Origin of the sequence: Ulvibacter antarcticus (assembly GCF_003688405.1) — a bacterium.
GTDB lineage: Bacteria > Bacteroidota > Bacteroidia > Flavobacteriales > Flavobacteriaceae > Ulvibacter > Ulvibacter antarcticus.
The window spans coordinates 865,073-912,414 of record NZ_REFC01000012.1; the positions used below are offsets into that span (position 1 = coordinate 865,073).

At 37.1% G+C, this 47,342-nt stretch carries 39 protein-coding genes (1 of these 39 cut by a window edge); 21 read left to right on the forward strand and 18 right to left on the reverse strand.

The features are described 5' to 3' along the window. The 10 genes from porD to BXY75_RS08785 all read right to left on the reverse strand — a co-directional run. Nucleotides 1-369 carry the 5' end (the start) of a type IX secretion system protein PorD gene (gene porD / locus BXY75_RS08740; RefSeq protein WP_121907317.1) on the reverse strand. Its footprint begins 522 nt before the window's first position, so the window shows 369 of its 891 coding nt (coding positions 1-369); its start codon is at nucleotides 367-369; the stop codon falls past the left edge of the window. Beyond that, entirely contained in the window at nucleotides 362-1,573 is a 1,212-nt protein-coding gene (coaBC, locus tag BXY75_RS08745; RefSeq protein ID WP_121907318.1) for a bifunctional phosphopantothenoylcysteine decarboxylase/phosphopantothenate--cysteine ligase CoaBC, read from the reverse strand. Before coaBC ends, porD begins: the two co-directional genes overlap by 8 nt. A 3-nt stretch (nucleotides 1,574-1,576) precedes the next feature. After that, nucleotides 1,577-1,912 (reverse strand): DNA-directed RNA polymerase subunit omega, encoded by a 336-nt coding sequence (locus BXY75_RS08750; protein ID WP_121907319.1) that lies wholly within the window; start codon nucleotides 1,910-1,912, stop codon nucleotides 1,577-1,579. An 11-nt stretch (nucleotides 1,913-1,923) separates the two neighbouring features. Continuing rightward, entirely contained in the window at nucleotides 1,924-2,727 is an 804-nt protein-coding gene (locus BXY75_RS08755; protein ID WP_121907320.1) for an outer membrane protein assembly factor BamD, read from the reverse strand. 135 nt (nucleotides 2,728-2,862) lie between these two features. Continuing rightward, a complete protein-coding gene (gene dapA / locus BXY75_RS08760; RefSeq protein ID WP_121907321.1) occupies nucleotides 2,863-3,738 on the reverse strand; it encodes a 4-hydroxy-tetrahydrodipicolinate synthase in 876 nt (291 codons plus the stop codon). Further along, entirely contained in the window at nucleotides 3,735-4,253 is a 519-nt protein-coding gene (locus BXY75_RS08765; RefSeq protein WP_121907322.1) for a DUF6913 domain-containing protein, read from the reverse strand. Before BXY75_RS08765 ends, dapA begins: the two co-directional genes overlap by 4 nt. A 48-nt stretch (nucleotides 4,254-4,301) precedes the next feature. Further along, a complete protein-coding gene (gene ligA, locus BXY75_RS08770; protein WP_121907323.1) occupies nucleotides 4,302-6,302 on the reverse strand; it encodes an NAD-dependent DNA ligase LigA in 2,001 nt (666 codons plus the stop codon). A 74-nt stretch (nucleotides 6,303-6,376) separates the two neighbouring features. Continuing rightward, nucleotides 6,377-6,964, reverse strand: a complete 588-nt coding sequence (locus tag BXY75_RS08775; protein ID WP_121907324.1) for an LOG family protein — start codon at nucleotides 6,962-6,964, stop codon at nucleotides 6,377-6,379. Next, nucleotides 6,954-7,811 (reverse strand): peptide chain release factor N(5)-glutamine methyltransferase, encoded by an 858-nt coding sequence (prmC, locus tag BXY75_RS08780; RefSeq protein ID WP_121907325.1) that lies wholly within the window; start codon nucleotides 7,809-7,811, stop codon nucleotides 6,954-6,956. The genes BXY75_RS08775 and prmC overlap by 11 nt, the downstream gene beginning before the upstream one ends. A 255-nt stretch (nucleotides 7,812-8,066) precedes the next feature. Then, nucleotides 8,067-8,552 (reverse strand): GNAT family N-acetyltransferase, encoded by a 486-nt coding sequence (locus BXY75_RS08785; protein WP_121907405.1) that lies wholly within the window; start codon nucleotides 8,550-8,552, stop codon nucleotides 8,067-8,069. 47 nt (nucleotides 8,553-8,599) lie between these two features. Here BXY75_RS08785 and ribD point away from each other — a divergent pair, with 47 nt between their 5' ends. The 3 genes from ribD to BXY75_RS08800 are packed head-to-tail and all read left to right on the forward strand — an operon-like array spanning nucleotide 8,600 to nucleotide 11,111. Then, entirely contained in the window at nucleotides 8,600-9,628 is a 1,029-nt protein-coding gene (ribD, locus tag BXY75_RS08790) for a bifunctional diaminohydroxyphosphoribosylaminopyrimidine deaminase/5-amino-6-(5-phosphoribosylamino)uracil reductase RibD (RefSeq protein WP_121907326.1), read from the forward strand. After that, on the forward strand, nucleotides 9,625-10,497 hold the full coding sequence (locus tag BXY75_RS08795) for an EamA family transporter (protein ID WP_121907327.1): 873 nt from the start codon (nucleotides 9,625-9,627) through the stop codon (nucleotides 10,495-10,497). Before ribD ends, BXY75_RS08795 begins: the two co-directional genes overlap by 4 nt. Beyond that, nucleotides 10,497-11,111 (forward strand): IMPACT family protein, encoded by a 615-nt coding sequence (locus BXY75_RS08800; protein ID WP_121907328.1) that lies wholly within the window; start codon nucleotides 10,497-10,499, stop codon nucleotides 11,109-11,111. The genes BXY75_RS08795 and BXY75_RS08800 overlap by 1 nt, the downstream gene beginning before the upstream one ends. 44 nt (nucleotides 11,112-11,155) lie before the next feature. Here BXY75_RS08800 and BXY75_RS08805 read toward each other — a convergent pair whose 3' ends face one another. Beyond that, nucleotides 11,156-11,554, reverse strand: a complete 399-nt coding sequence (locus BXY75_RS08805; RefSeq protein WP_121907329.1) for an acyl-CoA thioesterase — start codon at nucleotides 11,552-11,554, stop codon at nucleotides 11,156-11,158. Nucleotides 11,555-11,760: 206 nt separating this feature from the next. Here BXY75_RS08805 and dnaA point away from each other — a divergent pair, with 206 nt between their 5' ends. The 5 genes from dnaA (at nucleotide 11,761) to BXY75_RS08830 (ending at nucleotide 17,280) form a co-directional block, all read left to right on the forward strand. Continuing rightward, nucleotides 11,761-13,191 carry a chromosomal replication initiator protein DnaA gene (dnaA, locus tag BXY75_RS08810; RefSeq protein WP_121907330.1) on the forward strand — a complete coding sequence of 477 codons (1,431 nt, stop codon included), beginning with the start codon at nucleotides 11,761-11,763 and terminating at the stop codon, nucleotides 13,189-13,191. 48 nt (nucleotides 13,192-13,239) lie between these two features. After that, complete coding sequence (locus tag BXY75_RS08815; protein ID WP_121907331.1) at nucleotides 13,240-13,698, forward strand: low molecular weight protein-tyrosine-phosphatase; 459 nt, start codon at nucleotides 13,240-13,242, stop codon at nucleotides 13,696-13,698. 19 nt (nucleotides 13,699-13,717) lie between these two features. Continuing rightward, nucleotides 13,718-15,097, forward strand: coding sequence for a PQQ-dependent sugar dehydrogenase (locus BXY75_RS08820; RefSeq protein WP_170152874.1), 1,380 nt, complete (start codon nucleotides 13,718-13,720; stop codon nucleotides 15,095-15,097). Between the two features lie 82 nt (nucleotides 15,098-15,179). Then, complete coding sequence (locus BXY75_RS08825; RefSeq protein WP_121907333.1) at nucleotides 15,180-16,559, forward strand: PQQ-dependent sugar dehydrogenase; 1,380 nt, start codon at nucleotides 15,180-15,182, stop codon at nucleotides 16,557-16,559. 7 nt (nucleotides 16,560-16,566) lie between these two features. Then, nucleotides 16,567-17,280, forward strand: coding sequence for an SAM-dependent methyltransferase (locus tag BXY75_RS08830; RefSeq protein ID WP_121907334.1), 714 nt, complete (start codon nucleotides 16,567-16,569; stop codon nucleotides 17,278-17,280). A gap of 4 nt (nucleotides 17,281-17,284) precedes the next feature. On the opposite strand, the gene BXY75_RS08835 is transcribed toward BXY75_RS08830, so the two are convergent. The 4 genes from BXY75_RS08835 to dapF form a co-directional block, all read right to left on the reverse strand. Next, nucleotides 17,285-17,926 carry a peptidoglycan-binding protein LysM gene (locus BXY75_RS08835; RefSeq protein ID WP_121907335.1) on the reverse strand — a complete coding sequence of 214 codons (642 nt, stop codon included), beginning with the start codon at nucleotides 17,924-17,926 and terminating at the stop codon, nucleotides 17,285-17,287. 361 nt (nucleotides 17,927-18,287) lie between these two features. Continuing rightward, on the reverse strand, nucleotides 18,288-19,331 hold the full coding sequence (gene mltG, locus BXY75_RS08840; protein WP_121907336.1) for an endolytic transglycosylase MltG: 1,044 nt from the start codon (nucleotides 19,329-19,331) through the stop codon (nucleotides 18,288-18,290). Between the two features lie 37 nt (nucleotides 19,332-19,368). After that, nucleotides 19,369-19,896, reverse strand: coding sequence for a GNAT family N-acetyltransferase (locus tag BXY75_RS08845; RefSeq protein WP_121907337.1), 528 nt, complete (start codon nucleotides 19,894-19,896; stop codon nucleotides 19,369-19,371). Further along, on the reverse strand, nucleotides 19,890-20,666 hold the full coding sequence (dapF, locus tag BXY75_RS08850; protein WP_121907338.1) for a diaminopimelate epimerase: 777 nt from the start codon (nucleotides 20,664-20,666) through the stop codon (nucleotides 19,890-19,892). The genes BXY75_RS08845 and dapF overlap by 7 nt, the downstream gene beginning before the upstream one ends. A 166-nt stretch (nucleotides 20,667-20,832) precedes the next feature. On the opposite strand from dapF, the gene BXY75_RS08855 reads away from it, so the two are divergent. From BXY75_RS08855 to BXY75_RS08915, 13 genes are all read left to right on the forward strand, one after another. Continuing rightward, on the forward strand, nucleotides 20,833-22,227 hold the full coding sequence (locus BXY75_RS08855) for a trypsin-like peptidase domain-containing protein (protein WP_121907339.1): 1,395 nt from the start codon (nucleotides 20,833-20,835) through the stop codon (nucleotides 22,225-22,227). Between the two features lie 289 nt (nucleotides 22,228-22,516). Next, entirely contained in the window at nucleotides 22,517-23,965 is a 1,449-nt protein-coding gene (locus BXY75_RS08860; RefSeq protein ID WP_121907340.1) for a glyceraldehyde-3-phosphate dehydrogenase, read from the forward strand. Nucleotides 23,966-24,092: 127 nt separating this feature from the next. Next, complete coding sequence (locus BXY75_RS08865; protein WP_121907341.1) at nucleotides 24,093-24,533, forward strand: GNAT family N-acetyltransferase; 441 nt, start codon at nucleotides 24,093-24,095, stop codon at nucleotides 24,531-24,533. A 41-nt stretch (nucleotides 24,534-24,574) separates the two neighbouring features. Next, nucleotides 24,575-25,069, forward strand: a complete 495-nt coding sequence (locus tag BXY75_RS08870; protein WP_121907406.1) for a tetratricopeptide repeat protein — start codon at nucleotides 24,575-24,577, stop codon at nucleotides 25,067-25,069. A gap of 3 nt (nucleotides 25,070-25,072) precedes the next feature. After that, nucleotides 25,073-25,750 (forward strand): tRNA (guanosine(37)-N1)-methyltransferase TrmD, encoded by a 678-nt coding sequence (gene trmD / locus BXY75_RS08875; protein ID WP_121907342.1) that lies wholly within the window; start codon nucleotides 25,073-25,075, stop codon nucleotides 25,748-25,750. A 32-nt stretch (nucleotides 25,751-25,782) separates the two neighbouring features. Beyond that, entirely contained in the window at nucleotides 25,783-26,106 is a 324-nt protein-coding gene (locus tag BXY75_RS08880) for a hypothetical protein (protein ID WP_121907343.1), read from the forward strand. A gap of 38 nt (nucleotides 26,107-26,144) precedes the next feature. Next, nucleotides 26,145-27,926, forward strand: coding sequence for a DUF885 domain-containing protein (locus tag BXY75_RS08885; protein WP_121907344.1), 1,782 nt, complete (start codon nucleotides 26,145-26,147; stop codon nucleotides 27,924-27,926). Between the two features lie 163 nt (nucleotides 27,927-28,089). After that, a complete protein-coding gene (gene rplS / locus BXY75_RS08890) occupies nucleotides 28,090-28,440 on the forward strand; it encodes a 50S ribosomal protein L19 (RefSeq protein WP_121907345.1) in 351 nt (116 codons plus the stop codon). Between the two features lie 699 nt (nucleotides 28,441-29,139). Continuing rightward, nucleotides 29,140-31,368 carry an NADP-dependent isocitrate dehydrogenase gene (locus BXY75_RS08895; RefSeq protein ID WP_121907346.1) on the forward strand — a complete coding sequence of 743 codons (2,229 nt, stop codon included), beginning with the start codon at nucleotides 29,140-29,142 and terminating at the stop codon, nucleotides 31,366-31,368. Nucleotides 31,369-31,430: 62 nt separating this feature from the next. Beyond that, the gene (locus BXY75_RS08900) at nucleotides 31,431-33,791 is read left to right on the forward strand and encodes a TonB-dependent receptor (protein WP_121907347.1); all 2,361 of its coding nucleotides are present in this window, start codon (nucleotides 31,431-31,433) and stop codon (nucleotides 33,789-33,791) included. Between the two features lie 3 nt (nucleotides 33,792-33,794). After that, a complete protein-coding gene (locus BXY75_RS08905) occupies nucleotides 33,795-34,589 on the forward strand; it encodes a DUF4249 domain-containing protein (protein ID WP_121907348.1) in 795 nt (264 codons plus the stop codon). Nucleotides 34,590-34,637: 48 nt separating this feature from the next. Then, nucleotides 34,638-35,453, forward strand: coding sequence for an N-acetylmuramic acid 6-phosphate etherase (gene murQ / locus BXY75_RS08910; RefSeq protein ID WP_121907349.1), 816 nt, complete (start codon nucleotides 34,638-34,640; stop codon nucleotides 35,451-35,453). Then, nucleotides 35,446-35,670 (forward strand): DUF6095 family protein, encoded by a 225-nt coding sequence (locus BXY75_RS08915; RefSeq protein WP_121907407.1) that lies wholly within the window; start codon nucleotides 35,446-35,448, stop codon nucleotides 35,668-35,670. The genes murQ and BXY75_RS08915 overlap by 8 nt, the downstream gene beginning before the upstream one ends. 7 nt (nucleotides 35,671-35,677) lie before the next feature. Here the strand turns inward: BXY75_RS08915 and BXY75_RS08920 are convergent, their stop codons facing one another. From BXY75_RS08920 to BXY75_RS08930, 3 genes are all read right to left on the reverse strand, one after another. After that, complete coding sequence (locus tag BXY75_RS08920; RefSeq protein WP_121907350.1) at nucleotides 35,678-38,983, reverse strand: VCBS repeat-containing protein; 3,306 nt, start codon at nucleotides 38,981-38,983, stop codon at nucleotides 35,678-35,680. A 263-nt stretch (nucleotides 38,984-39,246) separates the two neighbouring features. Next, on the reverse strand, nucleotides 39,247-42,558 hold the full coding sequence (locus BXY75_RS08925; RefSeq protein WP_121907351.1) for a VCBS repeat-containing protein: 3,312 nt from the start codon (nucleotides 42,556-42,558) through the stop codon (nucleotides 39,247-39,249). Between the two features lie 88 nt (nucleotides 42,559-42,646). Next, entirely contained in the window at nucleotides 42,647-45,994 is a 3,348-nt protein-coding gene (locus BXY75_RS08930; protein WP_121907352.1) for a VCBS repeat-containing protein, read from the reverse strand. Between the last annotated feature and the right edge of the window lie 1,348 nt (nucleotides 45,995-47,342).

Consider the following 47,342-nt stretch of genomic DNA (forward strand, 5'->3'; position numbering starts at 1 on the left):
GAGGGGTTCAAATTCTTTATATCTAAATGCTACTTGCTTGTCATTGTAGTTATACACCGGACTATCATAGGTAGAATCAAATACGGGTCTTGAAGAACCAATTTGCATACTCCCGGTGAATGTCGTTCCATCATATTCTGAAATAATCAAAGATATGCTGCAATCAATTCGTTCCTGATTTTTGTATTCCCTATTGGTCCAATTCGTATTATTTACGAATTCCGTAAGTTGTTGTTCAAGTGTCTTAAAAATCTGAAGATTTGTTTGCCCGGTTTGCTCTGCATCGATCACTACCGTGCAATTCAATTCCTGAGCTTGAACTGTGTATGCTCCAATTAATATCGCAACTAAAAGTATTATTCTACGCATGAATCTGTTCTATAATATGATTTAATATATCGATTGCCACTTCAGACTTAGCTTTAACCGGAAAAGGAAGCACTTTATTGTCTTTGGTAATCAAAGTCACTTTGTTTGTATCCGATTTGAATCCGGCACCTTTATCTTTTAGCGAATTTAAGACAATTAAATCTAAATTCTTTTTTTTCAGTTTTGTTTTTGCATTTTCGAGTTCATTCTCGGTCTCGAGCGCAAAGCCTACAAGGAATTGAGATTTTTTAATTGCTCCTAAAGACGCGAGTATATCTTTGGTTTTTTCTAATTCTAAAGTAAGCGAACTGTCTTTCTTTTTTATTTTTTCTGAAGCTACCACTACAGGCTTGTAATCTGCTACAGCGGCACTTAAAATAGCAATGTCACAACTTCCGAAGCCAGCGTGAGTCGCGTCGTACATTTCTTGAGCCGATTGCACTGAAATCACTTCAATGGCAGCATTATCGGTTTTCAAACTCACCGGACCTGTGATAAGTAGTACCTGAGCCCCAAGATTCGCGGCTGCTTCCGCTATAGCGAAGCCCATTTTACCACTGGAATGGTTTCCGATAAATCGTACGGGATCTATTGCTTCAAAGGTAGGACCTGCTGTGATGAGTATTTTTTTGGAACGAAGGGGAAGTGATTGTATGATATCCCTCTCTAAAAAAGCGACGATATCTTCAGGTTCTGCCATACGGCCTTGTCCGATTAAGCCACTGGCTAACTCGCCATGTCCCGCAGGAATTTGGATGTTTCCGAAGCTATCCAACTTCTTAAAAGTCTCTAAAGTACTCGGATGCTTATACATATCGAGATCCATTGCCGGCGCATAATACACTGGGCATTTTGCAGAGAGATATACGGCTAAAAGTAGATTGTCGCAGTTGCCATTTGCCATTTTAGACAAGGTATTGGCAGTTGCCGGAGCTATTAAAACCAAATTTGCCCAAAGGGCTAACTCGACATGGTTATTCCATTGGGCGTTTTCGTCTTCCTCATTGGTAAAGGAGGAAAATACTTCGTTCTTTGAGAGCGTGGATAAGGTAAGTGGCGTGACAAATTCTTTTGCTGAAGCGGTCATAACCACCTTCACATTCGCACCCCTTTTTACTAACAATCGAACTAAAAAGGCAGCTTTATAAGCGGCAATACCGGCAGTTACGCCAAGCACTATATTTTTACCGCTTAGTACCGACATTTTTTATTTTTCGATTTCTTCGTCTTGGGTATTTCTGTAGTAGATCTTATTTTCGATCCATTCCTGAACAGCTAATGCGTGTGGCTTAGGAAGTTTTTCGTAAAACTTAGATACTTCAATCTGCTCTTTATTTTCAAAGATTTCTTCTAAACTATCGTTGTAAGTAGCAAACTCATCTAACTTTTCAAGAAGTTCTTTCTTGATATCTCCATTAATCTGATTCGCTCTCTTCGAAATTATTGAAATAGCCTCGTAAATATTATTCGTTGGCGCGTCAATAATGTTTTTATCAATTGTAGTAGTATTGATAGGTGCTTCAGAATTTTTAATATCTGTCATAATCTATAGTGTTAACTTGTAGGTTCTTTTTTATTTAGACGTTTGTTAATATCATTGAGGATCTTATCTGCATCTTCCTTTAAATCAGAATCCTTATAATATTTTACAAAACCGTTATAATATCCTTTTGCTTCAATTAAACGTTCTTCAACCAGTGTAGGAACACTGTTAATCGCCAATTGGTATTGTGCATCCATTCTTCCGAAGAAAGCGTCCTTTCTAAATTCAGAACCTGGATGATCTGTAATAAAATTATCGAATGCTGCGATGGCCGGTTTGTAATCGGAAATTCTTAAATATTGCTTAGCAACTTCAATATCCTTACGCTCTAATTTACCTCTTAACTCGGCTACTAAAGCATTTGTCTCCTCTCTATAAGGGGTGTCAGGATAATTGTTGATATATGATTGTAATTTTTCTAATGCCTTTTCCGTGTCCTTTTGATCTAAAGAATACTTTGGTGAAAGCTCGTAATAACTCTTTGCCGAACGATAAGCGGCTACTTCAACGCTATCACTTTTTGGATAGGTTGTTTCAAAACGCTCGAACTGATATCCTGCTAAATAAAAATCGCCCAATTCATAAAAAGTGTTCGAGTACATAAACATAAGACGTTCTGCCTGTGGTTTACCTCTATAAGCAGGCACCACTTGTTCCATCAATTTTAAAGATTTCTTATACTTTCCTATCTTGTACAAAGAATCTGCAAAAACATATTTTGCACCGGTATCATCACCGCTATACACCTTTTGATAAGGGCTACAGGAAACAAAAATTATTGAGCAACAAAAAAGAAGTAATACGCTTATTCTCATAGTCTTAAAAAACATCGTGCAAAAGTAGTGAATTCTACCTGATTACAAAAACTTATTAGCGCACTAAATTATTGTTTAAAAACCGCCTTACAACGGCTATTTTGAAAAGTTTAACGCTTTCTTTTAGACCGGCAATTAGAATTCATCCGTAAACACTCCAATTTTCTTTCGTAATTCGGGACTTACGCTTACTAATGGTAATCGCACCGTGTCTCCACATAGCCCTAATTTACTAAAGACAGCCTTAATTCCAGCAGGATTTCCTTCAGCAAAAATATAATCAATCATAGGGGCAATTCTATGGTGAATATTGTAAGCTTCATCTACTTTCCGATCCAATCCTAATCGAACCATATTCGAAAACTCCTTTGGAAAACCTTGTCCAATCACTGAAATCACCCCCATCCCTCCTGCCATAATCATAGGCAAAGTAATCATATCATCTCCAGAAATCACCAAGAAATTTCCGGGACAGGATGCTATCAATTTCATAGCTTGTACAATGTCGCCCGCTGCTTCTTTCACAGCTACAATATTGTCAAAATCTTTCGCCAATCTCGACACCGTTTCCGGTAACATATTGGAAGCAGTTCTGCCCGGCACATTATATAAAATGATGGGTTTAGGCGAGGCTTTGGAGAGCACCGCAAAATGCTGATAAATTCCTTCTTGAGTCGGTCTGTTATAATAAGGCGATACAGACAAAATAGCAGTGAATGCTGTTAGGTCTCTGGATCGCATTTCTTCAGCTACAGTGGCTGTGTTGTTACCTCCAATACCTAAAACCAAAGGTATACGTCCATTATTTGTCTTCACAACTGTATCAATTACAAGCTGTTTCTCTTCTTTTGAAAGCGTTGCACTTTCAGCCGTGGTACCTAACACTACTAGATAATCAATACCATTTTCGATATTGAAATTCACCACCTTAGTAAGCGCTTCAACATCCACAGAAAAATCTTCCTTAAACGGCGTAATTAATGCGACTCCCGTTCCTATCAATTCTTTCATTTCAATTTGTTTAACACAGTTAAATACTTTTTTAATTCAGTTTTAAAAGCAGTAGTTTTATCAATATCTATTTCAATGATTAGATCAAAAAGTCGTTGATCTGCACCAGTTGCCCCTACCTTGAATTTTGCATGGCTTTCAGAAACCAAGAGATCCAAAAACTCATGACTCCCTTTATAATATCCAATCAATATGTCGAACTCCCTTTCTAAAAACTCCTGGGCATTCTGATTAGAAATAACACCGCCCCAAGAAACATCTTTATTATTGAGCTGATTTTGTCGTAGTGATGGAGCCTTTTTCTGAAATTCTACAAATGAAAAAACACGAACATCCTTTCTTTGTATTCCAAGAAAATCGGCAAAATCATAGAGATTCTCGAAATCCTGAAACTCCATCTCATTCACTAAAAACCCAAGCGTTTTAAGAGAAGAATTTACATTAGTCAAATCCCTCTTATGCAAATTCTTCTCAATCTGCTTCCGGATTGATTTTCGTTTTAAATTCTTAAACATTTACACTAACCTATATAGAAACAAAAGTACGATTTTAGGATATTTTATTTAGCTTTCTGAAATCATTTCTAAAAAATCATCTTCACTAATAATAGGAACATCCAATCCTTCCGCTTTAGTGCGTTTACTCGGCCCCATATTATCGCCTGCAACCACATAGCCAGTTTTGGCCGATATCGAGCTTGAAACCTTACCTCCATTATCTTCGATAAGTTTTTTAAGCTCGGTACGGGACACTTTTGTAAATACCCCTGAAACCACAAACGTGCTCCCTTTAAGCTTATCGGTCTGACTTGCGAGTTTTTCGGCTGAAATTTCAAGTTGGACACCGTATTCTTTCAATCGGTTGATTATGGCTCTATTCTCTTCGGAAGCAAAAAAAGCAACGACACTTTGGGCGATTCTATCACCAATTTCATCGACGGTGATTAAGTCTTCTTCCGAAGCAGCCGCAATGGCATCAATACTCTTATAATGCTTTGCCAGTTTCTTGGCTACCGTCTCACCTACATAACGAATTCCAAGTGCAAATAATACACGTTCGAATGGGATTTGTTTAGACGCTTCTACGCCAAGCACTAGATTTTCTGCGCTTTTTTCTGCCATTCGTTCCAACGGAATAAGTTGACCAACCGTTAAATCATAAAGATCTGCATAATTAATTATAAGTCCATTGGTCACCAAAAGTGCTACAGTTTCACCTCCTAGCCCTTCAATATCCATGGCTTTTCGGGAAATATAATGTTGTATTCTACCAATAATCTGTGGTGGGCAACCATCGACATTCGGACAATAATGTTGAGCCTCCCCTTCTTGTCGAACCAGTTCAGTATCGCATTCGGGACAGCTAGTTCTATATTGAGTTGGCTTTGAGTCTGCGGGACGTTGGGCAAGATCTACCCCCATAATTTTCGGGATAATCTCTCCTCCTTTTTCTACAAAAACGGTATCTCTCTCTCGAATATCAAGTTTCGCAATCTGATCGGCATTATGCAAAGAAGCTCTTTTAACAATGGTTCCTGCTAGTTCTACCGGCTCCAGATTTGCGACAGGTGTAATTGCTCCTGTTCGCCCTACTTGATATGTAATTTCTCTTAGAACGGTAGAAACTTGTTCGGCTTTGAATTTATATGCCATCGCCCATCGTGGCGCTTTGGCGGTGTACCCTAACTCTTCCTGTTGCTGTAGGTTATTCACTTTTACCACAACTCCATCTGTTTCATATGGCAATTCATGACGGTGGACATCCCAATAATTCACGAATTCAAGTACCTCATCAAGGCTTTTTGCAACTATCGCTGCTTCAGGAACCTTAAATCCCCATTGTCTAGCTTTTTCTAAATTTTCGAACTGGGTATTCAACGGAAGCCGATCCCCTGTTATAGAATACAGTAAACACTCTAACGGACGTTTAGCGACTTCACCGCTGTCTTGCAGTTTTAAACTACCGGATGCTGTATTTCTGGGATTGCGATATGGCTCTTCTCCAGCTTCTATTCGCTCTTCGTTCATTTTATTGAACCCTTCAAACGGTAGAACGATTTCTCCGCGAATATCGAACAATGGCGGATAATCACCTTTCAGCTGAAGTGGGACAGACTTAATTGTCCTGATATTTGCAGTGACATCATCCCCTTGAAACCCATCACCTCTAGTGACAGCTCTCAGAAGTTTTCCATTTTCATAAGTAAGACTAATTGACGCCCCATCATATTTCAACTCACAGGTGAACTCAACCGTGCCATCTACTTGTTTTTCAATTCGCTTTTCCCAGTCTTCCAAATCCTCTTTAGAATATGAATTCTCCAATGAATACATCCGATATGTATGTGCTACTGTATCAAAATTTTTAGTAATAGCGCCTCCAACTCTAATTGTGGGTGAGTTCGGATCATTATATTCAGGATGTGCCTTCTCCAGTGCCTGAAGCTCCTTAAGTTTTATATCAAAATCGTAATCCGAAATCGTTGGATTATCAAGGACATAATAATTTTGATTATGCTCCCTGAGTTCGAAGCGAAGTTGAGTGATTTTTTCTTCCGTAGTCATGAAGCAAATATAAAAAATTAAACCTCACAGCTTCGGTTAGAATGTGAGGTTTTAGATCATTATAAAACGAATTATTATGCACGCTCTTCATTAAGCCATCTAGGGATTTGAGGCGCTCTAAATTCGGCCATTTTTGCCAATAATGCGTCAATATTAGTATCCACTAACAGCAATTCATAATTCTCCATGGACAAGAATCCTTTACGCACCATATTTTCCAGTAGTTGCAATAAATCATCGTAAAAACCATTTACATTTAGCAATCCAATAGGTTTTGTATGTAATCCGAGTTGCAACCAGGTTAGGATCTCGAACAATTCTTCTAAAGTTCCTATGCCACCAGGTAATGCAATAAACCCATCGCTTATCTCCTGCATCTTCAATTTACGTTCGTGCATGTTTTCTGTTGTTATCAGCTCGGTAAGTCCGAGGTGAACAACTTCCTTTTTTTTAAGAAACTCTGGAATTACACCAATAACTTCGCCATTTGCCTCCAAAACTGCTTTGGCAACGAGGCCCATAATTCCAATTTTGGCAGCTCCGTAGACCAAACTTATATTTTGTGCGGCGAATGTATTTCCCAGTTGTTTAGCAGCTTCAATAATCGCGAGATCGTTTCCTTCACTGCTTCCACAGAAAACGCAAATTTTGTTATTTTCCATTATACGTACATTTTATCATTCGGTCCCTTCCGAAGAGATCTTTACGAACAATCACTTCTTCATATCCAAGACCTTTCAACATTTTTACTAGCTCCTTACTAAGATACTCATTAATCTCGAAGTACAGAAAGCCATTGGGTTTTAAGTGCTTGATGGCCAATTTAGAAATTGCCTCATAAAAAACCAAAGGCCTTTCATTACTCACAAACAAGGCAGTGTTAGGTTCATGTTTTAAAACGTTGGCTTGCATTTGCTCCTTTTCCAATTCACGAACGTACGGAGGGTTAGAGACTATGATGTCGTATTCACTATTTAATTCTTCGGAAGCCAAGATATCTTTAAGCTCGAAAGTGACATCAACATTATTTAGATCGGCATTTTCATTTGCGACGATCAATGCCTCTTTTGAAATATCTATAGCAGTCACACAGCTATTAGAAATATTTTTAGCCAACGATATAGCGATACACCCACTACCTGTTCCTATATCTAAAATTTTCACTCCCGGATTTATTTCTCTAAAATCTGATACAATCCATTCCACTAATTCTTCCGTTTCGGGTCTGGGAATAAGTGTATGCGGCGTTACTTTAAAAGGGAGGCCGTAAAATTCTGTTTCACCTATAATATATTGTATGGGTTCAAAATGCTTCAGACGAGCGATGCAATTTTCAAAAGTATTTATGATAGCTTCGGAAACCTTCTTGTCGGGATTGATGGCTACTTCTACGCGAGAAAGTTTCAGAAATTTTTCAGAAAGAATAGAAAAAAAAGACCCAATTTCTTCCGAAGGATATAGTTCAGAAAGAGAGTTTGTAAAGTGAGATTTTAAGGAAGAAAGTTTCAAAAATTATGATGATTTGATGATTTATAAAATGCAAATTTGAACCGTTATGCAAAATTAAAATTTATAATCGAAGGCTCAATTAATAAAATGTTTTCTAAAGCTAATTAAATATAAAACTCTCAGTCTGAGCTTGTCGAAGACACTTTTTACTCGCACTTCGACAGGTTCAGTGTGACAAAGAAATTTTAAGAAACAATTACAGTGTATGAGTTTAATCTCTCATCAATTGAACTTTGAGCATTGATAATTGAACATTCATAATTCCTTCAGCATATGCACAGGACAGGAATAATGGCCGGTATCTCCCATGGGGCCGTCGATATACGAGAAACCAGAACGTTCATATAATTTTTGAGCCGCTGTCATATAGGGCATAGTTTCCAAATAACATTTCTCGAATTTAAATTCCTTTGCTTTGTCAAGACATTTTTTAATCATTGCGCTTCCTATCCCCCGACCTCTTGTCTCAGGCAGGAAATACATTTTCTGAAGCTCACATACATTACCCTCATAATTATCTAAAGGAGCAAGACCTGCACCGCCAATAATCTTACCATCGTCTTCTACAACAAAAAATACAGTTCTCTCCTTTTGATAAGTTTCGAACATGCGATCCAAAGCGGTATCTGCATAAGCAGTTCCAACTTTAGGAACTCCCATATCCACAAGAACCGAACGGATTACAGTCGCAACATGAGGATTATCTTTTTTTTGGATAGGTCGGATAATGGGTGGGTTCATCTTAGAATTCATTGTATTTTTACGCCGTGAAGATACACGAAAAATACATGAGACGTTGTGTTCAATTGGCTAAAAATGGCCTTGGAACCAGCTATCCAAATCCCTTGGTAGGTAGTGTTATTGTGCATAATAATATGATTATTGGTGAAGGTTGGCATTATAAATCAGGGATGGCACATGCCGAGGTGAACGCAATTAAAAGTGTATCGAATCCAGAGTTATTAAAAGATTCGACCATTTATGTAAGTTTGGAACCTTGCAGTCATTTTGGAAAGACACCGCCTTGTAGTGATCTAATTATCGCCACTGGGATAAAAAAAGTTGTAATTGGAAGTATGGACCCCAATCCGAAAGTGGCGGGCCGGGGAATAAAAAAATTAACCGAAGCAGGCTGCGATGTGCAATTCGGTGTCTTAATCGAAGATAGCGACCAACTCAACAAACGATTTTTTACATATCACAAAAAAAAACGCCCCTTTATTATATTAAAATGGGCACAGACCAAGGATGGATTCATTGCTCCCGCTAGCGATCTGAGATCTAAAAAGGAACCCGTTTGGATTACTAATACGATTGCCATACAACTTTCTCATAAATTAAGAGCAGAAGAACAGGCAATTTTGGTTGGCACTCAAACTGTCATTGACGATAACCCCAGCCTTACAACAAGAGAATGGAAGGGCTCAAATCCCCTTCGTGTAGTAATCGACAGAACGCTGCGAATACCTGAGGATGCTTTCGTTTTTTCAAATGATGCCGCAACGTTTGTAGTTACTGAAAAGGAAATGACAAATCGGGAAAACATAATATATGAAACGCTAAACTTTTCAGAAAATATTCCGCAACAGCTTTGCAAAACACTATACAATCATAATATACAGTCCATCATAATTGAAGGCGGAGCTACGACGCTTCAGTCTTTTATAGACACAAATCTATGGGATGAAGCGCTGGTTTTTACCGGAAACTCTATCTTTGAAAATGGCATTAAAGCCCCGCAATTAGCTGTTAGTGCATCAACGGAAACAGTAGTACTAGATAATTACTTACACACTTTTATAAATCAAAACTCTTGATAGCATTACTCCTTAGTATTGTAGCTTCGACGCTCATTTTCGTAATTTTCAAATTATTTGGCAAGTATAAGATCAATACCCTCCATGCCATTGTTGTTAATTATTTTGTTGCCTGTACTTCGGGAATTATCGCTTATAGTGAACCTGTTACGATAGGAAATCTCCCTGAGTATCCATGGTTCATTTATACTATCGCACTAGGAGCATTGTTTATTATTGTTTTCAATTTAATGGCTCTTACAACTCAGCGAAGTGGCCTATCGGTTGTATCGGTGGCGACAAAGATGAGCGTCGTTATCCCTATTGTATTTGGGTTGCTTTATTATAAGGAGAGCCTTGGGATTTTTAAGATAATTGGAATCGTACTCGCACTTATGGCGGTATATTTGGCTTCAATTAAAAGTAAGGACGGACTTAGTATACAATCCAAAAATCTGATATTCCCGGCATTGGTATTTCTGGGAAGTGGGATTATCGACACCAGCATTAAATTCCTGGAAGATACTTTCGTCGCGAAAAATGATGTGCCTTTGTTTTCAGCTACAATTTTCGCATCGGCTGCGTCTATTGGTGTCTTACTGTTAATCGGCCAGAAAATTCGTGGAACTTTTAAATTTGAACTAAAAAATGTGATCGCCGGAATTGTTCTAGGCGTTCCTAATTATTTTTCCGTTTATTTTCTGGTGCAAGCATTAAGAGGTGATATTTTTGATAGTTCAGACGTATTTACCATCAACAATGTAGCAATAGTAACGCTTTCTACATTTATTGGGATTCTTATTTTTGGCGAAAAGCTATTGCCAAAAAATTGGCTGGGAATAGCACTCGCATTAGCAAGTATTATTTTAGTCGCCTTAGCTGCCTGGTAATGGAAATTGAAAAAGACACATATAAAACTATTACTAAACCTTCTTCTGAAGCACTTTTCAAGGATAGAGGAAGCAAATTTTATGGTTATGCTTTTCCTGTCACTTCGGAAGACGAGGTAAAAGAACATCTCGAACAATTGAAGAAAACGCATTACAATGCAAGACATTGGTGCTATGCATGGCAATTAGGAAAGAGCTACGATTCGTATAGAGCAAATGACGACGGCGAGCCAAATAATAGTGCAGGAATGCCTATTTACGGACAACTACAGTCGTTTGATGTCACCAACACACTTGTTGTAGTAGTACGATATTTTGGTGGTACAAAATTGGGTGTAGGCGGTTTAATCCAGGCGTATAAAACTGCGGCGCAGATGGCTTTGGAGCAATCCAGGATAGTAAAACGAACAATAGACATCACTCTTCAATTGAAGTTCGAGTATCCTGAAATGAATATAGTGATGCGAATTATAAAAGATGAAGAATTAAAAGTATTGAATCAGAAAATGGAAATGAATTGTGAGTTTTTAATTTCTGTTCGTAAAAAAGACGCGACTCGTATTTTTGAAATTTTTGAAAATACGCATAAAGTCACAGTGAAAAAATTAAAGTAATAGCACAAAAAATTTAAAGTAAAAACAATTGATCTTCTGTTTAACTAATCTACTAATTTTTCCAACAGATAATCGGGTGCTTTTCTCGGTTTATTCGTAGCACTATTTACAAATACCAAAGTAGTATTTGCGGTGATAAGAAGTTTACCCTCTTGATTATGAATTTCATAGTAAAATTCGATGCGCACTGTAGGAATTTTTGTAAGAGAAGTAGTGATGGTTATAACATCATCATAATAGGCCGGAGCCTTATAATCGATATTTAAATTGATTACCGGTAAATGAATGCCGTTTTCTTCCATGAATTTGTAGGAAAACCCCATATTTCTTAACCATTCGGTTCTTCCCTGTTCTAAATATTGTGCATAATTTCCATAGTAAACGATCCCCATTTGATCAGTTTCTCCATATCGCACTCTCAAATTTGTCTTTGATTTTTTCAAAATTTTATAGCTGTAAAAAGGAACTTTTTTTGTAGTTTTAGAATTAATTAAGTATGCGAAAAAAAAAGAACAAATTCAATACCCTTCATATTTTTTTTTTCATTTTTTTGTTCACATATTTGCATTGTTAATAAATGTTAAGGAAAACACTTTTTCTCGTTTAATAACCGCACCCAAAAATTAAACTAAAACCTCAAAAGAGAACTATGAGTAAAACTGCCGAATCGGTTTGGAACAATTGTTTGTCCTTTATTGAAGATAACATAACTTCTCAGGCCTACAAAACTTGGTTCGAACCAATAAAAGCGGTGAAGTTATCAGACAATGCTCTTAGTATTCAGGTACCCAGTAAATTTTTCTACGAATGGCTTGAAGAACATTACGTTAAATTATTAAAAGTCGCGCTTACCAAAGAAATTGGAACAACGGCTAAGTTGGTATATGTCATCAAGATGGAAAACACTTATGGCAACAAACAACCATTTACTGAAAGAATTCCAAGTTCAAATCGAAGCAACACTCAAGCATCTCAGGAAGTTGATGTTCCTTTAAAAAATAAAAGTCCGGAGTTAAAGAATCCTTTTGTGATCCCGGGAATTCGAAATGTAAAGATCGAATCACAATTAAATCCGAATTATAACTTTGATAATTTCCTAGAAGGTGAGTCTAATCGCTTGGCTCGTTCTGCAGGATTAGCAGTTGCTAACAAACCAGGAGGTACTTCTTTTAATCCATTGTTGATATTTGGAGGCGTCGGTTTAGGTAAGACACACCTAGGTCATGCCATTGGTGTAGAAATAAAAGACAAATACCCAGAGAAAACAGTATTATACATTTCTGCCGAAAAATTTACCCAACAATATATTGAGTCTGTTAAAAAGAATAACAGAAATGACTTTATCCATTTCTATCAAATTATCGATGTTCTTATCGTAGACGACATCCAACTACTTTCGGGTAAAGCTGGAACTCAGGATGTATTCTTCCATATTTTTAACCATTTACATCAAAATGGAAAGCAGGTTATACTTACCAGCGACAAGGCTCCTGTTGATATGATCGATATTGAGCAACGATTGCTTTCCCGTTTTAAATGGGGACTTTCCGCAGAGCTTAATCATCCGGATTACGATACGCGCGTTGCTATCATTAAGAACAAGTTGTATCGCGATGGCGTTGAAATGCCTGAAGATATTGTCGAATTTTTAGCTAACAACATTAAGACAAATATTAGAGAATTGGAAGGTGCTATCATTTCATTGATCGCCCATTCGTCCTTTAATAAACGTGAAATAACTATTGAACTTGCCAAAAAGATTGTCGACAATTATGTGAAACACACCAAGCGTGAAGTTTCTATAGATTATATACAAAAGGTGGTAAGTGATTATTTCCAAATGGATGTTGATACTTTGCAATCCAAAACACGAAAGAGGCATATTGTACAGGCGAGGCAGTTGGCGATGTTTTTCGCAAAAAAATTCACCAAAGCTTCATTGGCTTCAATTGGCTCTCAAATCGGACAACGCGATCATGCTACCGTGTTACACGCCTGCAAAACAGTCGATAATCTTTCTACTACCGATAAACAATTCAGAAAATACGTAGAAGACCTTAACAAGAAGCTGACGCTATAATTTTCTTTTCTTCGGAATTACTTCTGAAATAATTTCCTATTTTTAAATATGCAAACAAAAATACTCATGGTATGCCTTGGCAATATCTGCCGCTCTCCATTGGCTGAAGGTATACTGAAATCGAAGGTTGATTCTTCAAAAATTCAAGTGAATTCTGCAGGAACAGGACATTGGCATGTTGGCAATGCTCCTGATCCAAGAAGCATTGCAGTCGCTAAAAAAAATGGCCTTGATATTACAGACCAGCGAGGAAGACTGTTTATTGCCAGTGATTTCGACACCTACAATCATATTTACGTCATGGATAGCTCCAATATGGAAAATGTCCTTGCATTTGCAAAAACAAAAGCACATCGTCAAAAAGTTACAATGATCTTAGAAACCATTTTCCCGGGAGAGAAAGTGGATGTCCCGGATCCTTACTATGGTGGTAATATGGGTTTCGACAATGTTTTTAAAATGTTGGATGAGGCCTGTGATGTGATTGCAGCCTCTTATATAAATTAAAATGATATTTCCGAATACTATGAAAAAATTATTTACACTCTTAATTGCGCTTTTACCACTCAACATATCAACCGGGCAAAATATCGAATTTGAACTCGTTAATGACAACTTATATAAACCTCTTGCATTAACACATGCTAATGATGATCGATTATTTGTTGTTGAGCAAACGGGATTAATAAAGATTATTTATCAGGATGGCACTCTTGAGCCTATTCCTTTTTTAAACATTGCCAGTATAATTACCTCTCAAGGCGAACAAGGCTTATTAGGCCTGGCCTTTCACCCGAACTATATCACAAACGGCTATTTTTTTGTAAATTATTCCGATCTTAATGGGCACAATCAGATATCAAGGTATTCTGTAGACCCAGTTAATCCAAACCTAGCTAATCCAAATTCAGAGTTACCCCTTCTCTTAATCGAACAACCAGGAAATGCCCATAATGGTGGATCACTGGCCTTCGGCCCTGATGATTATCTCTATATCTCTTCAGGCGATGGCGGTAGTAGCTTCAATGCACAAAAACTTGATATTTTATTGGGTAAATTATTAAGAATAGATATAGACAATCCTTCTGGAGGAAAGAATTATGGGATTCCTTCCGATAATCCATTTGCAGGAAGTACCACAAGTAAAGAAGAAATTTGGGCCTATGGTTTGCGAAATCCTTGGAAATTTTCTTTTGACTTTGACGAGAATAATCTCTGGATTGGAGATGTTGGTCTGTTAGATTGGGAGGAAATAAATAAAGTTGGTATAACGGAAGCTGGGTTAAATTATGGCTGGCGTTGCTGGGAAGGCAATCATCCGGCTTATACATCTGGCTCTTGTCCTCCAATAAATGAAGTCACTTTTCCCATTGCTGAATATCCTCATGGTAATGGTGTTTGCGCTGTAACCGGAGGTTACGTTTATAGAGGATCGCAATACCCTTCTATACAAGGAGTCTATTTTTTCGCTGATTATTGCAGTGGAGTGATTGGAACTATTGACCAAAACAATACGGTTACATATTATGAGAGCTTAATTGGTTCTATTGGTAGCTTCGGAACTGATGTTAATGGAGAATTATATATTTTACAAACTAGAATAAATCCGAATGGTGCCGTTTTAAAGTTGAAAGGAGATACTTTAGGAGTATACGACAATTTTGATTCAAATTCCCTTTCTATTACCCCTAATCCCGCTTCTGAAATGGTTGCATTTCAATCTCAAAAAGAATTAATAAATTCTATCACGATCTACGATCTAAGAGGGACTGTACTAATAAACGAAGAAAACTTAAATACTTCCGAGAAAACTATAGCTATTGAAGCTCTTCAAAACGGAATGTATTTGGTGCAGACCAAAACCGAAACTGGTAAGCTCCATAATTCAAAACTAATCATCGAGTAAAGCTATCCAAAAAAGTTAAAAAAGCACTGCGCTTTATATATCTGTAGGTTTTCACTACATTAGTAAGCCTAATAAATCTACTATGAAAAATCTCCTTTTCTCGCTGTTCTTTATATTTTTTTCGTTTACTATTTCAGCACAAGATATTGACATTGAACTAATTACAAGCGGTTTCAGTAATCCGATAGACATCCAGAATGCAGGTGATGATCGATTATTCATCGCTGAACAAGGAGGACGAATAAAAATATTAAATCCCGATGGTACCGTAAACCCTACTCCATTCTTAAATATTTCAACCTTAGTTTCAGGTGGAAGTGAACAAGGCCTACTCGGACTTGCGTTTCACCCCGATTACGCTTCCAATGGTTATTTCTTTGTGAACTACACCAAAACAAATGGAGATACACGAATCGCGAGATATACAGTAGATCCTTCCGATCCGGATGTTGTTTTAGCGGGTTCTCAACTTACAATTATTGAATACGATCAGCCATTTGGTAATCATAATGGAGGGGGTATCGCATTTGGCCCCGACGGTTATTTATACATTGCAACTGGAGATGGTGGTAGCGGTGGAGATCCTGGAAATCGAGCTCAAAACACCACGCTACTTCTTGGAAAATTACTACGTTTAAATATTGACATCCCTGCCGGAGGAAATAATTACTCCATTCCCGCAGACAATCCATTCTTTGGTTCTTCTTCTCAAGCTCAGGAAATTTGGGCATATGGTCTTCGTAATCCCTGGCGATTTTCTTTCGATAGTGAAAACGGCGATCTTTGGATAGGTGATGTTGGTCAGGGGGATTGGGAAGAAATTGATAAAGCCGGACTTACCGAGGCAGGAATTAATTATGGTTGGCGATGTTATGAAGGTAATATGCCTTATAATACCACTGGATGTCCTCCTGTTGGAGATCTAACATTTCCTATAGCCGAATATTCTTCGGGACCCGGATCACCTCATTGTTCAATCACAGGAGGAATTGTGTACCGAGGAACTGCGCAACCAACTTTAATAGGTCATTATTTCTTTGGTGATGTTTGTAGCGGCATGATAGGATCGATTGCTCCAGATGGCACATTAACCGATCATGGTACTTTTGGCGGCTCATGGGTAGGTTTTGGGGTTGATATCAATCAGGAGTTATATGTGTTATCTCATGGTGGAAATTTCAATCGTGTAGTAGAAGTCGTAGTAGCAGGAGTTTCAGATTTTGATACTGCTCAAATCACAATGGTTCCTAATCCTGCTTCGGAAGTGATTGCAATTTCAATAGAAAATGACCGAATTCAATCGATACGAATTACTGATATGAAAGGAAGCACTTTGTTTTCCGAAGATAAATTAACTTCAGAAAAAGACATAAACATAGGTGGTTACGAGTCTGGACTTTATCTTGTAAATATTGTCACAGAAAACGGAAATTCTACAACAAAAAAACTACTTATAGAGTAAATAAAATATGCAGCAACCAAAAGGTAATTTATATTTAATCCCTTGTACATTAGGTGATACTCCTCCCTTAGAAGTGTTGCCTTTGTTAGTTAAAAAAGCCATTGAACACATTAATCATTATGTGGTTGAACATGAAAAAAATGCAAGAAGATTTATAAAAAATATCGATTCGAAAAAAAATCAGACGGATCTCGTGATGAGTGAAATAAACAAATTCACTAATGCCGACGATATTCCTCAGATGTTAGAACCTTGCTTACAAGGTTTTGATTTGGGTGTGATTTCAGATGCAGGTTGCCCGGGAATCGCAGATCCAGGTGCTGCTGTGGTTCAGGAAGCACATCGACAAGGCATAAAAGTAGTTCCTTTGGTAGGGCCATCCTCTATTTTACTAGCAATGATGGCAAGTGGTTTTAATGGTCAGAATTTCGCTTTTAACGGCTATTTACCCATCGATAAAGGAGAACGGAAAACAACCATAAAACGTCTTGAGAAATTATCTTCAGAATACGACCAGTCACAATCCTTTATAGAAACACCCTACCGAAACAATCAACTATTAGAAAGCCTATTGCGTACCTTAAATCCGGATACGATGTTGTGTGTTGCCTGCGATATTACGTTGCCTTCAGAATATATAAAAACGGCAAGTGCGGCAGATTGGAAAAAAATAAAGGTGGACCTTCATAAAAGACCCACCTTATTTATTATCCAAAAGTAGTTAATTACAATACCTTCGCTTTCTTATTAGGAACGATAAAAGAAGTATCGTAGCCTGAGAATTTTCTCAAATAATACTGTACGCTTACTCCATTTGCATCTTCGAAGATCTCTGCTCCTGCGCTTCTTAAAAATTTCTTGACGTTTCCTGCGCCGGCAAGATGTGCAGCTGCAAGGATTCCCGATTCGGTCACTTTTACTCCATTAACGTATCTTCCTGTGAATCTTTTGATGTCTCTTCTTAATATCCACTTATTACGCTCAGTGTTTGCTTTGAAAGCCTTTTCCTGTAATTCGGCATCTTCCATGAAAGAATCTGAATTATTGATTCCAATCATTTTCAAGGTATTTTTGGAGAACTGATATTTCCCCATATAACCATACTGATTCACAATCTCATAATCCCCTCTTGATTCTTTAAAACCCAAGGCCTCTTTAAATCCAACATAAGTCTTTCCCAGGTATAAGTTGTATTGAGGCAATACTTCTATAGGCATTAATTCCTCATCCTGATTAGGAACATGATAGAAATACGCCATACCATGCGTCTTATAGTCTGATAAGTCAACTTTTTTGAAAGAAAAACTCGATGCAACTAATACAGTTACAATGACTACTAATGATACTTGTAAAATATTTTTTTTCATTACTTTAAAAATTCAAGTGAGAAAATTCACACTTCATTTTCAGCGCGCAAAAATACAACTTTTATTTTAAATCTGATAATCAGACTGTTAATAAATGTTAAAATGGGGAATACACTAAACCTTGAATGCATTTTCCTACAAATTATTTGGCTAATGTAAGAATGAAAAGTGATTGATTTTGAAGTCATTAACAAAATTTAACCACAGAGTTATGAACAATTTAACGATTGCAACATACTGTATTTCAGTTTAATAGGCTGTAAACTGCAGTATTACTCGAAAAATTCATTTTGGGAGAATTGTGTAAGAATTGACTACATACAAGTTTAACCATCGAAATAAGTTAGAAATATCATGATTTCTATCTATTCACTCCATTGGCATTTACCCAACGTACATACTCCTGTTTATTGCGGTTGTGCTGCGCCAAAGTCTTGGCGAATTTATGATAGCCAAAATTAGTCACATCGGCTACAAAGAAGATATAGTCGTGATTTTCATGGTTTAACACACCGTCAATAGAAGATATATCCGGCATACTGATGGGTCCGGGAGGCACCCCTGTATATTTATAAGTATTATATGGCGAATCAATTTCAAGATCAACATATAGCACTCTTTTTATAATCTGATCAAAATTGTTTTCACTTAATTTCTTGGCGTAGATAACGGTAGGATCTGCTTGCAATAACATCCCTTTTTTAAGTCGATTAGTATACACTCCTGCAACTCTGGGGCGCTCATCAGCTTTTGCAGTTTCCTTCTGAACAATAGCCGCCAGTGATATAACTTCTGTATGCGTAAGCCCTAATTCCTTTGCTTTCTGATCACGCTCAGCAGTCCAAAATGCCTTGTATTCTTTTAGCATACGATCTCTAAAACCTTCAGTGGTTGTGTTCCAGTATAATTCATATGTATTTGGAATGTACACCGACATTGCAGTAGCATTATTAAGTCCTGCTTCTTTCAGAAATGCGGGGTCACGCATCGCTTCGAGCAACGACAGACTATCTGGCTCTATTTGTCCGGCTAATTGTCCTGCAAGGTTTTCAAGTCGTTCCTGATTATTAAATTTTACGAAAATTGGAATATTCTTACTTCTTATGGTGTTGATAATATCATTATTATTCATCCCCTTCTCTATAATGTAATGCCCGGATTTGATATTAGACGCATAGCCCTTTTTATTCGCCACTTTTTCAAATGAACTCATATTATCTAACAGAGGTTCCAATTCTTCGCGAACATCACTAAAACTGGCTCCCGTAGGAATATAAACATGTGCTTCTTCATTATTAAAAGCCGTATTCGGACTAAAAATATTAGTGTAAATATAAAAGGCGAAACCTCCCATAATCACTAATCCGATAAGAGCAACAGCCCACAAAATTTTCTTTATATACATCTTTACTTTTTATGCTTTCTATTTGATAATTGTAAAATTAAGATTGAATTCGCTGAAACAGCAGTTCGTTTTTAAATTTCCCTTCGGAAAAAATCCAGTCTTTTTTGCTTCCGGAGAGTTCAAAACCTGCCTTCTTAAAAAGCTCAATACTTGCAATGTTTTCTTCCGAAATATTTGCATAGATCTGATGCACATCTAAATGTTTGAAAGCATAATTACTAATTAATTCCAATGTTTCCGAAGCATATCCATTACCTCTATCCGCTTCAGATAAAATAATGATTCCAAGTCCGACCCTTTTGTGCTTAGGTTCAAAATCGAACAAATCTATAAACCCTAAAGCTCTTTCTTCCGAAGCTAAACAAATTACTAATCGCAATTGTCGTACTTCATATATATCACGCAATGAATTTTCAAGATATTGCTTTAAAACAAATTTCGAATAGGGTGTTGTGGTATTACTTATTTCCCAAATGTTTTCATCATTCTCTAAATTGTAAAGAAATTCGAGATCGCTCTCTTCCAATGCTCGAAGTATAATGTTATCGCCCGTTAATGTTAACATGTCCAGATTCCTTTAAATACAAATGAAGCAGGACCTTCAAGATAAATATCTGTAAATCCTGTTGCCTGCTTTTTAAAACGCACTGTTAAAACGCCACCAGGAGTTTGCAGCGTCACCTTATTAGAAGTTGTTTTTCCGGTTTCGAACATAGCCAGAGCTACAGCCGTAACTCCAGTGCCGCATGACAAGGTTTCGGCTTCAACACCACGTTCATAGGTACGTACTGAAAAAATATCATTTCCCAAAGCTTGTACAAAGTTCACGTTCGCTCCTTCCTTTCCATAAATAGAATTCCTAATATTAGCTCCTTCATAATCCACATCGAATGTGTCGAGTTGAGACACGATCTGCACGTGATGAGGGGATCCTGTATCTAAAAACGTACAGTTTTCAGAAAGAGAGATTCTAGATACGTCGGCCATTTTTAGAGAAACATTCATCCCTTGAATTGACGCCTCATGTAGTCCGTCTACAGCTTCAAATTTCGCAGTTATATCCACAATGCCAAGTTGTTTTGCAAATTGAGAGATACATCGTCCTCCGTTACCGCACATGGAACTTAAATTCCCGTCGGAATTATAATACACCATATTAAAGTCCAGGTCCGGGTGATTTTCAAGTAGAATAAGACCGTCGGCACCTATGCCAAACCTTCGGTCGCATATTTTAGCCACCAGTTCGGTATTGTTTTTGATAAAAATACCTTGACGATTATCGATCATTACGAAATCATTTCCCGTTCCCTGATATTTAAAAAATGGTATTTCCATGAGCACAAAGGTATAAAAAGCCGACTCGAGTTAAAATGTTTTTTTTAACTAAACAGTGACGATCTATCTCGTTAATGCTTAGTGTTAAATGAGCGTTAAAGTTGAAATTTCAAGGAAATAATTTCGTCTTATAATTGTTACAATATATGAATCTAAATATTTACTTATGAAACAGACAATGCGTTTATTCGTCGTTGCGCTAGTTGCCGGCGCAGTTACACTTGGAGGATACAAATATTTTATCGAAGGTGAGAACACTTCTGCACTACCTCAACAAGAAAGGCAAACAAATTTTATTCCTACCAGTTTTTCTTCGGAAGTAAACGGAACTTCGCTCGACTTAACTGAAGCTGCAGAAAAAACAGTCCATGCGGTAGTACACGTAAAAAATACTACTCTTAGCAGGGAGCCATCAAATATAATGGAATACTTTAACGGTGGTGGTCAACCGCGGGAAATGGTAGGTTCAGGTAGTGGGGTAATAATTACTCCCGATGGCTATATTATTACAAATAATCATGTAATCGCCAATGCTTCTCAATTGACAGTTACCTTAAACAATAATAAAACATACCAAGCCGAACTTATTGGAACGGATCCCAAAACCGATATTGCATTGATAAAAATTGATAGCAAAGATGAATTTCATTACATCCCTTTTGGTGATTCGAACAACTTAAAAATTGGGGAATGGGTTTTAGCAGTTGGTAACCCTTTTAATTTAACTTCTACAGTCACTGCAGGAATTATTAGCGCCAAAGGTCGGGACCTTAATGAATTCGATGGCAATCCACAGTCGTTTATTCAGACAGATGCCGCTGTGAATCGTGGAAATAGTGGAGGCGCACTAGTTAACACTAATGGAGAACTTATTGGAATTAATACGGCTATCACTTCTGAAACTGGTTCTTATGTTGGTTACTCCTTCGCAGTTCCATCCAACAATGCGCGAAAAGTGATTGAGGATATTATGGAATACGGAAACGTACAACAAGGAATTCTTGGAATTAGAGGTACTAATCTCAACTCTAAATCTGCAGAACAATTTGGTGTAAAGCAGACTCAAGGTGTATATGTCGCCGGAATTGAACGAGGAAGTGGAGCAGATAAAGGAGGTATAAAAGAAGGGGATATAATTAATAGTGTAGATGGAATTCAGATTTCGAAATTCTCGGATCTAACAGGTTATCTTGGCTCCAAAAGGCCAAATGACATTGTAAATGTTAGCATTTTAAGAAATGGCGAGGAAAGAGTAGTTCCGGTAACTCTAGTTAAACTAGAAACCTACGAGATAGATTATCTTGGTCTGGAAGTTAAAAACGCAAGTAAAACAGACCTTGCAGACAGAGGAATTCCAAATGGTGTAATTGTAACGAAAGCACTTACAAGAGATATTTCACAATATAATCTGGCTGGTGTTCTTATCACTAATATAAATGATGAAAAAGTGTCATCTATCGATGATGTAAAACAAATTATGGCTGCACGCAATTTTAATGCTCCTATAAAAATGACCTTTGTAAATCAAAAAGGAGAAACTAACACCTTTATATTTAGGTAGCTAAATACATATAAAATTGAAATTGAGGTCATCTAAAATTCATTAGACGGCCTCAATTCATTTATAATCGCTTTTATTGATACAATTACGATCTAAATAACGCAAATTTTTCAGAGAAAATAATAGAAAGTTCAATTGGCTACCTTCAAGAACTTTAGACCTGTATTTATTTTTAAAATTAGCGTTCACAAACGAATAGAAATACCTATTTTTGCACAAAATTTTTAAACCCTTTCTTTACTCATCTGCAAGCTTGTAGTGAGCGTAAGAAACTAAAAACTATACAACTATGAGTTTTGATGACGTTTATGAAAAAGAACTGTCTTTTCAAACCGATCGCCGCAAGGCTAGCGTAGAGTTCATTAATATTATTAGTGATCTTTGGTACGACAAATCAATTGAATTAGTACTGTTTAGAAATCAGTTAATAGATCGAAATGTAAGTGAAATCCTAAATTTACACGAATACGCCGGAGAATTTGTTCAAAAACCGATCTCAATCTTCGATTCTGTTGAAATTGCCCAAGCAATAAAAACTTTGGATTTGCCACCTGCTAAGCTGGATATAGGTAAACTAACCTATGAGTTCCATTTAGAAGACAATAAGTATTCTAACGCGCTTGCTTTTGTTTCAGAAAAATTGAAAGAGGCCAAAGAAACTAAAGAAATTTCTCCTAAGGATGTTGTTTTATATGGCTTCGGAAGAATTGGTCGTTTGTTAGCTCGTGAGTTAATGACCAGAACCGGAAAAGGGAATCAAATGCGATTGCGTGCGATTGTTACTAGAGGAAAAATCGATAAAATTGTATTGGAAAAAAGAGCTTCTTTACTTCAATACGATTCTATCCACGGAGATTTCCCTGGAACCGTTCGCATAGACCTTGAAAATAAAGCCCTTATCATTAACGGAACCACTGTTCATATGATTTCTGCCAATGGTCCTGAAGAAATCGATTATACTGCTTACGGTATCGATGATGCCTTAGTGATCGATAATACTGGTGCCTTTAGAGATAAAGAAGCACTAAGTCGACATTTAACTTCAAATGGTGCTTCAAAAGTATTATTGACCGCACCTGGGAAAGGAGTTCCAAATATTGTACACGGTGTTAATCATACAGAATACAATCCGAACGAAGTAGATATTTTCTCTGCTGCTTCTTGTACAACCAATGCAATCACTCCGGTTCTTAAGGCAATTGAAGATTCATTTGGTGTTGTTCAGGGACATCTTGAAACTATCCACGCATATACAAATGACCAAAATTTGGTTGATAATATGCACAGTAAATACCGTCGTGGACGTGCAGCAGCACTAAATATGGTAATTACTGAGACTGGTGCAGGAAGTGCAGTAACTAAAGCACTCCCTTCTTTTGAAGGAAAATTAACTTCAAATGCGATTAGAGTTCCCGTTCCAAACGGTTCATTAGCAATTTTGAAACTAGAACTTCAAGCTTCAACATCGATAGATGGTATTAACGCAGTAATGAAGAAATACGCCCTTGAAGGTGATCTAGTAGAGCAGATTAAATATTCGCTTAACAACGAATTGGTTTCCAGTGATATCGTTGGCTCTTCGGCCCCTTCTATTTATGATAGCAACGCAACTATTGTAGCCAAAGACGGAAAAAACGTTGTGCTATATATCTGGTATGATAATGAGTACGGATATAGTCATCAAGTAATTAGACTAGCGAAGTATATTTCGAAAGTAAGAAGATTTACTTACTATTAGTAGTAACTTATTATAATTTCTGAAAAGCCTGTTTTAATTAACGGGCTTTTTTTTATTCGGAAATATATACGTTTCCAATCTATAACATCAGGTTGTGTTGATACAGTATAACACTTATCTTTATAGAATGAAAGTCGTAAAAGCCTCTGAAGCACATCTGGAATTATTAGTCCCTCTATTTAATGGGTATAGAATGTTCTACAAACGAGCTTCAAATCCTGAAGCAGCCCGGAAATTTTTAAGTGAACGTTTTAAAAAGAACGATTCGATGATCTTTTTAGCGATTGCTTCAAATGGAAACGGTCTGGGTTTTACACAACTCTACCCGAGTTTTTCTTCCGTAGCCATGCAACGAACCTACATCTTGAATGATCTTTATGTCGCTTCCGAAGCTAGAAAAAAAGGAGTTGGAGAAGCACTTATGGAAGCCGCCAAGGAGTTTGCAATCGCACAAGGAAGCAGAGGCCTCACTTTAGAAACAGATGCCGACAACCCGGCTCAAAAATTATATCAACGCCTGGGCTGGAAGAAAGATACTACAGTGAATCATTATACTTGGGAGGCATAATTTAGCCTAATTACCTATTTTTACAGTTAAAATTATTTGTTATGGATCATTTAACGAAGTTGGAAGAAATGCTCGACCGTGCCAATACGGAAATTAAAAACGGGAACTACGAATCTGCTTCTAACATACTTGAAAAAATTATTGACATCGATTCTAACTTCGGAAAGGCATATAATCACCTGGCATATTTATATGAAGTAAAATTCAAGGAATACGAAAAAGGCGAAACACTTTACAAACTGTGTTTAGAAAAAAGCCCAATGTATCCGGCGGTATATTATAATTATTCTATCCTTCTTTCTACTCTCGGAAAACATACCGAATTAAAAGAACTCCTGGATACAGCATTAACCATTCCGGGCGTCGTAAAGGCTACTGTCTTTAACGAATATGCCATAATGTATGAGCAACAAGGAAAGTTGGATGAAGCCATCGAATATTTCAAAAAATGTGCTTTAGACACCTTAGACAAAAACGTTTTGAATCGGGCTAAGGAATCTATTGATCGATGTAAATTAAAAAAAGAATTACTATAAAGAATGCGAATAGATATAATTACAGTATTACCCGAATTACTTACAAGTCCGTTTGAAGCTTCAATCTTAAAAAGAGCCATCGAAAAAGGATTGGTATCGGTGCATATGCACAATCTTCGGGATTTTTCTACCAATAATTACAATCAGATAGATGATTATCAATTTGGAGGTGGTGCCGGAATGGTAATGATGATAGAACCCATAGACAAATGCATTTCAAAGTTAAAATCGGAAAGGGATTATGATGAGGTAATATATATGACTCCCGATGGCGAAACGCTTAACCAGAGTATCGCCAATCAGGTTTCGCTTCAGGAGAATATAATCATCCTCTGCGGACATTATAAAGGAGTGGATCAGCGAGTGCGTGATCATTTCATTACACGGGAAATATCTGTAGGTGATTACGTTTTAAGTGGAGGTGAACTTGGAGCTGGGATTTTATGCGATGCAGTTATACGATTAATTCCGGGTGTTTTAGGGAATGAAACAAGTGCGTTAACAGATTCGTTTCAAGACGATTTATTAGCGCCTCCTATCTATACTCGTCCTTCCGAATACAAAGGTTGGAAAGTACCGGAAATACTATTAAGTGGGCATACCGCCAATATTGAGGAATGGCGGGAAAAAGAGGCCTATAAGCGCACCGAAGCGCGACGTCCCGATCTTTTGGAGGAATAGGGATTTTATATATAAATTAAATTTAAATAAAAATGGAAGATCTTTCGGTTGGGTTCTATCTAGGGTTTATAGTTTTTGTAATCGCCCGATTGCTTATTTTAATTGCTTGTATTTTTTTAGTTAGTAGGTATAAGAGCACTGCTACCTATTTAATGCTGGGCGGTATCATTCTTTCAATTCTATTTTCTATGGGTGGACAATTAAGTCATATACTCATGAATTACAACGATCCCGAAAAAATAGTACAGGCTCAGGGTGTGATTACATTGTTGAATGGTTTAGCTGAAGTGATTCTAGGTGCGGGAATACTACTATTTGTCATTCAAATAATAAAGAAAAAACAAATTTCAAATTGATTACTTTTATTTTCTGAAAAAACTACCCATACTAACTTATGAAAAACATCATATCCACAATTTGTATCATCGCATTCTTTTCATCTTGCAACGACAACGCAAAAAAGGAACAGCAAACAGACGCCACCATGGAATCATTCTCTGAATTCGCAGAAAACTATTATCAGGAAAATCTGAAGTTAAATCCGATAAGTGCCACACAAGCAGGCGACTCTCGTTATAATGATCTTTTTCCTAATTATTTAGATAGTCTTCAAATAGAAAAAACCAAGAGTTTTTATAAAAACACGAAGAAAGTGCTGGCAAATTACAGCGATGCAGATCTGTCTGAAAGTGAAATCATGAGTAAGAACATTCTTGAATGGGAATGTGATATCAATTTAGAGACCTTATCGTTTAAGAATTTCAGATACTTTCCTATCGATCAGATGTGGACAGTGAATTTAGGGATGGGTCAATTTGCCAGTGGTGCTAGTGCACAGCCATTCAAAACAGTGGAAGATTATAACAATTGGTTAGAACGAGTAGATAGTTATCTTATTTGGTTAAATACTTCGGAAGAAAATATGAAGCAAGGAATGAAAGAAGGTTACATACTCCCAAAAAGCCTTATCACTAAAATTGTACCTCAGTTAAAGGAAATGACGCAGCCAAACATTGAAGATCATTTGTTTTATTCACCTATTAAGAACTTTCCTGAAGGTTTTTCCGAAGAAGACAAAAATCAATTGACAGAGGCATATACATCAATGATTAAAGATAAGCTCATTCCAACCTACCAGAAGCTTTCCGATTTTATGGCTGGCGATTATATGACGGCAGGAAGAACAAGCAGCGGAATTGCTAGTATTCCGAATGGGGACGATTATTACAAACATCAGATTAAGCTATACACGACTACCAACATGACTGCCGACGAAATTCATCAATTAGGGCTTTCAGAAGTTGCACGAATTTTATCTGAAATGGAGAAAGTGAAAACAGAAGTTGGATATAAAGATGATCTCAAATCCTTTTTCAACTATGTACGCGGCAAAAAAGAGCTTATGCCCTATTCTCAGCCAGAGCAGATTATATCCAATTTTAATGACATCCATGAAACAATGAAACCACAATTGGAAAAGTTGTTCGACAAAAAACCAAAAACTCCATTTGAGGTTAGACAAACTGAGGCTTTTAGAGAGAATTCAGCCAGTGCAGAGTACAATCCCGGGTCGGTAGATGGAACGCGACCGGGAATTTTCTATACACCAATTCCGGATGCTACCAAATACAATGTCTACAGTGATGAGTCATTATTTCTGCACGAGGCTATTCCCGGACATCATTATCAGATTTCGTTGACGCAGGAAAATAACGATTTACCAAAATTCAGAAAAACGCTTTGGTATAGTGGTTATGGCGAAGGTTGGGCCTTGTATAGCGAATCCTTAGGAAAGGAGCTTGGTTTATACACAGATCCTTATCAGTACTTCGGAATGCTGGGTGCCGAAATGCATCGTGCCATTAGATTGGTAGTGGACACGGGAATACACTCGAAGGGATGGACACGGGAAGAGGCAATACAATATTCATTGGACAATGAAGCTGAAAGTGAAGCGGGGATTATTTCAGAAATAGAACGATATATGGCGAATCCGGGGCAGGCCTTGTCGTACAAAATAGGACAATTAAAAATACGAGAGTTAAGAACGAAGGCGTCTCTTGCATTAGGTGATAAGTTCGATATCCGTGAATTTCATAACCAAGTTTTAGAAACGGGCTGTGTTCCGCTAGCGTTGCTAGAAGCTAAGATCAACAGATGGATCGACAAGAAATAGTGAATGGTAAGTAAACCGTGATGGGGGTTTTTTAAAAGCAATTAAAAAATCTACATAAACACTTGCAACTTAGTATTAAATACTTATTTTTGCACCCACTTAATCCAACCTCTGGCGAGAAACGTGAATGTTGTTTTAATAAAAACTTTATCAATTAATAACAATGGAAGAGTTAATTAAATTTGTTCAAGACGAATTTGTAACCACAAAAGATTTTCCTCAGTTTGGAGCCGGAGACACTATTACAGTGTACTACGAAATCCGTGAAGGTGAAAAAACAAGAACACAGTTCTTTAGAGGAGTAGTAATTCAAGTAAAAGGAACTGGTTCTTCTCAGACCTTTACAATTAGAAAAATGTCTGGTACAGTAGGAGTTGAACGTATTTTCCCAGTGAATTTACCAGCTTTACAGAAAATAGAGATCAACAAAAAAGGTAGTGTTCGTAGAAAGCGTATCTATTACTTTAGAGGTCTTACCGGTAAAAAAGCAAGAATTAAAGAGAAGAGATACTAGTATTTCACTCAAAATAAAAGAAAAGCCTTTGGAAACCCCAAAGGCTTTTTTTATGAACAATTGTTAAGAAGTACGGTTGATAAACGGTTAATATTTAAAGCGTTGCAAATTGTTGTTTTTTCAATTTCTTGCTTTATATTTATAATATCAAAATGATGTAAAAGTCAGGATGATACTATAAAGAAACGTTCTTTTTTAGTCATTTTTAATTGTTTGATTTACTCACGATCTTTGTGTCGGCGAGTTTCGAGATTGAAAATTGTATAAAAACAGAAACGACTTTATATTCTTTTTCTAATTGTTTGAGATACTTCTTGATACTTGTATCAATAATGTGTTGAGATTAGAAAAAGGTTGAGAACAATATTTGGTTGATGTAGATTGACTTTTAGTTAATAGTTCAACATAAATAAGTTCTCGTTGAAATAAATCACGGTTACAAGGGTTTAATAAACTTGTCTTGATTTGCCATTGGTAAATAGCCGGTAACGATTTTTTCACAAGAAGCCATATCAAGATAGCAATATCAGGATATGGCTTTTATTGTTTAGTAAATTGCCAATTCGGGATTTAGGTTTTAGGGTTTTTTAAAATTAAACCTGAAACTTAAAACCTGATGTTTTAAAATACCTCGTCAAATACGTATATTTGCAGCTGCTTACCGAGGTAGGCAATATCTTTGAATTCTAAACAAACTATATGACAAAAGCAGCCAAAATTATCTATACAAAAACAGACGAAGCCCCAGCATTGGCAACGCAATCTCTATTACCTATTATAAAAGCCTTTACCGCACCTTCAAACATTGTTATCGAAACAAGAGATATCTCGCTGGCTGCACGAATTCTCGCCCAATTTCCAGAATATTTGAGGGATAATCAAAAAGTTAACGACGCTCTTACTGAGCTAGGCGAATTAGCTAAACAACCAGAAGCAAATATTATAAAATTGCCAAATATTAGTGCTTCCGTCCCACAACTTATAGAAGCAATTTCAGAACTACAAGCAAAAGGATTCAATCTACCCGATTACCCGGAAGATCCTCAAAATGCAGAGGAGAAAATGGTTAAAACCAGTTATGACAAAGTAAAAGGAAGCGCTGTAAACCCTGTGCTTCGTGAAGGAAACAGTGATCGTCGTGCTCCAAAAGCTGTAAAAAATTATGCCAAGAAAAACCCACATAGCATGGGTGAATGGAGTAGCAACTCTAAAACGGAAGTAGCCACAATGAGCAAAGGTGACTTTATGCATAATGAGAAGTCAGTTACAATAAAAGGCGATGGCTCTGTAAACGTAGTGCTTACCAAAACGGACGGTGCTAAAACAGTTTTAAAAGAAAAAATTACAGTCTTAAACGGTGAGATTATCGATGCAACCAAAATGAATAAAAAAGCATTGATCACATTTTTAGACAATGAAATCAAGGAAGCCAAAGACAAAGGGATATTATTCTCCTTGCATATGAAAGCCACCATGATGAAGGTTAGTGACCCAATCATTTTTGGTCATGCTGTTGAAGTTTATTTTAAAGATCTTTTCAAAAAATACAGTACTGAATTTGATACAATTGGTGTAGATGTTCGTAATGGTTTTGGAGATCTTGTTAGTAAAATTGAAGAACTTCCAGCTGAAAAGCAAGATGTAATTAATGCTGCTATTAAAAAAATTCTTTCAGAAAACGCATCTTTAGCAATGGTTAACAGCGACAAAGGCATAACCAATCTACATGTTCCAAGTGATGTAATTATCGACGCTTCCATGCCAGCTATGATTCGAAACTCCGGACAAATGTGGGGCGCAGACGGGAAAAGCCACGACACCTTAGCCGTAATACCTGATAGCAGTTATGCAGGAATCTACAGCGCAACTATAAATTTCTGTAAAAAACATGGAGCTTTCGACCCAACAACAATGGGTACTGTTTCTAATGTAGGATTAATGGCTCAAAAAGCTGAAGAATACGGATCTCACGATAAAACCTTCGAAATTCCTGCAAATGGAAAAGTAAGTGTGATAGATGATAAAGGGATGACCCTAATGGAGCACACCGTTGAACAAGGCGATATCTGGAGAATGTGTCAGGTAAAAGATCTTCCTATTCAGGATTGGGTAAAGCTTGCAGTGAACAGAGCAAGGGCTACGAATTGGCCAGCAATTTTCTGGTTAGATGAAAATCGCGCCCATGATGCCGAGCTTATTAAAAAAGTAAAAACCTATTTACCGCAACACAATATTGAAGGACTCGATATTAAAATCCTGTCGCCCGAAAAAGCTACCGAATATACATTGGAACGTGTAAAAGCTGGAAAAGATACAATCTCGGTGAGTGGAAACGTGCTGCGTGATTATCTTACAGACCTCTTCCCTATTCTTGAATTAGGAACAAGTGCAAAAATGTTATCAATCGTTCCTTTGATGAATGGTGGGGGCTTGTTTGAAACAGGTGCCGGAGGTTCTGCTCCAAAGCATGTGCAACAATTTATGGAAGAAGGTCATTTAAGATGGGATTCTCTTGGTGAGTTTTTGGCAATTGGAGTTTCACTTGAGCATTTAGGAGAGACTTTTAACAACCCTAAAGCGACTCTTTTGTCCGAAACTATAGACGATGCGACCGAAAAATTACTTGAAAATAATCAAGGCCCATCTCGAAAAGTAAACGAACTCGATAATAGAGGAAGTCATTTCTATCTAGCACTATATTGGGCAGAAGCATTGGCAAACCAGAACAAGGACGAGATGTTGAAAAACAGATTTGCACCTGTCTATAAAAAACTGAACGAGAATAAAGAAAAGATCCTTCAGGAGTTATTACAGGCACAAGGTCATCCGGTAGATATTGGAGGTTATTATGAGCCCACAGATAAGCTCGTGGTTAGTCAAATGAGACCTAGTGATACCTTGAATCGCATACTTTCTGAAATAAAATAATTGCAACAAGCTCATTTAAAGCCTTTGGTTCAACTGAAGGCTTTTAATTAAACCTACAAAAATTGAAACAAATTGTTCTTTTGTTCCTTCTCTTCGGAAGTCTTAGCATTTTCGCACAAGAGAAATTCACTTTAAGTGGTACTGTTTCTGAAGACGCTACAGGAGAAACCGTGATAGGTGTAAATGTTATTATTCCCGAGCTTCAAACAGGTGCCATTACTAACGAATATGGTTTTTATTCGATTACTCTTCCGAAGGGAAACTACGAAGTATTCTACAGTAATTTAGGTTTCGCAACTCGCAAGGAATCTATCAATTTAACTGAAAACATTAAGCTTGACCTAACTTTGTTTGAAGATTCTGAAGAACTGGATGAGGTGATTATAACGGTAGATGGTGAACGTCTTAACATTCGTAAACCACAGATGAGTGTAAATACACTGTCTTCAAATACCATCAAGAAAATTCCTGTGGTGTTGGGAGAGGCCGATGTTATTAAAGCCATTACCTTACTTCCCGGAGTGACCAATGCCGGCGAAGGTGCCTCTGGCTTCAATGTTCGTGGGGGTGCCGCAGATCAAAACCTTATTCTACTCGACGAGGCGACCTTATATAGTTCCTCACATTTATTTGGTTTCTTTTCCGTTTTTAATCCGGATGCCATAAAAGATCTAACCCTATACAAAGGTGGAATCCCGGCGAGATATGGAGGTAGAGCTTCATCCGTTTTGGACATATATCAAAAAGATGGTAATAAAAAACAGTTTAGGGCTAGCGGCGGAATTGGTTTAATTGCCAGTAGATTATTATTAGAAGGCCCTATTGTAAAGGATAAATCTTCCTTTCTTTTTGGGGGTCGAAGCAGTTATGCTCATCTTTTTCTGCCTTTATTCGATATCGATAGTAAAGCCCTCTTTTATGATCTCAACACAAAAGTGAGTTATAAAATTGATGCGAATAACAACCTATTTCTCTCGGGTTACTTCGGAAGGGATGTATTTAATATTGCCGATTCTTTTTCTAATACCTTCGGAAATACTACTGTTAACCTAAGATGGAATCATTTGTTTTCTGATAAATTGTTTTCGAAACTATCGTTGATTTATTCGGATTACTACTACGGACTTGAGCTGAAGTTTTTAGAATTTCAGTTCGATAGTGGCATTCGAAATTTCAACTTTAAATATGATCTTACACATTTTCTTTCCGAAGATATAGAACTAAAGTACGGACTTAACAGTATATACTATAAATTTAATCCGGGCGATGTCCAGCCTACATCCGATGTTTCCGGTATCAATCCTTATAAATTAGTCGACAAATACGCATTCGAAAATGCACTATATGTGGATGCTGAAATCGAAATTACAGACAAGATCGCAGTACAGACAGGTATGCGACTTTCTACTTTTAATAGATTAGGGCAGGATGAATTAAACATTTATGAAAACGACAACCCAATTTTATACAATGCCGAACTCGGAATCTATGAAAAAGCGACCCCAATTGATACTGTATCGTTTGGTAGAAGTGAAACTATAAGATCTTTCGCTAATTTAGAACCAAGATTTGCTGTTGCTTATCAACTGGATTCGCAGTCTTCTATCAAAGCAAGTTATAACAGGATGACACAATATATTCATCTAATTTCTAATACCACATCCCCTACTCCTTTCGATATCTATGCGCCCAGTGGAAAATATATAGAACCGCAACTCGCCGATCAAGTCGCTGTTGGTTATTTCAAGTCGTTCGACAACTATTCATTAGAGGTGGAAACCTACTACAAAGAAGTTAAAAACCGAATCGATTATACAGACGGTGCAGACCTTATCGCCAATAATGCAGTGGAACAAATCATTTTAAATGGAGAATCCAGGTCATATGGTCTTGAAGTACTTTTTAAGAAAACGGAAGGAAAATTTCAAGGATGGATAGCCTATACGCTTTCGAAAAGTGAACAGAGAACCCCGGGAAGAACAGAAAATGAAACTGGAATTAATAACAGTGAATGGTATAACGCCGCCTGGGACCGGACTCATGACATATCCGTTACAGGACAATACGAATTATCAAAAAAATGGTCCTTTGGCGCTAATATGATATTTCAAACCGGCCGTCCAACCACTTATCCAAATGGGCAATATCTGTACAATGATATGATTATTCCTGTGTATGAAGCACGTAATAGCAGCCGACTACCCGCCTATCATCGTCTAGATTTGTCTGCCACCTGGATACCAAAACCAGACTCTAAAAAACGCTGGCAAGGCGAATGGGTTTTTAGTTTATACAATGTTTATGGAAGAATGAACGCTGCTTCAATTTCTTTTAGCGAAAACGTTGATACAGGAGAAAACGAAGCTGTTCGTTTGTCAATTTTTGGCAGAATACCTGCCATCACCTATAATTTTAAATTTTAAGCCATGAAAAAGTTATTTCTTTTGATCTTTTTCTTCGGAATGTTAGCTTCATGTGAAGATATAATTGACGTAGATCTAAATACTGCGGAGCCTCGTTTAGTAGTGGAAGCGAGTATCAATGTACTCGAAGATGGAAGTTCGACACCGCTGATAAGACTTACAACCACAGCTCCATTTTTCGACTCTGAACTTCCCATTGTGGAAGATGCCATTATTGAAATTACAGACCAAAATGGTATCGTTTATCCCTTCACTTATGAATTAGATGGATATTACACCGCAGATTTTATCCCTCAATTAGATATTGATTATATTTTGAGTATTGTATATAATGGAGAAACTTATACAGCAACAGAACAGCTGCAAACTACAACACCACTTGAGTATGTAGAACAAAGAAACGATGGCGGATTTACAGGTGAAGAGGTAGAACTAAAAGTTTATTTTTCAGATCCTTTGGGAATAGAAAACTATTATTTGATTGAAGGTTTGTCGATTCGTGGTGATGAGCAAGACGTGTTTAATGACGAATTTTTTGATGGAAATGTCGTCTTCGGACTATATCTGGCCGAGGATCTGGCTTCAGAAGATGAAGTGACTTTTAACCTTTATGGGGTTAATAAACAGTTCCATGATTTTATGTTCATCTTATTGCAACAAACTGGAGGTGGAGGTCCCTTTGAGACACAGCCTGCAACAGTAAGAGGGAATATTGTTAATGTATCCAATAGTGATAATTTTCCATTAGGATATTACCGCATTTCACAACAATCGACTATTGTTTATACAGTTGAATAATCTCCAGTTTACCAACTATCAAATCGACTAAATTCGTAATTTTACCTAATGAGTTTTATTAAAACTACCGAAGCAGATTCAAATTATAACGATCTCGAAAAAATGAGCATCGCGGATCTATTACGCAATATGAATTCGGAAGATCATACGGTAGCTTCGGCTATTCAAAAGGCATTACAGCAGATTGAAGCATTGACTTCCGTTGTTTCAGAAAAACTGAAAAATGGCGGAAGACTTTTCTATATAGGAGCAGGAACTAGCGGAAGATTGGGAATCGTGGACGCAAGTGAATGTCCGCCGACCTTTGGAGTGCCTCACGGACTCGTAATCGGACTTATTGCCGGTGGTGACAAGGCTATCCGAAAAGCCGTTGAATTTGCCGAAGATTCAAGCGAACAAGGATGGAGTGATCTTAGAGAATATCAAGTGTCTAAAAAAGACGTTGTCATCGGAATTGCAGCTTCAGGAACAACACCTTATGTGATAGGCGCCTTGAAAAATTGTAACGAGAATAATATTGCAACGGGCTGTATCACGAATAATGAAGGAAGCCCATTACACAAAACAGCTAAATATCCGGTTGTTGTGGTTGTAGGACCAGAATTTGTAACTGGAAGCTCGCGCATGAAAGCCGGTACTTCACAAAAATTGGTTTTAAATATGATTTCTACTGCAGCAATGATTCAGTTGGGGAGGATAAAAGGAAACAAGATGGTAGACATGCAACTTAGCAATAATAAGCTGGTAGACAGAGGCACACGCATGCTCATGGAAGAACTACATATTTCCGAAGCTAGTGCAAAACTACTGTTGGACACCCATAAAAATGTTAGAAACGCGATAAATGCCTACCGAAATGAGTAAAGAACACACAGATTTGGATTTATTAAAAAAGGGGATAAAAAAGCTGGCTTTAGCCTTACCACTACTTTTTTTAAGTCCGTATTTAATTACCCTTTCATTTCTAAATAAGGATAATTATACGTTTTATCTTTTTCTTTTCTTCGGAATTATTGCTGGTGCTGCAGCAATTTACCTTTGTTTTAAAGGAATTAATACCATTATGAAATCTATTTTCTGAAACCCAACTATAAACTGGAAAGAGCTGTCGGCTTCTTTTTTGCAACCTCAAAGATGTCGAGAGCACCATTATTATTGGCTACAATCAATAATTTCTTCCCCTTGCTCTCCAATATTATTACTTTTCGTGCGTCACCAGTTGTATAAAATCCGGTATCCATTGCATTTAAATTCACTAGTGCTCCATTCTCAAAACTAAAGATAGCGCCTTCCGAAGCGTCGTAACGCTGAGTTTCAACTTCAACGTTATAAAGGTTTCCAACCGAAATAATTTCATCCTTGCCATCACCATTAATGTCCAAAAATGCGAAATCCTGTATGGGAGATAATTGAGCTTGCCAGGGTAATTCAGAAATTGTAAAATTGCCTTTTCCATCATTCAGTAAAAATACACTCGATAACATATCGGCTTGATAGTGCAAGCCCTGAAGTAACTTCTCACCATAAATATCTTCTAATGATGCATTAGCAAAAGATTTATAATCGGTAAATTTATCTTTAATAAAAGGCATCTGTTGTGAAGAGCATTCTCGCCCTCTGGACGGAACTAATTTACCATGATAATTGCTACTTAATACAATATCATAGGTTCCGTTTTCATCGAAATCATTTCCGTAGATATGAAACTCATGTGATTGATCCGCTTTAAATTTAGCATTTAGCCCCAGGTTCCCAACAAAATAATCGGAATCTCCATCATTGTCAATATCATTTTCGGCTAAACCAAACCAAAGCCCTCTTGTCGCCGCTAAATTGGGGATTTCAGCTCTACTAAAATCTCCATTGTTATTATTGAATATCTCAATTCGTGACCACTCACCAACCATAATTAAATCTTGATCACCATCACTATCATAATCTGAGAACAAAGCAGCTGCAACCATGCTATTTACCTGTAACTCTTTTAATTTGAATTTTGAATTTTCATTGATTAACAAATATGATTTTGGAGCCTTTGGATAACCGTTTGGAATGAGTCTTCCTCCCACAAACAAATCGATATCTCCATCATTGTCTATATCCGTAGCAGCTACTGATTGCCCGCTAATTCTAAAATCTGGCAATACGTCCTGCATTTTCTTAAAATTACCCTTCCCGTCATTTTGATAAAGGCAATCCTGATAATTTTCATGACCTTCTTTTAAATGGGCACCTCCACTCACAACATATAAATCCAAATCCTCATCTCCGTCGTAATCGAAAAATATGCTGCCGGTATCTTCTCCTTCCTTGTGAAGTATCCAGTCCCCTTTCTTATAGATAAAATTGCCATCTCGATTCTGCAAATACATAGCAGCTTCCTGTCCTGCTGCTCCTCCAATAAAAATGTCTTCAAGCCCATCACCATTTACATCTCCTTTAGAAATGGTTGGTCCGATATTCGATTGAGAATGTGGAAGTAAAATTTGCTCGTAATAATCGTCGAAAGAATCTTCTCTATGTACGAATGTTAGTCCAAAATTATCCTTGCTTCGGCTCGTTAAAGGAGGTGCTTCATTTTTGGTCTGATTGGCTGTTATTCCCGACTCGTAATTGAGTATGTACTCCTTATTTGCTGGTATTTCATTCAAAATAGATTTTTTGCCATCGGGCCAGGTCACCTCAATAGTGGCTTTTTCTTCATTCCCAATTCCAAAGACCACCGGAGTGTCAACACTGGACAAATAACCCCGTGTTGTATATAGTTCGTGCGATTGCGTTTGCTTTTTAGTAATCAACTTTATTTTGGCACCTATAGCCTGAGTATTGGGACTTTTACCTTCCAATTTAATCTTTATACTATTTCCAACCCCCTCATTGACAGCTAGACTTTCGTATAAAACGGCACTGCTTTCCATATTATTAATTACAAAATCCAGATCGCCATCATTGTCAAAATCCGCGGTTGCGACTCCATTTGAGTTATGCAAACTAGGACTCGACCATTTTCCCGATTTATTTTCGAATGAAACACCATCTTTGTTCTTATAGAAAACATTTTCAGAAATATCACTGGGTACAATTTCCAAAAGCTGTTTTAGATCCATTGAAAACCCCTTTCCATACTTGCTCCTGGCATCTACATTAATATCGCGGTATAAGAAATTTTCTTTAATACCATTAGTGACAAACAAATCTTTATAACCATCATGATCCATATCAAAAAACAATGGAGCCCAACTCCAATCTGTCTTAGCTACACCTGCGAATTGTCCCAATTCACTAAAGGTATTATTGCCATTATTTAGTTGTAAGGAATTGAACATATACTGGTGGTGAAATCCAAATTTAACCAGATTATTATATCGCACTACGTTCATAGACTGCATATAGGCTTTGGATCTAAAGTGATCGCTAGGCGCCATATCCAGCACAAAAATATCCAACAAATCATCATTATTTATATCGATCATCTCGTTCCCCATACTATTGAAAGAAGTATGTCGAAAGGCTGAGTCTATCTCATTTCTAAAAGTTTTGTTGCCTTGATTAATGCATAAATAATCTGGGTCGTCTGAATCGCTGGAAATATATAAATCGGGATATCCATCTTTATTTATGTCACCTATCGCAATACCGTGACGATATCCGAAATTCTGTAGATTAGATTCTTTGCTTTTATCGATAAAAACACCATCGACATTCTCATAAAATACATCAGTAGTACTCTTTCCTGATCTAACATTTTTTATATGTTCTTGCAGCGAACTAACAATAAGTTTAGGAGGATGATTCAATAAATAGGCATCTAAATCACCATCCAAGTCATAATCGAAGAATGCTATTTGTGCAGAATATGCTGTACTCTGAAGCCCGAATTCTTTTGCTTTTTCTGAAAAGGTTCCGTTTTGATTGTTAATGTACAATCTGTTTGTTCTAAGTGCGATGTCTTGTGAAGGTCCGGCTCTGCAGACATAGATGTCGAGCCATCCATCGGCATTGACATCTACCATAGAAACACCTGTACTCCAACCCTTGAATGCGTCGATTCCTGAAGAAACAGAGATATCTTCAAATTTGAGACTTCCTTTGTTCAGAAATAGTTTATCATCGGCCGAATTTCCGGCAAAATAAATATCTGCCAGCCCATCATTATTTATATCTCCAACGGCGACACCCGACCCATTGTATATAAAAAAGTAAGATTGATAGTTCTCTGAATCGGTTTCTACGACAGTATTTGTAAAATGTAAATTGGTTTCTTCGGCAGGTCTGGGCTGAAATAACAATCCTGCGAATTCCTTATTCTCTAAGCTTATTTCAGGGGTGTTTTCTTTTCCAGTATTACAGGAAAAAAACAACACACCCAAAAGAAAACACACTATCGTTCGCATTGGTTAGTAGATTTACTCAAATATATAAAAACAAACAGCTTAAATCCTTGTCTATCAGATATTTCTGTAAGCAACCAAGGATAGAAAGAGGCTCCTTTTTACTAAGTACTATCAGTCAGTTTAATTTTATATCCGAATTAGCTTTCCAATCAAAGCTATTAATTTTTCATATGTTAAATGAAATCAAACGATAGTTCCCGGCCCGAGTATTATACTAGATTCAGAGTTTGGGCGTCACTTCCAAAATGAAATCCATTTTCCATTTACAGACTTGTAATTGATTTTTTATCTTTGGTTGCAATTTCAAAGATATCCAAGCTTCCATTGCTATTTGTGATCACCAAAAGCTTTTTTCCATTATTTTCAAGTTGAATAATTTTTCTTGAATCTCCTGTTGTTGCGAATCCGGTTTGTGATTGTTTAAGCGCTTCAAAATTTCCGTTATCATACCTCAATACAGATCCTTCAGAAGCATCGTAACGCTGGGTTTCCACTTCTACATTATAGAGATTTCCCACGGTAAGAATCTCATCCTTCCCATCACCGTCTATATCCGCGAAAGCAAAATCCTGAATAGGCGCAATTTGAGATTGCCAAGGTAAGATTTCAATTGAAAAATCACCGTTCCCATTGTTTTTCAGAAAAACACTGGAAAGCATATCTGCCTGATAGTGAAGTGCTGTGGTCAATTTGTCTCCATAAATATCTTCCAAACTAGCATTAGCAAAAGATTTAAAATCTGAAAACTTATCTTTTATAAAAGGCATTTGTTGGGAGGAGCATTCTCGTCCTCTGGATGGCACCAACTTTCCGTGATAATTACCACTCAGCACAATATCATAAGTCCCATTATCATCAAAATCATTGCCATAGACATGGAATTCATGTGTTGCGTCCACTTTAAATTTTGCGTTCAGCCCTAAGTTTCCGACGAAATAATCCATATCACCGTCATTATCGATATCGTTTTCCGCGATACTAAACCAAAGCCCGGTAGTTTTAGACAATGAAGGTACATCCACCTTTGTAAAATTGCCTTTATCGTTATTGAACACCTGTATCGGTGACCATTCACCCACGGTCAATAGATCCACATCCCCATCACCGTCATAATCACTGAATACGGCAGATGCTACCATTTGCTTGATAGGTAATTCTTTCAGAATAAATTTAGAATTCTCGTTTATCAGCATATAAGATCTTGCTGGCTGCGGGTAACCATCTGGGATAATTCGCCCTCCTACGAACAAATCGGTATCCCCATCGTTATCGACATCGGCTGCGATTACAGTTTTTCCACTAATCTTAATCTTCGGGAGAATATTGGAATTATACTTAAAATTACCTTTACCATCATTCACATACATTCGATCTTGAAAGAAAAAATGGCCTTCTTCCTTTTGTGTTCCACCACTTGACACATAAAGGTCTAAATCATTATCATTATCGAAATCAATAAACAATGCTCCGGTATCTTCACCAGCAGCATGTAATTTCCAATCCCCTTCACCTTTACTAAATCCACCACTTGCATTCTGGATAAATAGTTTAGCTTCCTGACCCGCAGCCCCTCCAATAAAAAGATCTTCCAATCCGTCGTTATTTACATCAGCCTTGGCCGATGCGGGACCCGTTGTAGATTGCGAATGCGGTAATAAAATCTGGACAGTGTATTCATCAAAATTATCTTCCTTATGAACAAAATTAAGTCCGGCAGGGTTTACATTGCTCAACAAAGTGTTATTTGTTTTCTGAAGCTGTGTTGACATCTTACTTTTGCCATCATAAGCTACTGTATAGACTTCATTTGATTTTACGTTATCCAGTAAAGTTGAAGTGCCATCGGGCCAGGTAATATCGACTGTTGCAGACGTATCATTTCCTAATCCAAAAACAACCGGTGTGTCCACACTAGAAAGATAGCCACGACTTGTATACAATTCATGAATCTGTTCTCCGAGATCACTTTTCACTTTAATTTTTGCACCTATGGCTCTGGTGTTAGGTGCCTTTCCTGTTAATTGAATTTTAATACTGTTGCCTTTCGATTGGTTAGAAGCAGTACTTTCATAAAGAATTGCACTCGAATCCATGTTATTGACCACGAAATCCAAATCACCATCATTATCGAAATCGGCCGTTGCTACGCCATTTGAATTATACATACTTGGCACCGCCCACTCCCCTGATTTGTTTTCAAATTTTACACCATTTTTATTATGGTAAAAAATATTTTCAGAAATATCGCTTGGAACCACATCCAAAAATTCTTCCAACTTTAATCCCTTGTCTTTACCGTATTTTTTCTTTGCATCAACGTTTATATCGCGATACAGGAAATTTTCTTTTATCCCGTTGGTTACAAATAGATCTTTATATCCATCATGATCCATATCGAAGAAAAGAGGCGCCCAACTCCAATCTGTTTTTGCAGTACCCGAAAGTTGCCCAATTTCACTAAAAGTATTGTTTCCATTATTTATCTGAAATGTATTATACATATATTGATGATGTAAACCTGCATCTACCATCCCTCTGAAGGCTTTCACATCCATGGACATCATATATGCCTTCGATCGAAAATGATCGCTGGGTGCCATATCAACTACATAAATATCCAACTCCCCATCATTATTTATATCGGTGAGTTCATTCCCCATACTGTTGAACGAAATATGCCGAAAAGATTCATCGATAGTGTTTTTAAAGGATTTATCCTTCTGATTGATATACAAAAGATCAGGATCTGAAAAATCACTGGAAATATACATATCAGGATATCCGTCCTTATTCACGTCACCAATCGCAATTCCATGCCGATACCCGTAATTAAACAAATTAGCCTCTTTAGTTTTGACTTCGTATGTTCCGTTTACATTTTCATAAAATACATCTGTTATGCTTTTACCCGCTTTTACACTTGCCAGATGTTCCTTAAATTTAAGATCACTCCCCCGTTTCTTTGGCGGATGATTAAGTAAATACATATCCAGATCTCCGTCAAGATCGTAATCAAAAAATGCCGATTGCACAGAGTGTTGTGTATTTTGGATGCCGTATTTTTTTGCTTCTTCGGAAAAAGTACCATCCTGATTATTGATAAACAATCTGTTAGTCCTATTTTCTATATCGGGTGAAGGACCAGATCTACACACATAAATATCTAACCAATCATCACCATTTATATCGACAAAACTAACACCGGTACTCCATCCAGGAAATTCATCAATTCCGGAAGCTTCAGAAATATCTTCAAACACAAGATCGCCCTTATTGATGTATAATTTATCTTTCGCAGAATTCCCTGAAAAATAAACATCTGGGAGTCCGTCATTATTAATATCACCTACGGCAACACCCGCTCCATTGTAGATAAAAGGGTAAATATAATAGTTTTCAGAATCTGTTTCTTTTACTGTATTCGTAAAGAAAAGTTTAGTCGACTCTGCTTTATGTTCAACAAATAATTGTTTAGGCGCATCATCCCCCCTGGCTGCAGCCGACTCATTATCAGTCACTTTATCATTACATCCCAATAACAATAGGAAACAAAAAGTCATTAATGTGTATTTCATAACTTAGATTTTTAAACTGACAATGAATTTAGCTATTAAAATGTACGATTTGTAGAGTTTTACCTACAAAATTAAATAATAGAGATTGCTATTGTATCTGATTTTCATTAATCATTGATAAACTGTTTTCCCTTATAAATTTTATTTTGTTCCTATTATTGGTAACCATTAAATAAGCATTGCCACCAATTATTATTTCCTTCATAGAACGAGCATCACCATTAGCAAAAAATCCGCTTTTAGCAAAAGGTATTGATTTCATACTTCCATCTGTGTTTACACTCACTACATTACCAATATGTGCATCGTAACGCCCGGTTTCAATTTCTACCGGGTAAAAATTGCCTACCATTACTAATTCCTTTTGGCCATCATTATCCATATCCACTCCACATATTCCATTGGTAGGCGCAAACTGACAATCATTTGGCAGAGATTGTATTTTAAATTTATTGCCTTCATTAATAAAAATTGAAGATTCAAACATTTGAGCTTCCAATTTTATCGCATCACTCAGGTCATAGTAATTATAGAGATCGTCGAAAGAAGCATTCCCAAATTCTGTATAAGATTTAAAATTCTTCTTAATGTCAGGAACCTGCTGTGAAGAACATTCTCTTCCTCTTACCGGATAAAAACTCCCATTTTCATAATAAGCCAGTGCAATGTCATTCGTGCCATTATTATCAAAATCCTTTGCAATAACCTTGAATGTACCTTTTTCACTCGCCTTATGTTTCGAGTTTAATCCTAAGTTCCCAGCTGCAAAATCCATCTTACCATCCTTATTAAAATCATCCAGATAAATCGTATTCCACCAACCGACAGTATTATTCAATCCATATTTTTCGGACTGATTTTCTAGACTTCCGTCCACATTTATAAAGACACTTACTGGCATCCAATGTCCCACAACGATCAAATCCATTTTACCATCTCCATTTATATCCGTAAAAGCTGCGTCTTTAACCATTCCAATATTTTCAAGACCCGTACTAAAAGTAGCCGTACGGTCAATGAAACTACCATTTTCATTCATTAAAATCGTACTTTTTCCTGCCATCGGGTATTTTTGAGGCACCAAATATCCTCCTATAAAAAGGTCCAAATCCCCATCTCCATCAATATCCTCGCTTCTAGCTACAGATCCAGATGCAGCTATATTCGGAATTACATCTTTCGTCCTTGTAAAATGCCCTTTTCCGTCATTAGCATATAATCTGTCGTTCATATATTTCGAATCTAAAGGCACTTCATTACTTCCACTCACCACGTAAAGATCTTTATCACCATCATTGTCATAATCAAAGAACAACACGCCATAATCTTCATAAGATTTGTCAGCTATAAAAGCCGGCTGATTCATTTTTAAAAAAGTAGCATCTACTTGCTGAACGTATAATTCTCCAGCGAATCCGCTACCATTTCCAACGTAAAAATCGTCCAAACCATCATTATTAACATCAGCCACGTCTATATGTGGGCCTTCTTGAGATAATTTATGTGGCAATAATATTTCTTTCAAATAATCGTCATACTCTGCTTCTCTATGAACATAATTCACATTGAAATTCAAATTAGCTGTCTCGAAAAATAAACTTTTTATATTCTTCGAATTCAATGAATTAAAGTCTGATTTTTCATAATCCACGGTTAGATTCTCATTCACCTTCACATCGTACAACATTGTAATTTTTTGATCGTACCAAGTAATCTTCAGGCTATCGATCTTTTTCTTGTCACTTATTCCGAAGTGCAGCACATCTTCACTTTTAGACAAATACCCATGAACATTCGCTAACTCCTTTGCTTGATACAAATCTGTAACGTATAATTCTACCTTACTTCCGTAGGCATAATTTGCACCCTTTTTCAAATACACTTTCAAATAATTATTTCCGGTTCCATTGTTCTTATAAATCTGGGCTTTGTCGTTCATATTATTCACCACAAGATCGAGATTCCCATCGTTGTTAAGATCCACATAAGCAGAGCCGTAAGAAAACATAGGGTCAAAAAGTCCCCAGTCATTTGTTTTGTCCGAGAATGTCAAATCCCCGTTATTTCCGAACATATAATTCGAAGTTTTAGTACTAGGCAGCTTTTGCGTAAGACTTTCGAAACTATAACTTTTTTGTTTCTTCGCCTCTTTCATCTCTTTGCTCCCCACAAAATCTTTAAAGTGTATATCCCTTTTAAAGCCGTTGGTTACATAAAGGTCCTGGAAACCATCATTGTCGAAATCGGCAAGAATAGGAGACCAACTCCAATCTGTTTCTGCGATTTTAGATAACCAGGCAATTTCGCTAAAAGTCCCGTTAGTGTTGTTCAACTGAAGGCAATTATGCATGTCCTGATATTGTTTTCCCTTATTGACATACTCCCAATAAATCTTGGTATTCATGGGCATCATATTCGTTTTCTTTCGAAAATTATTGGCGGCAAGCATCTCCACACTTACTATATCTTGAAAACCATCATTATTCACATCCCCAAAATCACAACCCATGCTAAATTTTGCCATGTGCTTTAGAGAAGTTTCGGTCGTATTCTCAAATCCTTTCCCTTCCTTATTCAAAAGAACGATATTCGGCATTTTAAAATCATTCGATACAAATAAATCCCTATAACCGTCATTATTGTAGTCGAAAGCGACCACTCCAAGGCCGTGAGCTCTGTTCTCGAGTCCGAACTCCTTGGTTTTATTCACAAATTTATTGCTTTCATTTACAAAAAACTGATCGCTGAATTTTGATTCGTTAGGAAGATCAGGTAACAAGGTATTATTTTTTCCAGATTGGATTTCTTTAAACACATTGGGATGGTTTAACAAGTAAAGATCTAAATCTCCATCATTGTCAAAGTCAAAAAAACAGGCTTGCATTGAATAGTAAAAGCCGTCGAGACCGTATTCTGCGGCAGATTCGGTAAAAGTGAGGTTACCATTATTTATATATAGTAAGTTAGTAACCTTGGCTTTGTCTTTATCCTCATAAAACCCAGAACGACATACGAAAATATCCTCGAAGCCGTCTCCGTTAATATCGAGAGTAGTCACGCCGGTATTCCATCCTTGGATCTCCGAATTAATCCCCGAAGTCTCTGAAATGTCCTGAAACTTAAAATCGCCTTTATTTAGATAGACTTTATTGTCCTCCATATTCGAAGTAAACACAATATCCTGCAGCCCATCGTTATTCAGATCAGCGATTGCAACGCCTCCACCATTATAATAATAAGCATACTTATAAACATTATGCACATCATTATCCTCATTTACATTCACAAAATCTATCCCTGTCTTGTCCGACGATAGTTTGGAAAACAAGGCCCGTTTAACATCGATATTTTCTGCGATATCCTTACTATCACTACTTTTATCATTACATCCAACATGCATAAATAATGCAAAAATCATAAACAATAACCGTCTCATACTTCTAATTTTATATCCTTAATTTCCTCCGAACTAATTTACTGAATTATTCTTACTATTTAAGTAACTGCTTATCAATATATTATTAAGCATTGATTGATTGTGTATAATTATGGCAACTCCCTCTTTGCGAAAAGCAAATAGGACCGGGCTATCCGCTGTATCCCTGTAGTAGTCATGTAGTGAGCTTCGCTCTACTTTGTGGCACTACAGGGGATGTCGCTGCTATCCCTGTTGCGGTTTACAATATTGCATTTGTTTAAAGTTCATTCGTAAATTATAAATCATTACTATATATTTCCCCTCCCCCTCTGGGAGTTGGCCGGGGTGAGGGCAAAAACGCATAAATAGTAATGGAACAACATAAACCGCCAAAACTGTATACTGAAATGTACAATTTTGGCAGTTTTTATTACCACGATCACTTGTGGTATCTGAGTTTATGGCAAGAAAAAGACTCGATTCAAATAAATGTATCGAGTCTTAAAGAAGGTAGCTAGAAGTTTTGATACCACTTCATTTATGTTAAACTTCATTATTGCACTTTCCAATCTGCCTCCCTCTCCCTCTGGGAGTGGGCCGGGGGTAAGGGAAAAAACGCATAGATAGTTATGGAACAACAAAAACCGCCAAAACTGTATACTAAAATGTACAATTGTGGCGGTTTTTATTACCACGATCACTTGTGGCATTTAAGGTTAGGGCAAAAAAAAGACTCGATTCAAATAAATGTATCGAGTCTTAAAGAAGGTAGCTAGAAGTTTTGATACCACTTCATTTATGTTAAACTTCATTATTGCACTTTCCAATCTGCCTCCCTCTCCCTCTGGGAGAGGGCTGGGGTGAGGGCAAAAACGCATAAATAGTAATGGAACAACAAAAACCGCCAAAACTGTATACTAAAATGTACAATTTTGGCGGTTTTTATCACCACGATCACTTGTGGTATCTGAGTTTATGGCAAGAAAAAGACTCGATTCAAATAAATGTATCGAGTCTTAAAGAAGGTAGTTAGAAGTTTTACTACCACTTCATTTATGTTAAACTTCATTATTCCACTTTCCAATCTGCCTCCCTCTCCCAGAGGGAGAGGGCTGGGGTGAGGGCAAAAACGCATAAATATCAATGGAACAAAAAAAAGACTCGATTCAAATAAATGAATAGAGTCTTAAAGAAGGCTGCACATTAGGTTGATACGTCAAAAGCCGAAAAGCAGTTCTCTTTATATTAGAAGTCTGTTTTCGGCTTTTGCCACCACGATCACTTGTGTTATTTAAGTTTAGGGCATAAAAAAAGTCCCAACTCTTTCGAATTGGGACTTAAAGAAGGCGGCGACCTACTCTTCCAC

Bases quoted from the DNA above. Each gene is read 5' to 3' on its own strand.
- BXY75_RS08785 (WP_121907405.1), bottom strand. From the start codon at position 8,552: ATGAACCCACCCATTATCCGACCTATCCAAAAAAAAGATAATCCTCAT.
- BXY75_RS08885 (WP_121907344.1), top strand. From the start codon at position 26,145: ATGAAAAACATCATATCCACAATTTGTATCATCGCATTCTTTTCATCT.
- BXY75_RS08820 (WP_170152874.1), top strand. From the start codon at position 13,718: ATGAAAAAATTATTTACACTCTTAATTGCGCTTTTACCACTCAACATA.
- BXY75_RS08915 (WP_121907407.1), top strand. From the start codon at position 35,446: ATGAGTAAAGAACACACAGATTTGGATTTATTAAAAAAGGGGATAAAA.
- BXY75_RS08855 (WP_121907339.1), top strand. From the start codon at position 20,833: ATGAAACAGACAATGCGTTTATTCGTCGTTGCGCTAGTTGCCGGCGCA.
- BXY75_RS08870 (WP_121907406.1), top strand. From the start codon at position 24,575: ATGGATCATTTAACGAAGTTGGAAGAAATGCTCGACCGTGCCAATACG.
- dapF (WP_121907338.1), bottom strand. From the start codon at position 20,666: ATGGAAATACCATTTTTTAAATATCAGGGAACGGGAAATGATTTCGTA.
- dnaA (WP_121907330.1), top strand. From the start codon at position 11,761: ATGAGTAAAACTGCCGAATCGGTTTGGAACAATTGTTTGTCCTTTATT.
- BXY75_RS08765 (WP_121907322.1), bottom strand. From the start codon at position 4,253: ATGTTTAAGAATTTAAAACGAAAATCAATCCGGAAGCAGATTGAGAAG.
- BXY75_RS08800 (WP_121907328.1), top strand. From the start codon at position 10,497: ATGGAAATTGAAAAAGACACATATAAAACTATTACTAAACCTTCTTCT.
- BXY75_RS08925 (WP_121907351.1), bottom strand. From the start codon at position 42,558: ATGAAATACACATTAATGACTTTTTGTTTCCTATTGTTATTGGGATGT.
- BXY75_RS08775 (WP_121907324.1), bottom strand. From the start codon at position 6,964: ATGGAAAATAACAAAATTTGCGTTTTCTGTGGAAGCAGTGAAGGAAAC.
- BXY75_RS08750 (WP_121907319.1), bottom strand. From the start codon at position 1,912: ATGACAGATATTAAAAATTCTGAAGCACCTATCAATACTACTACAATT.
- BXY75_RS08845 (WP_121907337.1), bottom strand. From the start codon at position 19,896: ATGTTAACATTAACGGGCGATAACATTATACTTCGAGCATTGGAAGAG.
- BXY75_RS08905 (WP_121907348.1), top strand. From the start codon at position 33,795: ATGAAAAAGTTATTTCTTTTGATCTTTTTCTTCGGAATGTTAGCTTCA.
- BXY75_RS08865 (WP_121907341.1), top strand. From the start codon at position 24,093: ATGAAAGTCGTAAAAGCCTCTGAAGCACATCTGGAATTATTAGTCCCT.
- trmD (WP_121907342.1), top strand. From the start codon at position 25,073: ATGCGAATAGATATAATTACAGTATTACCCGAATTACTTACAAGTCCG.
- BXY75_RS08755 (WP_121907320.1), bottom strand. From the start codon at position 2,727: ATGAGAATAAGCGTATTACTTCTTTTTTGTTGCTCAATAATTTTTGTT.
- BXY75_RS08895 (WP_121907346.1), top strand. From the start codon at position 29,140: ATGACAAAAGCAGCCAAAATTATCTATACAAAAACAGACGAAGCCCCA.
- coaBC (WP_121907318.1), bottom strand. From the start codon at position 1,573: ATGTCGGTACTAAGCGGTAAAAATATAGTGCTTGGCGTAACTGCCGGT.
- BXY75_RS08815 (WP_121907331.1), top strand. From the start codon at position 13,240: ATGCAAACAAAAATACTCATGGTATGCCTTGGCAATATCTGCCGCTCT.
- BXY75_RS08825 (WP_121907333.1), top strand. From the start codon at position 15,180: ATGAAAAATCTCCTTTTCTCGCTGTTCTTTATATTTTTTTCGTTTACT.
- ligA (WP_121907323.1), bottom strand. From the start codon at position 6,302: ATGACTACGGAAGAAAAAATCACTCAACTTCGCTTCGAACTCAGGGAG.
- murQ (WP_121907349.1), top strand. From the start codon at position 34,638: ATGAGTTTTATTAAAACTACCGAAGCAGATTCAAATTATAACGATCTC.
- rplS (WP_121907345.1), top strand. From the start codon at position 28,090: ATGGAAGAGTTAATTAAATTTGTTCAAGACGAATTTGTAACCACAAAA.
- ribD (WP_121907326.1), top strand. From the start codon at position 8,600: ATGAGACGTTGTGTTCAATTGGCTAAAAATGGCCTTGGAACCAGCTAT.
- BXY75_RS08860 (WP_121907340.1), top strand. From the start codon at position 22,517: ATGAGTTTTGATGACGTTTATGAAAAAGAACTGTCTTTTCAAACCGAT.
- BXY75_RS08830 (WP_121907334.1), top strand. From the start codon at position 16,567: ATGCAGCAACCAAAAGGTAATTTATATTTAATCCCTTGTACATTAGGT.
- mltG (WP_121907336.1), bottom strand. From the start codon at position 19,331: ATGTATATAAAGAAAATTTTGTGGGCTGTTGCTCTTATCGGATTAGTG.
- BXY75_RS08880 (WP_121907343.1), top strand. From the start codon at position 25,783: ATGGAAGATCTTTCGGTTGGGTTCTATCTAGGGTTTATAGTTTTTGTA.
- BXY75_RS08930 (WP_121907352.1), bottom strand. From the start codon at position 45,994: ATGAGACGGTTATTGTTTATGATTTTTGCATTATTTATGCATGTTGGA.
- dapA (WP_121907321.1), bottom strand. From the start codon at position 3,738: ATGAAAGAATTGATAGGAACGGGAGTCGCATTAATTACGCCGTTTAAG.
- BXY75_RS08920 (WP_121907350.1), bottom strand. From the start codon at position 38,983: ATGCGAACGATAGTGTGTTTTCTTTTGGGTGTGTTGTTTTTTTCCTGT.
- BXY75_RS08835 (WP_121907335.1), bottom strand. From the start codon at position 17,926: ATGAAAAAAAATATTTTACAAGTATCATTAGTAGTCATTGTAACTGTA.